The sequence below is a fragment of the Pseudomonas sp. p1(2021b) genome (assembly GCF_020151015.1).
Lineage (GTDB): Bacteria > Pseudomonadota > Gammaproteobacteria > Pseudomonadales > Pseudomonadaceae > Aquipseudomonas > Aquipseudomonas putida_K.
Genome location: NZ_CP083747.1, coordinates 220,911 through 277,656, shown reverse-complemented (window position 1 = coordinate 277,656; position 56,746 = coordinate 220,911). Strand labels below are relative to the sequence as shown.

General features: G+C 56.5%; 57 protein-coding genes and 1 pseudogene (1 of these 58 running past the window's edge). 41 read left to right on the top strand and 17 right to left on the bottom strand.

Going from position 1 to position 56,746, the window contains the following annotated elements; genetic code table 11:
• Positions 1-1,157 precede the first annotated feature (1,157 nt).
• Entirely contained in the window at positions 1,158-2,621 is a 1,464-nt protein-coding gene (locus K8374_RS25820) for a RepB family plasmid replication initiator protein (RefSeq protein WP_175442762.1), read from the top strand.
• 2 nt (positions 2,622-2,623) lie between these two features.
• On the opposite strand, the gene K8374_RS25815 is transcribed toward K8374_RS25820, so the two are convergent.
• The 3 genes from K8374_RS25815 to K8374_RS25805 form a co-directional block, all read right to left on the bottom strand.
• Positions 2,624-3,571, bottom strand: a complete 948-nt coding sequence (locus tag K8374_RS25815) for a hypothetical protein (protein WP_023383516.1) — start codon at positions 3,569-3,571, stop codon at positions 2,624-2,626.
• 116 nt (positions 3,572-3,687) lie between these two features.
• Positions 3,688-4,344, bottom strand: a complete 657-nt coding sequence (locus K8374_RS25810) for a hypothetical protein (RefSeq protein WP_023383517.1) — start codon at positions 4,342-4,344, stop codon at positions 3,688-3,690.
• 16 nt (positions 4,345-4,360) lie between these two features.
• Positions 4,361-5,176: an HDOD domain-containing protein gene (locus K8374_RS25805; protein ID WP_054893895.1), complete on the bottom strand. Its 816-nt coding sequence runs from the start codon at positions 5,174-5,176 to the stop codon at positions 4,361-4,363.
• 305 nt (positions 5,177-5,481) lie between these two features.
• On the opposite strand from K8374_RS25805, the gene K8374_RS25800 reads away from it, so the two are divergent.
• Positions 5,482-6,099 (top strand): hypothetical protein, encoded by a 618-nt coding sequence (locus K8374_RS25800; RefSeq protein WP_023383519.1) that lies wholly within the window; start codon positions 5,482-5,484, stop codon positions 6,097-6,099.
• A gap of 37 nt (positions 6,100-6,136) precedes the next feature.
• Here K8374_RS25800 and K8374_RS25795 read toward each other — a convergent pair whose 3' ends face one another.
• Complete coding sequence (locus tag K8374_RS25795; protein WP_023383520.1) at positions 6,137-6,460, bottom strand: hypothetical protein; 324 nt, start codon at positions 6,458-6,460, stop codon at positions 6,137-6,139.
• Between the two features lie 111 nt (positions 6,461-6,571).
• On the opposite strand from K8374_RS25795, the gene K8374_RS25790 reads away from it, so the two are divergent.
• A complete protein-coding gene (locus tag K8374_RS25790) occupies positions 6,572-6,940 on the top strand; it encodes a histone-like nucleoid-structuring protein, MvaT/MvaU family (protein WP_023383521.1) in 369 nt (122 codons plus the stop codon).
• Between the two features lie 83 nt (positions 6,941-7,023).
• On the opposite strand, the gene K8374_RS25785 is transcribed toward K8374_RS25790, so the two are convergent.
• The 5 genes from K8374_RS25785 to K8374_RS25765 form a co-directional block, all read right to left on the bottom strand.
• Entirely contained in the window at positions 7,024-8,193 is a 1,170-nt protein-coding gene (locus K8374_RS25785) for a hypothetical protein (RefSeq protein ID WP_023383522.1), read from the bottom strand.
• Between the two features lie 24 nt (positions 8,194-8,217).
• Positions 8,218-8,502, bottom strand: coding sequence for a hypothetical protein (locus tag K8374_RS25780; RefSeq protein ID WP_023383523.1), 285 nt, complete (start codon positions 8,500-8,502; stop codon positions 8,218-8,220).
• Between the two features lie 705 nt (positions 8,503-9,207).
• On the bottom strand, positions 9,208-9,753 hold the full coding sequence (locus K8374_RS25775; protein ID WP_082412236.1) for a hypothetical protein: 546 nt from the start codon (positions 9,751-9,753) through the stop codon (positions 9,208-9,210).
• 91 nt (positions 9,754-9,844) lie between these two features.
• Complete coding sequence (locus K8374_RS25770) at positions 9,845-10,846, bottom strand: lambda-exonuclease family protein (protein ID WP_054893894.1); 1,002 nt, start codon at positions 10,844-10,846, stop codon at positions 9,845-9,847.
• 210 nt (positions 10,847-11,056) lie between these two features.
• Complete coding sequence (locus K8374_RS25765) at positions 11,057-11,695, bottom strand: hypothetical protein (protein WP_023383562.1); 639 nt, start codon at positions 11,693-11,695, stop codon at positions 11,057-11,059.
• A 772-nt stretch (positions 11,696-12,467) separates the two neighbouring features.
• Here K8374_RS25765 and K8374_RS25760 point away from each other — a divergent pair.
• Complete coding sequence (locus K8374_RS25760) at positions 12,468-12,785, top strand: hypothetical protein (protein WP_054893893.1); 318 nt, start codon at positions 12,468-12,470, stop codon at positions 12,783-12,785.
• 684 nt (positions 12,786-13,469) lie between these two features.
• On the opposite strand, the gene ltrA is transcribed toward K8374_RS25760, so the two are convergent.
• The 3 genes from ltrA to K8374_RS25745 all read right to left on the bottom strand — a co-directional run bounded on the left by ltrA (position 13,470) and on the right by K8374_RS25745 (position 17,634).
• A complete protein-coding gene (gene ltrA / locus K8374_RS25755) occupies positions 13,470-14,726 on the bottom strand; it encodes a group II intron reverse transcriptase/maturase (RefSeq protein WP_404943680.1) in 1,257 nt (418 codons plus the stop codon).
• 641 nt (positions 14,727-15,367) lie between these two features.
• Positions 15,368-15,892 (bottom strand): RDD family protein, encoded by a 525-nt coding sequence (locus K8374_RS25750; protein WP_023383565.1) that lies wholly within the window; start codon positions 15,890-15,892, stop codon positions 15,368-15,370.
• A 704-nt stretch (positions 15,893-16,596) separates the two neighbouring features.
• A complete protein-coding gene (locus K8374_RS25745; protein WP_023383567.1) occupies positions 16,597-17,634 on the bottom strand; it encodes a ParM/StbA family protein in 1,038 nt (345 codons plus the stop codon).
• Between the two features lie 223 nt (positions 17,635-17,857).
• Here K8374_RS25745 and K8374_RS25740 point away from each other — a divergent pair, with 223 nt between their 5' ends.
• On the top strand, positions 17,858-18,385 hold the full coding sequence (locus K8374_RS25740) for a hypothetical protein (protein WP_023383568.1): 528 nt from the start codon (positions 17,858-17,860) through the stop codon (positions 18,383-18,385).
• A gap of 401 nt (positions 18,386-18,786) precedes the next feature.
• Here the strand turns inward: K8374_RS25740 and K8374_RS25735 are convergent, their stop codons facing one another.
• Complete coding sequence (locus tag K8374_RS25735; RefSeq protein WP_003283602.1) at positions 18,787-19,815, bottom strand: IS30-like element ISPsp7 family transposase; 1,029 nt, start codon at positions 19,813-19,815, stop codon at positions 18,787-18,789.
• Positions 19,816-21,304: 1,489 nt separating this feature from the next.
• Here K8374_RS25735 and K8374_RS25730 point away from each other — a divergent pair.
• The 9 genes from K8374_RS25730 to K8374_RS25690 all read left to right on the top strand — a co-directional run bounded on the left by K8374_RS25730 (position 21,305) and on the right by K8374_RS25690 (position 27,736).
• On the top strand, positions 21,305-21,592 hold the full coding sequence (locus K8374_RS25730; protein WP_023383569.1) for a hypothetical protein: 288 nt from the start codon (positions 21,305-21,307) through the stop codon (positions 21,590-21,592).
• Between the two features lie 30 nt (positions 21,593-21,622).
• Positions 21,623-23,494: a UvrD-helicase domain-containing protein gene (locus K8374_RS25725; RefSeq protein WP_023383570.1), complete on the top strand. Its 1,872-nt coding sequence runs from the start codon at positions 21,623-21,625 to the stop codon at positions 23,492-23,494.
• Between the two features lie 33 nt (positions 23,495-23,527).
• Positions 23,528-23,929 carry a hypothetical protein gene (locus tag K8374_RS25720; protein ID WP_023383571.1) on the top strand — a complete coding sequence of 134 codons (402 nt, stop codon included), beginning with the start codon at positions 23,528-23,530 and terminating at the stop codon, positions 23,927-23,929.
• 355 nt (positions 23,930-24,284) lie between these two features.
• Positions 24,285-24,770 carry a DUF2726 domain-containing protein gene (locus K8374_RS25715; protein WP_023383572.1) on the top strand — a complete coding sequence of 162 codons (486 nt, stop codon included), beginning with the start codon at positions 24,285-24,287 and terminating at the stop codon, positions 24,768-24,770.
• A gap of 46 nt (positions 24,771-24,816) precedes the next feature.
• Complete coding sequence (locus K8374_RS25710; RefSeq protein ID WP_023383573.1) at positions 24,817-25,485, top strand: hypothetical protein; 669 nt, start codon at positions 24,817-24,819, stop codon at positions 25,483-25,485.
• Complete coding sequence (locus K8374_RS25705) at positions 25,478-26,143, top strand: hypothetical protein (protein ID WP_023383574.1); 666 nt, start codon at positions 25,478-25,480, stop codon at positions 26,141-26,143. The genes K8374_RS25710 and K8374_RS25705 overlap by 8 nt, the downstream gene beginning before the upstream one ends.
• Positions 26,136-26,741, top strand: a complete 606-nt coding sequence (locus K8374_RS25700) for a hypothetical protein (RefSeq protein WP_054893892.1) — start codon at positions 26,136-26,138, stop codon at positions 26,739-26,741. Before K8374_RS25705 ends, K8374_RS25700 begins: the two co-directional genes overlap by 8 nt.
• Positions 26,742-26,861: 120 nt before the next feature.
• Positions 26,862-27,308 (top strand): hypothetical protein, encoded by a 447-nt coding sequence (locus K8374_RS25695; RefSeq protein WP_023383576.1) that lies wholly within the window; start codon positions 26,862-26,864, stop codon positions 27,306-27,308.
• Positions 27,309-27,370: 62 nt separating this feature from the next.
• Complete coding sequence (locus K8374_RS25690; RefSeq protein WP_023383577.1) at positions 27,371-27,736, top strand: hypothetical protein; 366 nt, start codon at positions 27,371-27,373, stop codon at positions 27,734-27,736.
• Positions 27,737-27,801: 65 nt separating this feature from the next.
• Here K8374_RS25690 and K8374_RS25685 read toward each other — a convergent pair whose 3' ends face one another.
• The gene (locus K8374_RS25685) at positions 27,802-29,094 is read right to left on the bottom strand and encodes a DUF5623 domain-containing protein (RefSeq protein ID WP_023383578.1); all 1,293 of its coding nucleotides are present in this window, start codon (positions 29,092-29,094) and stop codon (positions 27,802-27,804) included.
• Between the two features lie 361 nt (positions 29,095-29,455).
• Between K8374_RS25685 and K8374_RS25680 the strand changes: the two genes are divergently transcribed.
• The 17 genes and pseudogenes from K8374_RS25680 (at position 29,456) to K8374_RS25600 (ending at position 44,575) form a co-directional block, all read left to right on the top strand.
• Positions 29,456-30,352, top strand: coding sequence for a hypothetical protein (locus K8374_RS25680; RefSeq protein ID WP_023383579.1), 897 nt, complete (start codon positions 29,456-29,458; stop codon positions 30,350-30,352).
• 643 nt (positions 30,353-30,995) lie between these two features.
• Positions 30,996-31,313, top strand: coding sequence for a hypothetical protein (locus K8374_RS25675; protein WP_023383581.1), 318 nt, complete (start codon positions 30,996-30,998; stop codon positions 31,311-31,313).
• Positions 31,314-31,981: 668 nt separating this feature from the next.
• The gene (locus K8374_RS25670) at positions 31,982-33,529 is read left to right on the top strand and encodes a DNA cytosine methyltransferase (RefSeq protein ID WP_023383582.1); all 1,548 of its coding nucleotides are present in this window, start codon (positions 31,982-31,984) and stop codon (positions 33,527-33,529) included.
• A gap of 185 nt (positions 33,530-33,714) precedes the next feature.
• Positions 33,715-34,056 (top strand): hypothetical protein, encoded by a 342-nt coding sequence (locus tag K8374_RS25665; protein WP_023383583.1) that lies wholly within the window; start codon positions 33,715-33,717, stop codon positions 34,054-34,056.
• Positions 34,057-34,274: 218 nt separating this feature from the next.
• Complete coding sequence (locus tag K8374_RS25660; protein WP_023383585.1) at positions 34,275-34,919, top strand: hypothetical protein; 645 nt, start codon at positions 34,275-34,277, stop codon at positions 34,917-34,919.
• A gap of 238 nt (positions 34,920-35,157) precedes the next feature.
• A complete protein-coding gene (locus tag K8374_RS25655) occupies positions 35,158-35,391 on the top strand; it encodes a hypothetical protein (protein WP_023383586.1) in 234 nt (77 codons plus the stop codon).
• A gap of 167 nt (positions 35,392-35,558) precedes the next feature.
• Positions 35,559-36,392: a hypothetical protein gene (locus K8374_RS25650; protein WP_224459409.1), complete on the top strand. Its 834-nt coding sequence runs from the start codon at positions 35,559-35,561 to the stop codon at positions 36,390-36,392.
• Positions 36,393-36,681: 289 nt separating this feature from the next.
• Positions 36,682-36,846 carry a hypothetical protein gene (locus tag K8374_RS25645; RefSeq protein ID WP_156342218.1) on the top strand — a complete coding sequence of 55 codons (165 nt, stop codon included), beginning with the start codon at positions 36,682-36,684 and terminating at the stop codon, positions 36,844-36,846.
• Positions 36,847-36,885: 39 nt separating this feature from the next.
• Complete coding sequence (locus K8374_RS25640; RefSeq protein WP_224459408.1) at positions 36,886-37,446, top strand: hypothetical protein; 561 nt, start codon at positions 36,886-36,888, stop codon at positions 37,444-37,446.
• Between the two features lie 89 nt (positions 37,447-37,535).
• A complete protein-coding gene (locus K8374_RS25635) occupies positions 37,536-37,688 on the top strand; it encodes a hypothetical protein (protein ID WP_156342216.1) in 153 nt (50 codons plus the stop codon).
• A gap of 94 nt (positions 37,689-37,782) precedes the next feature.
• Positions 37,783-38,601, top strand: a complete 819-nt coding sequence (locus K8374_RS25630; RefSeq protein WP_224459407.1) for a hypothetical protein — start codon at positions 37,783-37,785, stop codon at positions 38,599-38,601.
• A 474-nt stretch (positions 38,602-39,075) separates the two neighbouring features.
• Positions 39,076-39,921 carry a hypothetical protein gene (locus K8374_RS25625; protein ID WP_060495097.1) on the top strand — a complete coding sequence of 282 codons (846 nt, stop codon included), beginning with the start codon at positions 39,076-39,078 and terminating at the stop codon, positions 39,919-39,921.
• A 1,026-nt stretch (positions 39,922-40,947) separates the two neighbouring features.
• A complete protein-coding gene (gene istA / locus K8374_RS25620; RefSeq protein WP_058167704.1) occupies positions 40,948-42,462 on the top strand; it encodes an IS21-like element ISPpu23 family transposase in 1,515 nt (504 codons plus the stop codon).
• A 17-nt stretch (positions 42,463-42,479) separates the two neighbouring features.
• Positions 42,480-43,233, top strand: a pseudogene (istB, locus tag K8374_RS25615) (IS21-like element ISPpu23 family helper ATPase IstB).
• A gap of 48 nt (positions 43,234-43,281) precedes the next feature.
• Positions 43,282-43,767, top strand: a complete 486-nt coding sequence (locus K8374_RS25610; protein WP_224459406.1) for a hypothetical protein — start codon at positions 43,282-43,284, stop codon at positions 43,765-43,767.
• A gap of 17 nt (positions 43,768-43,784) precedes the next feature.
• Positions 43,785-44,093: a hypothetical protein gene (locus K8374_RS25605; RefSeq protein ID WP_023383599.1), complete on the top strand. Its 309-nt coding sequence runs from the start codon at positions 43,785-43,787 to the stop codon at positions 44,091-44,093.
• A 5-nt stretch (positions 44,094-44,098) separates the two neighbouring features.
• Positions 44,099-44,575 (top strand): hypothetical protein, encoded by a 477-nt coding sequence (locus K8374_RS25600; protein WP_023383600.1) that lies wholly within the window; start codon positions 44,099-44,101, stop codon positions 44,573-44,575.
• Here K8374_RS25600 and K8374_RS25595 read toward each other — a convergent pair.
• Positions 44,570-45,337 carry a hypothetical protein gene (locus K8374_RS25595; protein ID WP_023383601.1) on the bottom strand — a complete coding sequence of 256 codons (768 nt, stop codon included), beginning with the start codon at positions 45,335-45,337 and terminating at the stop codon, positions 44,570-44,572. The two genes, K8374_RS25600 and K8374_RS25595, sit on opposite strands and share 6 nt — an antisense overlap.
• Positions 45,325-46,344: a hypothetical protein gene (locus K8374_RS25590; protein WP_023383602.1), complete on the bottom strand. Its 1,020-nt coding sequence runs from the start codon at positions 46,342-46,344 to the stop codon at positions 45,325-45,327. The genes K8374_RS25595 and K8374_RS25590 overlap by 13 nt, the downstream gene beginning before the upstream one ends.
• A 648-nt stretch (positions 46,345-46,992) precedes the next feature.
• Between K8374_RS25590 and K8374_RS25585 the strand changes: the two genes are divergently transcribed.
• From K8374_RS25585 to K8374_RS25570, 4 genes are all read left to right on the top strand, one after another.
• Positions 46,993-47,793: a phosphoadenosine phosphosulfate reductase family protein gene (locus K8374_RS25585; RefSeq protein WP_023383604.1), complete on the top strand. Its 801-nt coding sequence runs from the start codon at positions 46,993-46,995 to the stop codon at positions 47,791-47,793.
• 61 nt (positions 47,794-47,854) lie between these two features.
• Positions 47,855-49,867, top strand: a complete 2,013-nt coding sequence (locus K8374_RS25580; protein ID WP_023383605.1) for an RNB domain-containing ribonuclease — start codon at positions 47,855-47,857, stop codon at positions 49,865-49,867.
• A gap of 39 nt (positions 49,868-49,906) precedes the next feature.
• Entirely contained in the window at positions 49,907-50,122 is a 216-nt protein-coding gene (locus tag K8374_RS25575; RefSeq protein ID WP_023383606.1) for a hypothetical protein, read from the top strand.
• Between the two features lie 120 nt (positions 50,123-50,242).
• Complete coding sequence (locus K8374_RS25570) at positions 50,243-51,007, top strand: hypothetical protein (protein WP_176483540.1); 765 nt, start codon at positions 50,243-50,245, stop codon at positions 51,005-51,007.
• Between the two features lie 61 nt (positions 51,008-51,068).
• Here K8374_RS25570 and K8374_RS25565 read toward each other — a convergent pair whose 3' ends face one another.
• Positions 51,069-52,325, bottom strand: coding sequence for a hypothetical protein (locus K8374_RS25565; RefSeq protein WP_023383608.1), 1,257 nt, complete (start codon positions 52,323-52,325; stop codon positions 51,069-51,071).
• A 264-nt stretch (positions 52,326-52,589) separates the two neighbouring features.
• On the opposite strand from K8374_RS25565, the gene K8374_RS25560 reads away from it, so the two are divergent.
• The 6 genes from K8374_RS25560 to dnaB (K8374_RS25535) all read left to right on the top strand — a co-directional run.
• A complete protein-coding gene (locus K8374_RS25560) occupies positions 52,590-52,886 on the top strand; it encodes a hypothetical protein (RefSeq protein WP_176483539.1) in 297 nt (98 codons plus the stop codon).
• Positions 52,887-53,258: 372 nt separating this feature from the next.
• Positions 53,259-53,633, top strand: a complete 375-nt coding sequence (locus tag K8374_RS25555) for a hypothetical protein (protein WP_023383609.1) — start codon at positions 53,259-53,261, stop codon at positions 53,631-53,633.
• A gap of 137 nt (positions 53,634-53,770) precedes the next feature.
• Positions 53,771-54,298: a hypothetical protein gene (locus K8374_RS25550; RefSeq protein WP_023383610.1), complete on the top strand. Its 528-nt coding sequence runs from the start codon at positions 53,771-53,773 to the stop codon at positions 54,296-54,298.
• Between the two features lie 210 nt (positions 54,299-54,508).
• Entirely contained in the window at positions 54,509-54,763 is a 255-nt protein-coding gene (locus K8374_RS25545) for a hypothetical protein (protein ID WP_023383611.1), read from the top strand.
• A gap of 162 nt (positions 54,764-54,925) precedes the next feature.
• The gene (gene dnaB / locus K8374_RS25540; protein ID WP_054893890.1) at positions 54,926-56,455 is read left to right on the top strand and encodes a replicative DNA helicase; all 1,530 of its coding nucleotides are present in this window, start codon (positions 54,926-54,928) and stop codon (positions 56,453-56,455) included.
• A 58-nt stretch (positions 56,456-56,513) separates the two neighbouring features.
• Positions 56,514-56,746: the 5' portion of a replicative DNA helicase gene (dnaB, locus tag K8374_RS25535; protein ID WP_023383613.1), read on the top strand. It continues 1,165 nt past the right edge of the window; only the first 233 of its 1,398 coding nucleotides appear in the window; its start codon is at positions 56,514-56,516; the stop codon falls past the right edge of the window.

Here is a 56,746-nt window from a genome sequence, read left to right as displayed (position 1 = left end):
AGCCTGGTCGACTCGATCGCCCCCCTTTTTCTCTCTGTCATGGCTCAAGTGACCCAGGGCTCTTGATCGAGGTGACCTGCTGGGACCGCCTGCAGTGTTTTCACGTGAAAACCTCATGCCGCCAATTGTGCCATGGCTAGAGGTGGCGTCCTTCGTAGGCGCGGACCTCCCTGGACCTGGCTGTCTGATCACAGGGCGAAACAGCGAAATGTGCCATCTCTAGAGGCACGACAGATCGAAATTGCCCAAATGTGCCATGGTTAGTGGGCAAAATTGGGAAGCCGTCCGAAATGTGCCATCTCTAGATGAGGTAAGGGCAGTGGCCACCCAGCCAAATGTGCCACGCTTCGAGTGTCTCCCCATCAGTCTTATGCCACTTTTCACAGTGAAAACTATATCAACGATGCCGATCGCGGGCTTCGTTCAACTAGTTCAAACAGGTTGAGTCATTATGCGTCGTGGCAATCCACTATTAGGGGGGGCTAAGGGGGGAGTCGCACCTCCCTAGAACATCAATTGTGCCATCGTCAGGGGGAGGAGGGGTTCTGTAGGTGTCTGATAAGGCTGAAGAAACGAAATGTGCCATTGTTAGAGCACTGCTAAAGCAATTTCGGCAGATCGCTGCGTTCGTGTGCCACGAATCGTGCTGAAGAGTGCCATCGTTAGGGAGGGTGCCGATGCGAAATCGATCATCAGTAATGGCTGGAAAGCCCGTATTTACTGGGATTGGCCCAATTGTGCCATTGCTAGGAAGCCACAGGCCTACCAGTGGCACAATTCACGAGATCGCCTAGCGATGGCACAGTACGGGTCTAAAGGTGGCACATGTTTCTAAGGATGGCACCGGAGCCATCTACCGCCGGCACATTAGTCTCGGAGGATGGCACTGTTTCCCCTGGAGATGGCACAGAAAAATGGCTAGAGCCCTTGTGTATCAAGGGTTTGAGTGATTCACTAACAAAGCTTTAAAAAAGCAGTGAAAACAGAAACAAGCTGTTGTAGGTTTTTTGCTATCGCTTTTTTGAGTCAAAAGCGAAGGGCAAAAGCGGTACCTAGGGATGGCACAATTGGGCACTGACGTTGGAACCGTATTTTCGTTGACCAGAAGTCATACGTTCGAGTAATGTGCCACCACAGTCACCGATGGCACAATTCACATGGACTCAGAAACCCCCACACCGCGAGCTCCGAGAGCAAAGCGTACAGCCGGAGCGACAACGGATACCAGTCCAGCTAAACGCAAGAGGGCACCCAAGCTCCAGGTCGTTCGTGATGTAGAGCCATCCAAAGCCGTAGAGCTGAAAAAGGCAACCGAAGCCCTCTCGATGCGAAACGTCTCTGCCGCCAGTGACTTCACATTCCTTCAGCGAAAACTCTACAACACCCTCCTTCAATTCGCCCAGCAGCGGCCGAGAGAGGAGATGGTTCATGAGATCCCGATCAAACAGGTCGAGGACAACATTGGACACACCACGTCGAACAGCCGTGATTACCTCAAGAAGGTACTCGTGAGCATGTCTCAGACCCAGGTGGAGTTTGACTACAAGGGTGAAAGCCCTGGGCGCAAGAGCGAATGGGGCATCGCAAACCTGATCGCTGAAGCCTACATCTTGGAAGATGGCCAGACCCTTCGCTTTTCGTTCCCACCGGATCTGAAACGCCGGCTACTCGACCCAGCGATCTTCAACTTGATCGACTTGCGGATGCAGTACCACTTCTCCAGCTTCTCTGCTCTCACTCTGCACGAGATCACGTCTCGCTACCTCGGCTCACCCATGGGAGAGACGTACCGTGCACATTGGTCTGAGTGGAGCGTTGTGCTGTCAGGATCTGCTACGCCACATGCCGAATTTCGCGACTTCAACAAAATGCTGGGTCGCGCAATCGACCAGGTCAACAGCATTGAACGCAGATTCCGCATCTCACCGCACGTCACAAAGCTAAACCGGAAGATGGACAAGCTTTGGTTCAAGCTGGAGACACTGATTCAGCCTGGCCTAGACCTTGGACCATCACCAGAGCTGGTTAGCCAGGACGTGTCAAAGCGCCTTAAAGCACTGTCCTTGAGTCAAAAAGATATCGATGAGCTTGGCATGACTCACGATGAAGAGTACCTGCTTGCGCAAGCTGACTACACCGAGGCACAGATGCGCAAGGAAGGGGCTAACGTTGCAAGTCCAGCGGCATATTTCAAGGCTGCAGTAGCCAACAACTACGCCAAGGCGCCAACTCAACAGAAGGCCGCGGAACCAGGCAGGGGCAAAAAGCCAGCCGCCTCTAAAACCGGTGAGAAGTCGAAGCCGGCGCAGGCGCCATCGCAAGCGCCGAAAGCAGCACCATCGAACCAAATGGCAGACCTGCTGGAGCAGTGGGGAGCAGCTCAGCGTGAAGCTATTCGCGCCCAGTTCATGGAACTGTCGGACGAGCAGAAGAAAGAGCTTGCGGAGAAATATGAGACCGAGCTGCGCAAAGACGATCTGGCCTACTCGCAATACCGGTCGAAGGGTTTGAACACGATGGTGATCAATTGCTTGGTAGCGATCCAGTTCCAGGAGCGTTTCCCTGAGACCCCAAGCTCGGAAACACTCCTGCAATTCTTGCTGGGTGGAGCGAAGATCTAAAGCTATCTGTGGCCGTTCGAGGACGGCTGCGGGGCTATCTGTGCGGTGCGCTGGACAATGTTCAACAGCGTATCAGCGGAGAGGAAAGGGGAGTTCTTCAGCATCTGCTCAATGAGCAGAGTCACCACGCCAAAGCAGTCGCCTGGCCCGATAGGCACCGATCGAGGTGGCCGGCCTTTCGTATTCACTGAGAGAAAAACCTTCCCGGGCTGATTCTCGATCGTGAACCACTTTTCGTTTTGTGCACCATGCCCTTTCCCATCAAACTTTGTCTGCATTTGCATGAAGGTCGCCAGCACGCCAGGCAGCTCGCGTCCAGATAGCTGAATGCTGATCTTGTCAGACCAGTTGAATCTCTTGGATGCGGTCGACTCCGCGGCTTCGATCCTAATCGTGTGCTCACCGCCCCTGGTCATATCGGACTGGAAGCAAACGGCGACCTTTCCGCCGTACACGTGCCGAGTAACAAAGGTCTTCTCGCCTGCAGGCTCGCAGGCATTGTCGGAAGTGACAGGCTCCTCGGCAGCCTCAATATCCGCAGCTTCGATCAGCACCTCTGGTTCCAGGGATGCACTGTGCTGCGAATGAGCGTTCCGGTAGATTTCGCACAGAGACTGACCAACATCTGAGTCTACGTAACCACCATTGGCCCATTGTTTGAGATCTTGAGAGAACTGCGGGCCCTCGGATTTCCCAATGCTGATCAGCACTGGGAGGGATGGTTGTGGGAGCTTGGCCTGGAGGATGCGCTCGGTACACCCTGGTAGAATCGTGAAGAAAACTCCACGAAGATAGTGCAGGGCTGAGTTGTCGCCGGCTTTTGCCCGATCGATCGCGTCGGTGAGGTCATCACCCTCTGATTTGTAAACCTCATCGAGCACTTCGATGTCGGGTGCAGGAATTCGCAAACTAGAGAGCTTGGCAGATGCAGACTGGGCATCGAAACGCATAAAGAAGAACCCTTGGCTCAGTAAAATACCGTTCGTAGCCTTACGGATACTAGCAATAGGGTCTTTTCTTATCAATACGTGTTATATCCCATTTGGGAATAACTACGCAAAAGATACTACAGGATGTCTATATCCAGGGCTTTGTTTAGCTCGTCTTCAATGTCGACGGAGCAGCCATCCAGCTGGAAATCAGATTTCGCCAGTACGCCCAACGCCATCATGATCACTGGGGTTCCGAGATCAATACGCTTTGCTACGATCCTGATAGCAGCAAGATCGCGGAGGGAGGGCTTAGGGCGACCTGTGCGCCACGAGTTGAGCGTCTCATACGGCACATCGATTTTCTCGGCGGCCTCCTTCAGGTCTTCTGACCAAGTGGCTGCGATCAGTTCATCCAGAATGAAAATCGGGGATGAGGCGACGTCTGCCTTCGTGACCTCTTCGAAATAGGCCGCGGTCTCATGGCTCTGGCTGACAGCTTTCGAATTGAACACCGCTGACTGCTGAATCAGACAGTAGTCCGACCAGCGAAAAACGTCCGCCATCTGCAGAACTCGGAACCCCGAGCAATGAAGAAATGCAGCAATAAGGTCGATTCGTTTTCGATCCAGTACGTCATGGAGGGGGCGCGGTTTGGCTTTTGACTCATCCCCAAAACAACTGGCCAGCGTGTCTGCGGTGAAACCACAGGCCTTGCTAGCCTCTTGGAAGGGGAGCGATAGCAGTTCAGATCTATCGATTATGGCCTGATATAGGCGGAGCCCTGGGTTCACTACAAATCCTTCTCTCTTAACCGATCATCAGCACTGATTCAGACACACGTTGTCGGCAGCTATCCAACAAATCATGAGAGAGGCCAAGAGATTTTGCTATCTCTGGGTCCACCCAGTCTGCGAGTGATGATCTATCCAACCCCATAACCACGCCATAAGCATAGGTCGAGGATACTGATAGCAATTGGCCAAGGATATCGGGTAGGGGGGATCTATTGGAATACGTGAGCAACGCTTTTTGGATTGGGGTCGGGAATTTCCAGCGCTTCAGCAGCTCTGCTCCAACCTCAGCATTGTCAAATCCAAGCTGCGCCTGCTCGACAGGACGCCGGCCGACAAGATCGAATGCATCAACGGATTGAACTACAGTGCAGGCTTCATCGGGCATTACCAGGTGAATGAGTAGAGCGCCTATGCCTTGCATCAAACCCGTAGTGAAAGCGATATCCCGTTCTGCACCTATGCTCTCCGCCAGGGCAGATGCCATGAACGCAGTATGCAAACCCATTTTCCAGTAGGTCGGCATATCAATGCCTGGTGCGTCCGGCAGCGCCTTCAGTAGGCCAGTCGTGATAATGGTGGTACGGAAGTTGTGTATGCCAATTGTAGATATGGCATCTTCGAGACGGGAGACAGTTCCGCTGCGTCCGAAATAAGCAGAGTTGGCCGTGCGTAGTACTTTTGCGGCGAGAGCCTGGTCAAGGCTCACTGCTTTCACAATGCTGGACAACGGCACTGAGAGATCCCTAGACATCGCTAGTAGCTCCATAACCACCGAAGAGATCGTGGGTAAGGCTGCGGGATTCTTGAATATTTTTGCTAGGGCTTTCATAAAAAGTCTCAGTGAAATTTTGAGCCATCTATCCGTAGGTAGAAATTCAAATTGTAACGTCTTGAACAGGCACGGTCATTAATGATTCAAGAATTGGAAACCTGCGCCGATAGTGTCAAATGGCCAAAAAAAAGTAATTTCAGCAATCCGTAACGCGGAGATGTACGTCACCTGTATTGATTAAATTTTGATAGTATTTTTCGTTATTGGTTCGTGATTTCATCTTACACACGCATGTGACACATCCCCTGAGGCAAGGCAGTTAGGCGAAAAGCCTCAACAGCACACTCTTTCAGGAGACCCACATGATTTCGTACCCACAACATAATCAAGCGCAAACTCGTTCCCTGCTGATTTCCGGACTGTTCCCCAATGGGGAGCCGTTCGCGGAAGAGGTCCAAGCCGATTCTTCCTACGTAGCCCAGATCAAGGTGCTCGCCCAGTGTCGCTATAGCGATCTGGGTGGTGACCTGGATGTCACCGGGCTGACAGATGCTGCCACTGGGTCATCTGTACAGGACTCGCTACTGTCGGCCAAGCAGGACCTCCTCAGCGAAGTAGAGGCTGTCGAGTATGTGATTCACACCGTTCAAAATTCCCTCAATAATGGCCGCACGTTTTCAGCTGGTTCCACCAGCGAGTTGCGCGCTTACGTTGAGTTCTTCGACCTCATCCTATCCGAGGCCCCTCATGCGTTTGACGGGCTATGCTCCGGCGATCGGGTGGCAGATGATGAGGAAATCACCCTTGATTTCGAAGATTCCAGTTCCGCTGAGTTTGCGCTCGTGCCGGCAGATGCTTTGCTGACGCTGGCCACCTTGGCGCTGGGGGAGGGGAGGGCTGTTGCCGCTTATCAGGTACTGACGATGGCGAGCATCACCCGTGTTGCATTGAGCAAGGCCTGCATTCGGGCCTTGGTGTAAAAAAGACCTTCTGGATACCCTCCAGAAGGTCTTTTTTTTACCACTGCATTTTCAGTTGGTGTAGCTCACTGATGCGCGCATGCAACTGGTCCTGGAAGTGAGCTACCTGGCCTCTCAGAAGCACCCAAATGCTCGTAAAGCAGTCACCCTCTACCCAGCCTGCCCTTGCTGGATCAACGATGCAGCTGATGGTGCCGGTGAGGTCGGATGCAATGAAGCTCAACCAAGTCTCCCCCTCAATGAGTGCGCTCTTGGGTGGCTCTGAAATCAAGTAGACGCCCTCGAAGTTACGGCCGGCAAGCAGTGTTGCAATGTGGTGGTGGCGGCCGCTTTCTGCGTACTCATCAGCGTTGCAAATCATGGAATTTCCGTCGACTCAGTAGAAAAAGAACAGCACCTAGGGTATAGTAATTTTTATGCAAATTAGTTATAGATACTTGTTTGCTGAATTGCACACCAATGAGGATTACGCATGAGCAAGTTGGCTGAATTTCGTGCTGCAGAGAAAGCACTGCAAGAGCAACTTTCTGCTTTGGAAGCGCTGAAAAATGATTCAGGGCTGCAACGTGAGATTGAGTTCGAAGAAAAGCTCAAAAGCCTGATGGAAGAGTACGGCGCGAATTTGGGCAAGGTCATCGCCATACTTGACCCGGCTTCAAGTCTGCGCAAAATCAATGCACGGCCAGAAGCCGATCGTCAGCAACGTAAGCCACGTGAGGTCAAGGTCTATAAAAATCCCCACACCGGTGAGACTATCGAGACCAAAGGCGGCAATCACCGCCAGCTGAAAGAGTGGAAAACTCAGTATGGTGGTGACGTCGTCGAATCCTGGAAAAGCTAAGCCCCATTAGCTCTTCACAAAACCGGCTTCTGCAGCCGGTTTTTTTTCGTCCAAAAAAAACCCGCATAGATGCGGGTTCTTATTTAAGTGCGCTCTGCTTGAAGCCGCTGCTCTACAGCTTTTCTCATGCGCATTTCGTAGTCGATCCGCTGCTCATAACGAGCCAGGGCCGTTGCATCGGGTTTGGTCTCGTTGTTGCGCCACCGGTAGATCGTCATTTTGGTCACCCCAAGTATGGTGGCCATGTCTTCGTCTTTCTCGGTATCGATGGCGAGGCGAGTCATCCATTCAGCCAAGATGACGTTCATGTCCCGGTCGAAACGCAAAAGGCGTTCTCTCCGGTGCGGCTCCTCTGCCAGAAGACCCCGAGCCTTTTCCATTACCTCCGTGGGCACCGACGCAGTCCGGCCATAGATGTAGGAGGAGAGTCGAGGGAGACCGATGCCCAGGGCAAAGGCGTAGTCTTGATTGCGTAGGCCCAGGTCAGAGCCGATCTTCACCAGTTCTTGCTGATCAACCGAAAGCTCGGCCCGGCTTCCGCCGCGGGGACGCTTCACACCAGCATCAGCTGGCTTGGATCGCGATGAAGTGTCCGTATCGTTTTCTTGGTCGTCCGTAGGCTGAGGTTGTACAAGGCGTACCATTGGATCTTGATCCATGGCATAGATGCCGGAACTGGCCACTGTTTGTTCTCCGTTGATCACCCGTTTAAGTGCTGCGGCCATTTTAATGGTGGCAGCTTCTGTATCGATATCTCGATCGTGGTCTACTTCTACCTGGTCGGCTAGACCGACTTGCTCCAGTTCCTCACCCTTCTCTTGCATGTCCTCGATGGAGCGATGATTGATCATCAGCTTCTGGCGATCTCGCAGGACTTCTCGGCTGACGTTGTGCGCCACAGCGTACACAACCGCATAGACGGCATCCTGATCTTCAATCTTAGCCAGCATAGAGCCGAAGAAGACTTCCAGCGTCCTTTGCAGGACCTCTTCAAAGTCGCTGAGTTCGCACTTGTTTTGACGGAGCTTGACCCTGCAGATTTTGCGAACGCGCTCATCGCGATCCATCTCGAAGGCCAGACGGTTCACAAACTTGCGTGAGCGGTCCACATTCGAGATGTAAGTCCCGCACAGCTTTTCAAAGGTCGAGGGGGGGCCGGATGGCTCGGAGGGGGGGAGTGACTCGATGTCGGTGTCTTGCACAAGCCCTGAAGCAGTCTCTTGCTCCAGGGCATCAATCTTTTCTACTGCCATAAAGGGCTCGTTGATTTATCCAACCTACGCAGCCACGGTATCCACAGATCGGTCCAGTTGAGGGAGAGCGACACTCCTGAATTGCGCCAGCGAACTGGACACATCGAGGAGGACATTGATGCCGGCGGCCAAGATCTCAGTCTTGATCTCAGGGTAGGCACTCATCGCGTGCTCGATCCGCTCACCTACTTTTCGGATCTGGTCCGCTTGGCTTAGATCATCCACCCCGAACACTGTGCTGGGGTTCTGACCAGGTTCCACACCAAGGGCGTCCAGGCCGATTTCGATTGGGGAGTACTCGTGGATCATGAAGCATTACCTCTGGTAGCGACCGCATAAGGTCGCTTTTATTGATTATACGTACGTGACAGAGAACGTCAATCAAATCCATAACGCGTAAGTGGAAGACTGGTCCGTTTCAAATCGTTGTACTGTGCATTACGCAGGCATGTGATTGGTGATGCAGGGGCGAGTGATCAGATGCAGGTAGCCTGGATTGCCCGCTCGAAGCCGGACAATGCCGCGTGAACCTCAGTCATATCTGATGCAAATGTTGACGCGATAACGACGCCAGCCAGAAGAATTTCAGTCTTGGCTTCTGGGAAGTCTGTCATTGCTTTGAGCATGCACTTGGATGCGCATTTGTTAGAGCAGCTTTTATTGAATCGTGGGCAGTGCGGTTTGCCATCGGTTGAGAGGCAACCCAGCGACGAAAGACCGATTTCCGTAGCTCCCTGGTATGTGTCAAAGCTGAAAGACATGCTGTGTCCCTAATTCCTATCTAGTCCGTTGATTGGCGATGCGGGACAAATTATAGGGACGTGTTGTTATGAGGGTCAACAAATCGGCGCCAGAAAAGTTCCCTAAAAAGTGCGGTTTAATGCGTGCAAAATTTGGTCTGCACGATTTTTCGTATGCAAAAATGCAGCTCAGGCCTTGGGTGGGTGAAGTGTAATCTATTTGATGAATAAAAAAACCAGCGCCTTAAATAAGGCGCTGGTTTATGTGATGCAGTTAAAGAAAGACGTCTCCATCAGGAACAATGAGAATGTCTTCTAACGTGTCTACTATGCGGGTTTGATCTTCGAACAGGTCGCCCATGGATCCAATAGTAGGAGCTACATTTTCCGGGATCAGTTGCTTGACCCTTTTGGCTACGAGTGCACATTGCACGGGTTTTGGCCGCTGTTTACTGGTGGGTGGACTGATGCCGTTTCCTTGAGGAAGATTCTTGAGATGTGCATCGTTTCTTCTTTTAGGTGGGTGCGGAATGTCGCTAAGGTCATACGCCTTCGGCGTATCCCGCTTGCCTTTAGTCTGTCCTGTACGTTCGTGGTCGTATGTCCGTTTTGGTTTAAATGAAGCATTGTCACTTTTGGTATGAATAACCGGCCAATATGTGAAGCTTCCTGTTTTCCACCAAGCAATCACTGGTACACATATAACAAACGTCAATGTGAATAGCGCTAGCTTATGCGATGCACCCGTAGCCGCCACCAACGCGGTGTAGATACAAACTACTACAAGCCACGCGGATACATGCCTATTGATACGTTTCATTTGGTCTCCCAGGTTCGCTTTATGAGAGGGGATGCCGCACACGCCTGTGCAAAACAGGCAAAAAAAACCCCCGTTTCCGGGGGGTGTAGCGTTAGAAGATGAACTCCTTCCTCAAGGTTTGTACCGCTGGTTTAGGTGCTGGCTGTCCAGTTTGCACGGTGGGGGATACCGATTGAGGCAAAGTCGCCGCCGGCAAGTTAGGCATCGTCAGGGGTGCATTGAACTGATCACGAACAGTCACATGTTCTACAGAGGGTTTCCTGTAGACATCGATTTGGCTTTCAGTCAGGTCTACGCCGTGTGCTTTGAGCAAGGCGCGCCAGTCGACAGATCCTTTACGTGTGGAAAGGTGAACAGAGACACCTTCACTTTCATGTCGCTTGCGGCCTGGCGGCATCTGAGAGAGCAGCACAGCTCGGGCTGCTTCCTCTCGCGCTGTGGCTTCCTGAAATTGCCGGTTTGACAGCCGCCAGGCGGCCGCTGCGGCTTCCCATTCATCTGTACTCCATTTGCCTGTTTGGAGCCGGTGCCAGAAGTCGAGCTCGCCTTTAAGTATTTGATCGATCCGCTTCTGGTTACGCGGGACTTTGAGCAGCACGCCTTTAGACCCATCGAATGAGTAGTAGTGGGCGAAGCTGGCTTCAGCAACAAAGATCTGGTGCTGAACCTGGTCCACATACTCCGGTGGGACGATTCCTTTGAGAGCAAGCCCATGAGCTGTATCCCCTGGACATTTGATCTCGACCGGTATCCCCAGAAAGGGATTGAACCCGTCTAGCGATGCCCTGATAAATGGGATCGAGTCACTCTCGGCAATGATGGGCGTAACCGTGGTACCGGTGTGCTTTTCATAAGCCGCCCTAGCTATGGGTTCCAGCTGATGACCCCTGGCTCGAATACGATCGACGTAGGGGTTTGGCGGCGGGGGAGGCCCGATGCCCAGGCGGAGTCTGAAAAGCTCATATGAACTGCGGAATTTTGACGTGCCCATGATCTGGGGCGCCTCGCTAGCTCCGATTCCCTCACGACGCCATGCAAACCAAGCAGCGGAGTTTTGCTGAGCAGCTGGACCCGTGATGATGCGCATTGCCATATCGCAATCTCCTCTAAAAGTGACCTGCACCGGAACAGTGGAAGGCCTGATAACGGGAGATGCGTAACGTTCTTGCAGAAACTAGATGCCTTGGACTGGCGTCAGTGAGAGGGGGATTTAAGTAAGGAAGGTCTGAGGAGAAGGGACTGGAGCAATGGTGCTAACCTTGAAGACCGGCTGCTAGGCAGCCGGTAGCGTACAACAGCGGTGTTACTCGCCGATCCTCATCGTGCGGGGAAGGCCCAGCATGGCGTTCTGCATACGGAGATCATTCAGCGAGATCGAGGGGTCTGAAGTCGCTGCAGCTGAACTGGCGCAACCCCGGCCGGTTAAGCAAACCGTGTGAATCACCAGGTTCGTCCCCGCGAGCTTGTCGACGTTCTGGCCGCTGGTGGTCTGTGCTGCATCGGATGCTGCGGTTAGGCCTGAGGCGACGTTGTTCCCAACCATCCCAGAGTCGGTGCAATTGTTCAGCAGTGAGCAGGTCGCGAGGGATACAGCCAGAGAGGCACCCGTGGCAACAGCATTGCCCACTGCTGTGTGAGCTTCCTTGTACTGTGAGGCTGGGCCCGCATAGACCTCGCTGATTGTGTACGTGACCTTGGCATCACCCGCAGTCTGGTTGTAGCCAGCTTTCTTGAGAGCGTCATTCACATACGCTGTCATGTCACCAAGGGCGGCGTCCTCGGTCACGGCCTTGACAGGCACACCCTCTACCAGGCGCCCGTTGATCTGTGCTGCTTGAACGCGCACCGGGCCTTTCTCAACGGTGATTGGCTTCGCTGCACAACCAGGTAAGGCGATGATGACGCAGGTGGCAGCTAATGCCGCGATTGCTTTATGGATCACGTGAGCCTCAGGGGGTTGAATAACATGTAACTATAATACTGATGGGTGGCCATGGAGGCTAGTGGCAAAATGCTCATGCAGATGGGGCCGGGGCTGCCGGCGGCGCAAATAGCCATCTGCGTTAGTTGCGAATCGCTGCACCGCTAGTCGTCTCAACGAGCTGCAGGAGGGGGATCGGCTAAAATTTCTGGTAGTGCGGAGAGGTAGAGTAGGCCATGAACAATAACGTCTTCCACAGCGCCACCATCAGGGGTCAGCTTTTCGAGGCCTCAATGATTTACGAAGGCCCCTGGATTTCATTAATCACCCCACGGTCGGCCGTCCATGATGGTGTGCACCTCGGGGTGTGCAACATCGTTCAGTTCGATCCTACTAGCTATAGGTGCCATGGGTTTGGGTGGTACATCGTCAAATATCGCAGTGAAGCTCGGGTATTTCTCAGGGGGTTCACTATTGACGATGCCCGTGCCTTATCGGATGAGTTCGGGATCAAGTTGCTGGACCACGGGGGCTGGGACAGTCGAACGCTTTTTTATCGCAGCAAGGCTTGGGAGGGATTGAGAGCCTGGGTGAGATCGCATCCGAGAATTGCGAAGCGTTATGCAGCTGGTACTAACCCTTACCTTTCAGATTGGTATCTCAGAGCTACTAGCGAAGAAATGGTGCCATTGCCGCTAGGGTAGAGCCAAGATGGTAGTGGCGTGTGCGATCCTCATCTCGTGGCCCCGGCTCCCAGCCGCTCGCCCCCTCACATGTTTTTACCGAGGTTGCAATGGACAAATCGGAAATGAGCAGGCTTTTGGAGCTTCAAGTGCAAGAGAAGCTGAGGGATGGCTATTCAATAACCACCTATGCGATGGACGCAGCTGGTCGGGATCGTGTGAGGTGTGGGATTAAGACCAAAGGTCATTCCCTTCCCAACGAGAATCATGCGGCGGAGGACTGGCAGGAGTACATCGGTAAACTGGAGACGGGGGCGTACAAATCGGTAGTGAGGACAAAAGTGATCGAGACGGGCGACTCTCCAAACATCGATCAGTCTGCCGGCGGCAGTGGTACGGTGGGTCTGTGGAAGGCCCGACGTCACTGAGACAGTGGAGGCTAATACGCCTCTAGACGTAAGGGCTAACAAAGGCGCCCGCGGCGAAAAAAAACTGGGCCTTTGATATACAAAGAGCCCAGTCCTGGTAACCACAGCTGCCGCGGCGCTGTAGGTGGAGAATCCACCGTTACCAAGACTGAGCTCACCTCTTTATCGCCATTAGGATAGTCGACAGCAGTACGACGTCCTGCTTGGCTAGCTTGCGAATCCCCACCAGTTGCACCTGGCTGCTATGTGAAGGACATACGTCCGGGGAAGTCATTTGCGCTGCTCACGTAGTGGTGAGCGACCTGAGGGATAACCGCTTCGACCTAATCGTCCAGCTGTGTTGTCAGTTCCTGGGAGAAGCCCGGACTCGACTATTGTCTGATCTCAAAACTGGCGGTGCATCACCGAGTCGAGAACACAGAGGCAAACACAGGGGATGCATTAGGGAGCGGAGATATCAGGCGGTATGTGGGTAGTGCGCTAACCCGTTACCGTGTTGCTGACTACAAAGGAGGCTTCGCGACCTCGGACCTGACTGGCTTCTCCAGTGGGAGTATCCGTTAACTTTGCCTCAGGTAATGTTCAACATGGGCTGATAAACACCATTTCTATAATCGAGTAGGAGGCGGTTTCACAACCGCCGTCCTCTCACACCACCGTACGTACGGTTCCGTATACGGCGGTTCAGGTTATGCGATTAAGCCGGTTTATCGTATCCAGTATTGAGACCAGCCCGAGTCGATCCCACAGCTTCTTCGGTAGCGCCTGATTCATATGTGACGCTCCCGAGTTCCACCATGGGCCTCGGCCATTGACCGCCGATTTCCACGCCCGCGCCTCGTCGATTCCCAAACGCATCAGGTTGCGCGCCCTCGTAGAGGGCCGCTTCCATTGACGCCATATGACGCAACGAAGTTTGTGACGCACCCAGCCATCAAGCTCCTCAAGTGGCCGCTTGCTCTGACTCAGCTTGAAGTAGCCAGCCCAACCACGCAGCACGGGAGTCATTTGCTCAACGATAAATCTCATTGAGCGGGCCCGTATCCGACGCAAGAGTTCCCTGAGTCGGTCGCGCAGGCGGTGCAGGCTTATGCTCGCTACCCTCAGCTTCGGCTGTTTATGCCAGCTCATCCCATAACCCAAGTAATCACAGGCCCAAGGCCGTGCCACACGGCTCTTTTCCCGATTCAGTGTCAGTTTCAGGCGCTGGATCAGGAAACGCTCAACACTGGCCATGACCCGTTCGCCTGCACGATGACTACGCACATAAATGTTCGCATCGTCGGCATAGCGCACGAAGCGATGGCCCCGCCGTTCCAGTTCGCGATCGAGTTCGTTGAGCAGGATGTTCGACAGCAACGGCGAGAGCGGGCCGCCTTGCGGCGTCCCTTCCTGCCGTCGGCTGACGAGTCCACCTGACATCGTTCCCGCTTCAAGATAACGACGGATCAGCGTAAGAACGCGTTTGTCCTCGATCTGACGCGCAACATGGGCCATCAGGACATCGTGATTCACCCGATCAAAGAACTTCTCCAGATCGAGTTCCACGCACCAACGGTGACCCGCCACCACATGGCCGCGGGCGGTTTCGATGGCTTGGTGAGCGCTTCTGCCCGGACGAAAGCCGTAGCTGTAGTCCGAAAACAAGGGGTCGAAGATCGGCGTGAGCTGTTGCAGCAAAGCCTGCTGGATCAGGCGATCCACGACGCAGGGAATACCCAGCTGCCGTGTTCCGCCTTTGGATTTGGGGATGTCGACGGCGCGTACACCTTGCGGGTGATATTCGCCAGCCAGCAACCGAGTCTTGAGGATCGGCCAATACTGTTTCACGTAGCCTGCCAATTGGTCGACCGTCATGCCATCGGCACCCGGTGCACCCTTGTTGCTGACTACGCGTTGATACGCACGCTTGAGGTTGGCGGGTGCAAGCACCCGCTCCATCAGCGTGTCCGGCTCCGCGTTCGTCCACGCCACAGACGCCGCCGATGTCTGCGCACTGACAGCCGCAAGCCCAGGATTCTGTCCCGGACTTGGGGTTACAGTTCTCTTGCGGAGAAATTTCTGCTTTTCCGACATTCGACGAGACTCTGACGCCTACTGGCGGCATAACCTGTTCGGCCCTTGGTGGCATGGTTATTTGCCACTTACTACGGCCTCGGCTGACTTCTGTAGGTTCATCCCGTCGCCTCTCGACGCTCGGTAGCACAGTGGCAAACCTACAGATCTCCCAGGGTAATTCGCGTGACCTTCCTGCTTATGCCTGTCGGATTTACGTCACAGCGTTCCGTGCAAGTATCGGGCTTTGACGGTTTGGGCCATCTTACCCCGCTGCGCCGCCTCTATCCGCTTCCTGTTCGTCAGGCCAGCATTTTGCCTCGGGCTTCCTTCAGATTCGCAGTCACCCGCGACACCCTTGCCTTCGGCTAACACTTCCCCTTGCCGGGTGTGTAGAGGACTTTCACCTCCAAGTCACCAGCGTGGCCACCACAGCCAAGCTGGTTGCGCTTGCGCGCAACGCGCCATGCCTGGCGCACCCAAAAAAAACCGGCCCTGAGGCCGGTCATGTAATTTGGTGCGGGTGGTCACGTGCCCCGTTTAGTCACGGTGGTGGACGCCATGAGGTCGAAGATGAACTGGGATTTCACAGTGAAAACCGGAACCGCGATGAAGGCTGCAAGCACAACGGCTAGCACGAGCGGATGCCCGATGCTGAGCAGAAGCAAGACGGACATGATCTTCAAGGTGGTGCGCAAGATGCACTGCCAGATGGATAGGTTGCCGTTGAGCGAGATCGTCCTGACACGGAACAACAGCTTGCCGGCCGTCGTGCCACGCCAAGTCCTGGTCAGTGTCGCTTCGTAGATCAACCACACCAAAGGCAACAGAACAAGGAAGTAAGGTGCCAGGCTGAGTGCTGCCCCCTCAGTCCAGCTCAGGCCGGGGGTAGCAACGTCGAATGGGCCCGACGTATCGACATGGGCATTATGAGCCATGACTAAAGCCAGTAGTGCTAGCGATCCACCCAGTACCAGCGATACCAAAACAAAATCTGTCGTGGTTGCCGCTATGCGCTGAGCGACGTTCAGCAGTTTGGAGCCAATTTTCATCGTTCACCTGATTGCTTGTGGAGGACTAGAACATGTTGCCCATCGCATCGAGTGCTGCCATTTGCGAGTTTGTGGGTTCGGCCGTGGTCGGATCTTGAGAGTCATGCGATGGGCTGGCCTCATCAAGGGCACCTGCGCTTGAGAGCAGCTGCGGCTGTTGGTCGATCAACGAGTCCCGAGCATCCATACCGTAGTCAGGTGGGGTGGCGACAGGGACAGACAGTGCATGAGCCTCGACAGCACCTGTGTGCAAGGGAGCACCACTCTGGGTGCCCACCGGCTCAGGTTGCAGGGGAGGGCGAACCTCCTCGACAACCAGGGCCGGCTCCATCGGTTCAGCGGGAGCTAGGGGCCCTGAGGGCGGCGCGACTGCCGGAGCTTTTACAGCCCCTGGTTTTGCGGTGATCTCTCGCTGCCGTGGTACCCGTTTCTTTCGGCTCGGTGGAGCTGCACTTTCACGCTTGGATTGGCGGCCCGTCGCAATCATTCCCCCCGGGCCAGCAAGAGCGTTATTCAGAGCTTCGTCTAGGGTGCCGGCCTCACTGTGGCTCAAAAACCACTGATAAAAGACTCCCCTGATAAGAGGCGTGTCTTTACCGTATGGCAGTTCGGACATGAACTCCAGCAAACCTGGGCAAACGTCTTCTGGGATATTCAGATTTATTTTGCGCTCAGTTTCATTAGGGTCATATACACGAATTAACTTAGCCATTTACAGCAGACACCCTTTTTGCATTCGCGTTTACGATGCTCCGGATGATTTGTCCAAGGGCATAGCGAGCAAAACCGTCAGCAACAGCCCAGCGAGGATTTTTTACAAGAATGCTGTGTTGCCATACATCTTTGGCGCGAGCATAGATCGCCTCGGCGCTTCCACCCGCAACTAAAATCCCATTGAGGGAACGAGCATCATCGGAAAACAACGAGTTACCTTTAGAGATAACCTCCTGAACCACATGCTGTTGAGCTTCGGTCACTTGCTCTTGAATGTTTACCTCCTGACCGTACTGGAAAAGACATTTGGTGCTGAACGATTCCTCACACTCCACCAGGCTTGCTTGAATCTCGCGCTTGCCTAGGATGCGGCGCAACTGCTCTGCAGCAGCACTCATTCCTGCGCAGGAGTCAGCGCCCCGTTCAATATATTGACCTTCCCTCATCAAAAGAAAGTCAGTCGAGTAATGCCCACCCTCGATGACGCCATAGGATTTAGGCCTTCCGTTAGCACCATTGATCAGATTTTCAATGGGCATGCCCGACTGATCAAGGATGTAGTCGCAGTAAGCGCCCATTGGCTGAGGAAGTGCTTTCAACTCGACAGTTTTAGGGAGTGCTTTCCGAGTGCGCTCGACCAGACTGTCCTTACGAGAGCCGAACAACTTAGACGGGGTACCGATAATTACAAATGCCTCCTCAATACCTTGAACTCCCTTAGCACGTAACCTGGTGAAAGCCGACTGAATAAGCGCCAGATATTCAGCGGTATCCGTCCAGTTGTCGTTCAACCCGATAGAGGAGGTGAGGTTGCCCTGGAGGCGAGCGGTATCGCCAGTGAAGTATGCCTTGCCATCGACAATTTCGGTCTCGGCCTGGGCGCGAGCCGCAGTCGTCGGGTCGGTGAGTTCGACAGCTGGAACCGCCAGAGTGGGGTACATGATATCCGTTCGTTTGCCGTCGTGGTAAGCGACGACTTTAATGGCACTACGACCCGCATCCAAACCGATTGCTACGCGACCTTTCATGAAAAAAACCTATATAAACCAGTGACTTAGAAGGGTTAACGATGCGCACTGTGCAGTGTGCAGTGCCTACAGTGCAGTGCGATGTAGCTACTGTGCTGTATGCATTGATGTGAGTCTAAGATACATAACACGTATTGACAATACTGGATGGTGACAAAGAAAATTCGCCGGAACGCGCCCCCTCGGCGCGGCTATACACAACCCCCCGGCGAACGCTTAAACAATGGCTATACACAACCCCCCCTCCATCGACGATTTCGAAGAGCTTCGGCGCAAAGGCAAGGAGTCGGTCGACACCGCTGTCGACTACCTGATTCGCATCGATCAGCTCCTGGTCCGCATGGGTGAATTGCTCTACGTCATGCAGCCGTTCCAGACGGGGCGCATAGGGATCGACTTCAACCAGCACCGGGGCCAATCGCGACCATTCGTGCGGGTCTATCGAAAGCTCAAGGCCGGCAAGGGGAAATGGATGTCCACGAACGTGAGCCACAAAGGCCTCACGAAGAGAGTGAAGCGAGCCCGAGAATTCGAGCCCAATCACAAGCTTGTTCTGAGCCTGTGCGAAAGGGTTTCCAAACTCTTTGACCTCAGAGCCGAAATGCACGAGCGGGTACGAAATATGAGCCATGGCGTAAAGCTGACGCTCAAGGCCAGAGAAGATGATCTGGCATCTCTTGAGTCTCTGGTGGGCAGCATGCTGGACCAGGTGGAAACGAAGTTCGAAGGAGAGATCGACGTGGATGAGTAATCGCTAATCAGTTTCGCGAAGGCCTTGTCGATCAACGTCGGCAGGGCTTTTTTTTCGTGGCTGAGGGCGACCAGAAACTATTCGGTGACAGGCCAAGTATGAACCGGGCTATGGGCAAAGCGGACTAGAAGCGAACCGGTGTTACGCGATGTGTGACTCTGCGGCTTTGGCGAAGCTAACTAGAAGCTGACCGGTGTTATGCGCAGTGGGATCCTGCGGCTTCGGTAAAGCGGACAAGAAGCCTACCGGTGATTTGGCGAAGTGTTATCCGGGCTCTTGCTGAGCGTAGTGTGATCCGGCCGCTGAGAATTGCTTTTGCATTCGGTGGTGAGCTGACTTTTATCTGGGCCTGGCGGTGTTTGAACCGAACTGGGCGGTTGCAGGAGCTGAGTGCAACACGGTTATTGAATTGAAGCCGGAGCATCATGCCGCATTGCCATGGAATTTTGCATGACCTCTCCCATCACCTCGATGGGGCATTTGAAGTCGAAGCGCTTGCGCGGTCGCATGTTCAGTTGCAGCGCAATGGCGTCCAGCTTCTCCTGGCTATGTACCGACAGGTCTGTGCCCTTGGGCAAGTACTGGCGAATCAGGCCGTTGATGTTTTCGTTGCTGCCGCGCTGCCAGGGGCTGTGCGGGTCGCAGAAGTAGATCGCCACGCCGGTTCTTTGGGTGATCTCGGCGTGTCGCGCCATCTCCCGGCCCTGGTCGTAAGTCATGCTCTTGCGCATCTCCAGCGGCATGCTATTGAGCGCGGCGCTGAAGCCTTCCAGTGCCGAAGTCGCCGTCGCGTCGTTCATCTTCACCAACATCAGGTAGCCACTGGTGCGTTCCACCAGCGTACCTACAGACGAGGCGTTGGCCTTGCCCTTGATCAGGTCGCCTTCCCAATGCCCCGGCATCAGCCTGTCTTCAATCTCCGGCGGGCGCACATGAATACTGACCATCTCGGGGATCTGGCCGCGCCGATCCACGCCACCAGAGCGCGGCCGGCGCGTCGTCTTGCCTTGGCGCAGACAGATGATCAGCTCCTTACGCAGCTCACCCACTGGCAGGGCATAGATCGCGTTGTAGATCGTCTCGCGACAGACGTAGGCATCTCGCAGGTTGGGTATGTTCATGCTGCGCAGCTTGCCGGCAATCTGCTCGGGAGACAAACGCTCACGCAGCATATGGGTCACCAGTTCGAAGCGCTCGCTACCCGGCAACAGTTTTCGCATCGGTCGACAAACCTGGCGGCGGGCCTGCATTTGCTGCTGGGCCAGGCGGGCCGAGTAGCCACCGCAAGCACCTCGGTTACGGCGCAGCTCACGGCTGATGGTCGAAGGGGATCGGTTGATCAAGCAGGCAATCCTGCGCAGGCTGAAGCCTTGGGTACGACCGATTTGAATGGTGGCGCGCTCTTCAACGCTGAGTTCGGTATAAGACATAGGGGCAGCACCGTACCGGAAAGGTCAGGTGTTGCACTCAGTTTTTGCCGCCGCCCTGCCTCGCGCCCGCTCCCTTAATCTAATTTAATTCTCTTCATTCATTTTCTCTTATTCCGGTTGCACCATCGGCCTCATTCTGGCGCCGGCACTTGTGTCGGATTCTCTTTTTCCGCTGCTCGTTGTGCCACCCCTCGTTTTGCAAGTTTGGTTTGGGTGCCTGTCGTGGGGCTGGCCGTTGTGGATCTGCCAGTTCTTTCTGTGCCGCTTGTGCCTCTGCACCCGCCGGCTCCCTTCTGCTGATGACGTATTGGGTTCATTCTTCTTCTGTGGATTCTCTTTTCTCTCTTCTCTTCTTCATCTCCATTATTTCACTGCGACTTCTACGTCGTCTGCTGTGCGTGAGAGCATGAGTGGTGGGATCCTATTGTTCTCGCACCAGTTCTAGATGTTGAATTGTGCCATCGCTAGTTTGGGGTTTCGTTGTTGCGCTGCCGCATTGGCATTTCATTGTGCTGGCGCTTGTTCTGCTGCCGCAGGTTTGGCGCTTTTTCTCCTGCCGACAGCATAACCATTTGTGCCTTTCGCTACGCACCTCGGCCGGCGCTCAACCGTCAGTCCCTGCGGGTTGCGTCAAGCGAAACAGGCCACCGGCAGTCGGTGGCGACCCCAAGAAGGATCTGACGGGGGAGGAGAGCGACGGGCTGAGAAGGATGCGACGGGGGGAGGAGAGAGGCTGGCTGTGCAGGGGCTCGATGCTGGTCCTGCAGCTGGCCTCCGATGATCGGTCGCGGTCGGTGGTGGGCGGTGTGAGACCTGTTGCTGCGGTTTGCGATCCTGGCGTGGCCGGCAGAGTGCGATGCCCGGCGGCCGGTGGTGGGTGAAGCTGGATCTGTGCTGGCGGTGCTCGATCCGGCTCGCAGCGTGTGATGCTTGGCTGGCGGTGGGTGGTATGTGACCTGCCTGGCGAGGCCGACCCTGCTGCTCTCCTGGTGCCGCTTGTGACCGGGCAGGCGGGTATTGACGATTGGCTGGCAGTAGTCAGCACCTGGTGCCGAGTGGTGGTGCTTGGTCGGATTCGTCTCAGCTCAGGGTGCTTGGAGCCGCTTTTCTCTGTTCGGTGTCTCGTGGGTGGGAAGCACTTCATTGCCTCCATGATTCTCAGCTCATTGCATGCGTGCATGCCCCTAGGCGATTGCGGCCCGGGGTATCTCTGCCAGCGAGCGCCTCCCTTTTGGTTGCTGGGCGGCGTATCGGCGCCGACGGGGCCGGCTTTTATGGCTGCGCTTAAGCATAAATGGTTGTGCTGCGGCTTTCCGCTTTTGTCTCTCCTAGGGCATAAATGGTTGTGCTGGCGGCCAACGCTTTTCTCGCTACAGAGTCATAAATGGTTGTGCCTGTATTCGTAACACGTAACTATAATTTGCCTTGCATCCATACAAATCTATAGGTATTGTGGAGCCATAAATGGTTGTGCCAAGGAGCCACCGAGATGAACAAGTCCTTTGTGATGAAGCAGGTTGGGAAGGGGGCCGGGTCGATCGCTCTGGCTGCTGCAGCTTGTCTGTTTGCTGCATACGTTCGACAGGCCTTTGGTGGCTGGGCCTTCGCCGGCTCGTTACTCCTGGTGATCGCAGCCAGCATTCCGATGGTCCTGTTCTTCAACCTGTTTGCTGACCCAAACGTGAAGTTCAGCAAGAAGGAACGGCTGATGGATCAGGAAGACCCTCACTGCATCTTCAATGACAGCCTCAACATGTTCCGCAAAGACGACGATTGATTCACCACTCGCACCTCAAGGAGGCCGGCAATGGCCGCGAAAGCTTTCACCCCAAACAAAGACCAGGCTGTTGCCCTGGGCAGTACCGCCAAGCGCTTGCTGATCCGCGCCAAGGCGGGTGCTGGTAAGACCTCGCTGCTCATCAAGCACGCCCTGCAGTTCCCAACCCAGCGCCTGCTGTATGTGACCTTTGGAAAGGCCAACAAGGAGGACGCAGCTGCTCGCTTCCCTGACAACGTGACCACCAAGACCAGTCATGGGCTTGCTTGGGAAGTCGGTGGCCAGTTCAAGAAGGTTGGCAAGCAGGATGATCTCCACCCATCCCACCTGGCCAAGCAGTACGGCATCCCAATGGCGTTCGCTCGCCACCTCTACGTCACTCTGCACAACTACATGGTCTCTGCAGACCGGGAGATCCTGGCAGCGCATGTGCCGGCACAGATCGTTGGCGATGACCGTGAGAAAACAGCGGAGTGGGCGAAGGTTGTTTGGGAAGACCTGCAGCGCTTGCGCCAATGGTCTCGCGGGTGCGGCGATAGCCAAGCCGAGCGTGCTGAGTTCCTGGAAACCACTCATCTGCGAATGCCGCACGACGGCTACCTGAAACTGTGGAGCCTGGGTGACCCTGACCTGAGCCACCGTTACGACCAGATCCTTCTGGACGAGTACCAGGACACCAATCCTGTCTTTGCTGCGGTGATCCTGCGGCAGAACTGCCCGCTGCGCTTGGCCGGTGACGACTTCCAGGCAATCTTCGGTTTCCGTGGTGCCTACAACACCTTCGAACCGTCGCAGTTCGACCAGGTCGTATCGCTGAGCGAGAGCCACCGTTATGGCGCCGGCATCGCCGAGCTGGCCACCATGCTCTTGCGTGAGTTCGCCGGCGAGCAGGATCCAGTGCGCAGTTCACGCCATGAGCTGACTACCCGTTTTGCCGTCGACCGCACCAAGCCTTACGCGATCATCGGGCGCACCAATGCGAAGCTGTTCGCCAGTGCTGTCCAGCTGCTGGAAGGCCAGCGTCTTCACTTCGTGGGTGGCGTCAACGAGTACCCGTTCGACAAGCTCGTTGAAGTGCACCACCTGCGCGCCAACACGGGTGTCCGTCTGCGCGATCCTTTGCTCAGTGCGTTCCGCTCTCTCCAAGATCTGGAGGCTTATGCCAACGACACCGATGACAAAGAGATCCACGCCCTCATCAGTGTTGCCAAGCAGTATGGCGATCAAATCCCGAGCCTGGTACAGCGCATCAAGGATGCTTGCGTCAGCGACATCAACGACGCGACCGTCATTCTTTGTACTGCCCACCGCTCGAAAGGTTTGGAGTTTCCGCAGGTGGTTCTGCTGAGCGACTTCCTCAACCTGATCACCGATGCCGGCCTGCCGCTGGTGCTGGATACCCCAGAGCTGCGCCAAGAGCTCCACCTGCTGTACGTGGCGCTGACCCGTGCGATGGAATCCATTGAGGTGAATGAGCAGATCCAGGCAGTTTTGCGTTACTGCGAGACCGCTGGGGTGGTGGGTGAAGCGGTGGAACCTGTCGCGAAGCACACCGAACAAGTGGGGGGCCTATCGCTGGTTGTTAGCCCTGAACAAGAGGCCGAGACCTTTGCTGCGATCACCGGCGTGGGGGCGCTTTCCAAAGTGGCTGAGCTGGTCGGCGCCGATGCTGCCCTGCTGTTCGAGGGCGATCAGGTTGAGTCGCGCATCGAGCTGGCCATCCTGCGTCATGCGGCCCTGACTGCGGCGGCGATCGCGGGCGTAGTGGGTGTCTCCGTATCCCAGGCGGCCGATACCGTTGCGTCGATGGTGCGCCAGGGTCGCCTGCATGGTGGCCTGTTCATCGGTTGCCCAGATATCACCGGGCGCCTGGTCAGTGACCTGCACCTGGAAGTGGCCTGATGCACTACCTACTGATCGTTGCAGGGGGCGAACATGGCTGACGATTTCATCCGGATCTTCTACCGCCGGGAAGCGGGCGGAAAATCCAAGAAATCATCCGTTTCCATTGACCCGCTGATGTTCGAGATTTTCGTCAAGATCAAGGGGAGCATCGGTGAGGCCCGGGACACCCTGAGGGAATGGGCGAAGGCTGCGGATACCGAGCGTACCGATGCGAACTACCGCATGGGGAACTCTCGAATTGTGCAGCAGCGGATGTCCCAGGAAATCCTGGACATGGTCAATGAAGGCATGGCCGCTCGGGCGGTGAAAGAGACGGAAGCCGCGGGCGAGGGGAAAGGCCGGGGTTCTCGACGGGGCAAGCGGGTGGTGGGTGTCCAACCCTCGCATCAGCTGCCGGCGGTCACCGGGCATCTCTCGGAGGATCACGTCTAGCGGCGTTGCTGGCGCTCATGATCGTGCCAGGCGGGGCAGGCTTCGAATGGTTCGTTTGTGTGATTGGTCAAGTCGGCGCGCATGATTGCAGGACGGTGACTTGCTTTGGCTACGGGAGGTTTGGAGAGAGGTGTTGCACGACACGAGCGTGTCGCTAAGGGAGGATGACTCACCCTAACGGTTCCACGCCCAACGAGCAATACCCAGGGCAGGTTTGTTGATCGGCGGAGGCGCGTGCTCCTCCCGAGTTGGAAGCGAAATCACATTTACTTGACCAACATCACAGGCGGACTACACGCCATTTTTTAGCCAGTGTGCGTATTGGTACGCGTAAAGAATCTATTTAGGAGTAGGTATGTCAATTCTCAACAGCATGGATGGAGTGCTTGTTCCCGCGCTGGTGATCTGCGCCTTTGCGTATTTCGCCATTGCGATGCTGAAGCGCCGCAAAGGCTACTCGACCAAGCATTACCAGTGCATCCCCCTGCTCACCGAGCGCGAGCAGGACTTCTTCTGGCGGCTCAAGGAGGCGGTACGCGACGACCTGGTCATCGCGCCCCAGGTGGTCTTCGGCGCCTTCATCAAGGTGAAAGCCACCGCCATGACCGACAAGAACCACGCACGGCATATGGTCGCCCACAACCGCTGCGACTTCCTGCTCTGCGACAAGCAGCTCAAGCCGGTAGCGCTGGTCGAGGTCGACGACTCCACGCACAACAGCGGCAAGGCCAAGGCAAAGGACCGGCGTCGCGACGAGCTGATGAAGGCCGTCGGGGTCACCGTGCATCGGTACCGCGGGATGCCGTCGGCCAGAGACATTCGCAAGGACCTGAAGCTGTAGAGCTCAGGACCTCTCATCCACAATTAGAACTCAGAAGGTGATCACCATGAGTGACTTCGATTCATCCAGCGAATACTTCGCTCGCGCAGAAGCTTCGGCCGGCGAAGGAAAGCTGACTTTCCGGGGGCTGTTCCTCGCGTTGCTAGGGCTGTATGTCATTGCTGCGGCAATCAGCATCGGCGTCTTGACTTTCAAAGTACCGGTCAGTGCTGAGGATCTACAGCATGCATCCTGGCTGGTGCACGCCCCCTACTTGCTCCCCTTTATCTCCGGCGCATTGTTGATCATAGGCTTCGCACTCGTGCTTCAGTTGATTAGCCCGATGACCCTGAGCTTCGGTGTGCTCATGATCAGCTTTATCGGCGCCGTTTCCACTGAACCGAGTGTCTCACTGCGCAGTGCTGTTCTGGCTGGGGAAGCGAAAATCGGCTGTTACGATTACAGCTTGCTCGCCTGTACCGAGATGCTGGGGTTACCCAGTCGCGCAGCCAACCTAGATCAGCCGGCCCAGCCGAGTGTCCACCAATTCATCCCTGTCCAAGCGATGGCCTTCGTTCGAGCTCCGTTCGATGTGTTCAAAGCGGATGAACTCAACCAGATGCTCGATACACAGCGCCTGGAAGTGAAAGGTGAGATGCGCAAGGGCCTGAAAACTCAGCCCGACACCCTCCCCACATCCGAAGCGACGAGCTCAACAGGTGAGCATCATGAGTGACCACGATTCTTCCAATGACTACTTCGATCACACGCCGGGGACGGCAGGCGAGGGATCACTGATCTTCGCGAGCGTCTTCATGGCTGCGGTGGTGGGGTACGTCGTGTTTGCGGCAATCAGCACCGCCGTCCTGAACTTCAAGGCTCCCGTGAGCGCCGAGGACCTGCACCTCGCTTCCTGGTTGGTGGTTCCGCCATCGCTGTCGTTCATCTGCGCATTTTTCAGCTTCATGTGCATCATGGGTGGCGCCCTGCAAACCTTCAGAGGCAGCTCTTTGGGACTGTTCCTCATCATGATTGGTGTGCTTGCTATGCCCACCATCTTCCCCAGCGTCTCGTTCCGCAGCGCCGTGCTGGCAAGCGAGGCGAAGGTCGGCTGTTACGACTACACGAGCCTTGCCTGCACCAAGATGCTTGGCCTCCCCAGCAGCGCGACATCCGATCAGTCGAGCAAAGTTGAACGCAAGACATCGGCGCCGATCGAGGTGATGGCTTTCCTGCGAGCACCTTTCGATGTGTACAAAGCGGACCAGCTCAACCGAATGCTCGATGCCCAGCGCCAGGAGCTGAAAGAAGAGATCCGCAAGGGCTTGCACAGCCAGGAAAACACGCCCCCTACATCCCTAGTCACTAACCCAGCAGGTGAGCATTATGAGTAACCAGGAATCCTCCAGTGAATACGTCGACCCTGCGCCAGGGACGGCCGCCAAGGGGCCTCTGATCATCGCAAGCCTGCTACTGGCCGTGCCGGTGCTGTTCGTCGTGTTTGCCGTGATCAGCGCAGCCGTTCTGAACTTCAAGGCTCCTGTGAGCCCCGAGGACCTGAAACATGCCTCGTGGTTGGTAACTCCTCCAACCCTCTCGTTCTTTTTGTCCGGTGTCAGCGTCTTCGCGTTCGTCATCGGCGCCTTTCGCGCATTTATGGGCAGTGCCTTCGGCCTGGTACTGATCATGGCTGGGATTGTGAGTGGTACCACTATCTTCCCGAGCGTCTCTTTCCGCAGCGCTGTTCTGGCAGGTGAGGCGAAGGTGGGCTGCTACGACTACACGAGCAGCGCCTGCACCAAGATGCTGGGCCTTCCCGACGCCGCGGCCTCTGAGCAGTCGAGCAAAGTCGAAGGCAAGACATTGGCGGCGATCGAGGTGCTGGCGTTTGTCCGGGCTCCGTTCGATGTGTTCAAAGCGGATCAGCTCAACCAAATGCTCGATGCGCAGCGCACCGAACTGAAGAAGCAGTTGGACGCTTACGCCGAGTAGTCGGTGAAGTCTCGGGGTGGCCGGTGCCGACCACCTCCGAATCTAAGGCTCCACCGAACAAGGGGTGGAGCTCTAATAGTTAACTGGATGCGCTGAGCACCAGCCATAAGGAATCGAGATATGAAATCGCTGTTCGGGATCGTTTTTGGTTGGTTTGCAGGGGTTGCGCTCGCGGGGGCAATGATTGGTATCGTCGGCCTGTTCGATGCCGGGGTTGAACACTTAGGGTTCACTGAAAATACAGCCAGGTACTACATCCTTAGCCTGATGTTGTGCATCACCATGCTGGTGATGTCCAAACCTGCCCGACGTATGTGGAAGCTCATGGGGCTGTTCGGTTTGGCCCTGTTTCTGATCATGGGAACTGGACTGACTCAGGGAATCGAACCGGTACCTGCAGGCGACCAGGTTGAGCAGATCCGAGCTCAGCTGGATGCCTTGGGCATCCTCGGGGCCAAGGCTGTCATGTACCTTGCGCCAGGAGGTCTGGTGTTGTTCTACACCTTGATGGCTTACATCGGGATGCGTGAAGAGCAGGCGAGGAAGCGGGTTTACCTGACCGACTAACGGATCGACTGGGGGCGGGCTGTTTGAGGCAGCCAAAAACACAGAACAGAAGGGGGTAGGTGATGCAAAAGCATGAGTTGGACGCAGTGGACGGTGTTGACCGAAGCTCGGTTTATCGGGTCCTGGGCGCAATGTGTTTGGCCGTCGGGATTTTCTGCATCGGTCCCATGGTGATCGATCAGCAGCTGGTGAACATCGCTCTGAACATGTCACCAGAGAAGACCGCTGTGATGATTCTATCGGCGGCCGGTGTGGTCCTGTCCCAAAGGGGGATCGCCGGTTTCATCGTGCTCATGCTGGGGGTCTTGGTCGCTGGGGCAGCGTTTGAGCTGTACTACGCTCTGGATGCGGCTGCGACGATGGGGGCGATCGGCTTTCCTTTCCTCATGCTTGGGATAGGTGTGCTCATCTTCAACCCAGCTCGCTGACCTCCGCACTACTCGCAAGGCCCGCCATCATGGCGGGCTTTGTTGTTTGAGGCTGCGGGGGAGGGTTACGGGTTTCTACGTGCAGCGAACCGGCGAACCCACTCTTCGCATCTATCTAGGCGGTCTAGGAGGTCCTTCTTTGGCTTGCAGTCTTGATACCCATCTGAAACCATCTGCCTGACCACTCCTAGCCCTGCCAGGACGTCAGCTGCTCCTCTGATGGGGGTAGGGGCCGGTGAGTAGTAGTCCTGGCGCATCTGCTTGTCGGGAAGCTCTGCATCTTCGTACTCTTCCTCGAACCATTTGTTAAGGGTTATGCGGACATCAATAAGCGGTGACGTAGGGCTAAAAATCATTGAGAACGGGAAATTCTCCAAAATAGGGCCGACTTGTAAGTGCTTATCCAAGTCCATGCGGCGAGCCGGCCGCCATCGCGAGCGAAATCCCGGCTCACCGGGGCCACAAGGCACAGCGCCGTCTCGCTCAACCCCTTGAGGGGGTGGCATTATCCTCGCACGCCTCCTTTTTCCACTGAGCGCTCTAGCCGGGCTGATGAATTGGCTGTTGTATGCGTGAGAGTCGTATGTCCACTCCTCAGCTTGTAACCGGGCTTCGAGGGCATGGAGCTTCTTGGCCGAACGCGTGATTAGAGCGGCTGATACCGAGTGGAGGCGTGGGGTTTCGCCGGCCGAATAGACCCCTCGCCATCGAATCCCAACTGTATGAAACCCGTGCTCTTTAGCCCAGTCGATCTCTTCTCGGAACAAATGCCGATATGGCTCATCCAGAATGACAATGCACTTCGACTCATCGTCGTACCAGGTAGACTTGTGATCCGCCTTTTTTGAGAGATTCAGGCTTGTGCCATAGGTCTCGTTTACAAATGGGGCTCGGAAACCTGTCACAGCCATGAAATTCAGAGCGAGTGCGGCCCGTTGCGCCTTCCTCAGGCCGTCGTGCTCGCTATAAGCATCACCCCTGAGCTCCAGATGATCAGGGGCCTCCAGCCGAAAACCGGATAGGTAGGCTGTCCTTTCAAGAGATCTTCCTGGGAGAATTTCTGTCAGGGGGAGCGGCAGCAGGAATGACAGGGTGGTCCGCCCCGATCGAAGTTCAGGACCACGTTTGAAGGGATCTGGGCTCTGGCCGTGATCTTTCCAGTAGAAGGATACAAAAGTCTGGTGGAGTTTCTTTGCGGTCCCTAAAACTGACTGGGCATGCCGGAGGTTCTGAAAGCCAGCACTCTGCGCCGCTTCATCAAGGGCAGCATGATGAGGAATGCTCTTCTCTTGCTTGATTAATTTAGCTACGCGCTTGATACGCGCAACGGTGGTAGGTCGAGTGTGTTCGGTTGCCACGATATCTCTCCGGCCCTACTTGTTGCTGCGTCACCCGTCCACCGCTATGCATCAGGGCCAAAGTTATGGTCCGAATCTTGAGTAGCTGGCAGTGCTGCTCGTGCAGCTTCGCGATGACGGGTAGCTGGCGTCTGCTGGGCGCCATGGGAGATTGTAAGCTGCGTTCTGTGTGTGTGACTAGACCAAACACACAGACGGACCACGCACTACAGGCCGGCAATCACCTATAAAAGAAATCACCTCACGCGACGTATAGGTACGTGTGGTGAATTAGATTTGCCATTATGATGTAGGTCTGAAGGCGGCCCTCGGTATCCCAGGGCCTCATGTAGCGATCCTCAGCGGATCCAGGGGAGGGGGCATGGCCAAACAAGATGAGATGACGAATCGATCCATCGCGATCCTGATCAATCTGTCTGCGGGCTTGGATGAAGCCGGCATCGAGTGCGGCGATGAGCGCGTACCGCTCACCGCACACCTGCGCCTGGCCGCCGCCGCCGGCGCCGCCTCGTTATCCCAGCGAGCCAAGCGGTCGACGCCGTTCTCGAACCAGACGAATAGTCCGCATGTGAAGTTGGTCAAGACCGCTGCTAACTGGCTTGACCAGCTGAAGGTGGTCAAAGGGTTCCACGGAGACGTCTCGGCTGCCGAGTTTCTCGGTGTCAGCCAGACCCAGTTCTCCCGCTGGCGTACCGGCAAGGACCTCCTGGACAACTACCACGCCTGGCAGATCGCAGCAGCGTTGAATGTGAACCCGATGGTGGTGATCGGCAGCGTTGGTTTCCACCACTCTCGCGACACTGATCGCACCAGGTGGTTGGCCATGCTTTCAACGGTCCTTGATTCGGAGCTTCCTGCGGTACCTGCGCTGACGCCGTCGGCGCCAGCCCGGGCAACTGAGCAGGTGCAGCAACAGCAACAGCAACAGGCACCTGCGCCTAGCAGTACTGGCGCTGAGTCGACCGCCCAAGGCAGCAAATGGACAGACGAGGAAGATCAGCGGCTCGTTGCGAGCTACCGTGACGGCTCGGCGATCGACGTTCTGGCTACGGCTCACAGGCGCACTCCCAAGGCCATTTTGCTGCGACTGAGCAACACGCACCGCTTGATACCGGCTGAGCAGCTCGCAAGCTTGTGTGAGCTCTACGGGGTGAACCTGAACAGTCCTGGGAACGGGCGCAAGACCGAACAGAGAAAGGGCTCCCCGCGGCAGAGAAGGGGGAAGGCCAAGGAACATGCTCCAACGGTGTTCCTTTGAGTGATCTGGTGCCTGAGATCAGCTGCTGGCGCTAGGAGTACAAATGTACTCCTAGCGTGCAGGTGGCACTTTGGCGACTCGACCAAATGTGCCACGCGGATCACCAGAAACTAACGATGGCACATTTCGAATGGCGCCAGCCCAGTGTTTACAGGTTGGAAATGGCGGTTCCGCAACAAACACTAGCGATGGCACATATCGGCGCCATCGGGACAACTAGCACAACAGAGGTGGCCATGAACAAACCCCAACTCCCAGAAGCACCACCCCGGCGAACGCTGCTGCAGCGGCTCTTCGGCGCTGGAATTGGGCAGAACTTGATTAAAGTCTGGGTGACATAGACAGGTAGTTACGCCTTTGGCCAGGTGGTTACCGAGACGAAGGTGAAACTCGGTCGATACACGGTGCTGCAATGGAAGACATACAGAACGCCTGATCTTGATCGAGAAGAATAGGGGCCAGCGCTATAGCCGGCCTTTGCTCGGCACTGGGGATCCCCCTCTTGTTCAGTGTGCCTTGCTGGTCTGGGCTTCGTTATCTGCGGGTGTTCCCCATATCGAGTTGACCAGTGAACGCGATGGCGCTGTCGGCCTCGCACCTACTCAATCCTGCTACTGACAGAAGTCAGCAACGGAGATCATTGATGCGCACACCCAACGAACAGGATTCACCCAAACTGATGGCCAGGTCGATCGAGCTGATCACCGACCGAGACGAGAAGTTCTCTGAAGTCGTTACCAGCATGGGCAGCTACGGCAACAAGTCCTTCCAGGAGGCCTTCAAAGCACAGTACCCCGAGGACTGGGCGACGATCGAGCGAAGCTACTCGTTGTCCGGGCTCCACTACGGCGAGGAGGGACGGTTTGTCGATGGGGAATGGACCTTGATTGCGATCGAGCCTTCACCATCTGCGCTGCTGGACGCGCAGTACTGCGACTACCTGCGGAACCCACCCTTTTAGCGATCGGTTGGCATGCACCGCACTCTGGCCTTGGATGCTGCCCGGCCGCATGAACGCTACACCCACTCCGGCCATGCTTGGCCGGAGTTTTTCGTTGCTGAACCTACCAATCAATTGGAGTGACCTGACGATGCCAAGAGGCTTTACATCAATTCATTTTCACGGTGGGCCTAAAAATGGCGAAGTGCAGGAGGACGTTCCCTGTTCAAGCTTGGGGGACTCTGTGAGCGTTCCGAGCGGGAGCGGATACACGGATGAGCCAGGCGGGGTTGTAGGTGTCTTCGTAGATGCATTCGAGCTGCCCGACAACTGGATGATTTCCAGCTCATTCAAATACGTCAAGCGGAAGCCAGTTACAGGTTGCTCTGGGGCGCATTACGACTTTCAGGAGAGGACGCTTGTGGAACGTTGTCGCGCTACTACCAAGTCGAATACGTGGTGCAGAAACGTAGCCATGCAGGGGAAGAAAACCTGTAGAGCTCACGCCAAAAGCCAAAATCTAAAAGACAAATACTGAAAGGGCGCGGCCAGAGAGTTGTTCTATAGTTTAATAATCTCTTGATAAAGATTGTCCTATAGTTTAATTTCGGTGTCCAGTAAGTAAGCACACCAGGTGAGCTCCACCAATCCACTTGGCGGGCACCACACAACTCTTCTAGGACGGCTGCATGCTGATCAAAAAAATCCTCACTCACTTCCACTTCTGCTGCGGCTTGGGCGGTGGTGCCAAAGGCTTCAACGAGGCGAAGCCCATCGTCGGCAACATGCAGGCTGAATGGGAGTGCCTAGGCGGCGTCGACGTTGATCCGGCCGGCCTTGCTGACTTCAAGCGTTTGACCGGTGTGGAGGGTACGCAGTTGGATCTCTTCACCCGCGAGCAGTACATCAGGTTCCACGGCAAGGAACCGCCAGCCGGATGGAGGGAAGCAACCACAGAAGACATCCGCCGTGCAGCACAGAACCGCCGGCCCGATACCGTCTTCATCAGCTCCCCGTGCAAGGGCGCCAGCGGACTGCTGTCGGAGAAGATGAGCGCGACCCCCAAGTACCAAGCCTTGAACGAGCTCACCCTGCGTTGCATCTGGCTGATGGCGGAGACCTGGCGCGACGACCCTGTGCCGATGCTGGTGTTCGAGAACGTCCCGCGTCTGGCCAACCGCGGCCGGCACCTGCTGGACCAGATCGGCGCCCTGCTAAGCCACTATGGGTACGCAGTCGCCGAAACCACCCATGACTGCGGGGTGATCGGCGGCTTGGCTCAAAGCCGCAAGCGTTTCTTGCTGGTGGCTCGCCATGTAGAGAAGGTCCCGCCGTTCTTGTACGAGCCCGAGAAGAAGAGCCTGCGCTCTGTAGGCGACATCCTCAGCCGCATGCCTCTTGCCGGCGACATCGAGCGAGCGGGACCAATGCACCGAGTGCCAGCTCTGCAATGGAAAACCTGGGTCCGCCTGGCTTTGGTTGAGGCCGGGAAAGACTGGCGCAGCCTCAACAACCTGGCGATCCAAGATGGGTATCTGCGTGACCTGGTCATCGTCCCAGGATATCGAGCGGGATATATGGGGGTGCATGGCTGGAACGAAAGTATGGGCACGGTGGCTGGACGATCGAACCCAACAAACGGGGCGTTCTCGGTGGCTGATCCGCGTGCCCGGGCAGGCGCCCTGCAATATCAGCAGTACGGTGTTCGCCGGTGGCAAGATACCAGCGGCGCCATCATTGGCGTCAAGAGCCCAGGGCAAGGCACATTCAGTGTCGCTGATCCCCGAGCGGCCAAGATGCGCACGAGTGGCGAACCCTACCTGCCTGGCGGGCACTACGGCGTGGTGCCTTTGCATGGCGTCGCGGGAGGTCAGCATGACGACAGCCGGTGGGACGTTGCCGGCACCCAGCTCCCAAGCGCTGACGAGAAGCTCACCTGCATCATCGAATCGCTCGACGGGACCTGGCACCGGCCCTTCACGACCTTGGAGCTGGCGGCGATCCAGAGCCTTGTCGAGCCAGAGGAGCAGCTGGAATTGGACGGGTTGAGCGATCAGGCCTGGCGCGAACGAATCGGCAACGCAGTTCCCCCGAAGGCAGCGAAAGCCATCGGTCATGTGATGGGCACTACGTTGCTGCTGGCAGCTCAAGGGGAGACTTTCATGCTGAGCAGCATGCCCATCTGGGTGCGGCCAGTCGCGGTTGGCCTGAGCGTATCTCAGCTGGCGGCACAGTGATCATGATCGGCCCACGGCTCCGGCGTGACCGCGGCTTAGGCGCGAGCTCCGCCGGCGCACACCGGCTGAAGACCCTTTGGAGACCGTCGATACAGTGCTGCCACTGATCGGCAAAACCGATGCCGGGTGCGCCTGGCATCATCACCACGACGTGAAAATCACGTCAACACGATGAGATGTAGAAAATGGATGATAGAAACAACGGCCTTCTGATCGAAGGCTTCGTGCAGGGTTCCTATGACCGTATGTTCGGTGCCGGCAAGGTGGAGGCTCGCCACCACCCGCTCACCAGCTGGTCTCAGGCAACCGTCTCCGGTAGTCAAAGCAACTTCCAGGACACGCAGCGCGATGTAAAGCGTACCGTCGAAGCATTGCAGAGCACCCTCTACAAGGAAGGTGGCAATGATGAGCTGCTGACCGAGCTGTCTGCAGTCGAAGAGCGTTTGACCAGCGCTACGACCGTCGATGAGCTGGGCACCGTGATCATCGAGTCGCGTCCAGTGCTTGACCAGGTGTTTGGCCGGTAAGGCAGCCGCCTGAAGCCCTGGACTGCGTTCAGGGCTTCTCACAGATCGGTGCACGCATCCGCCACCTCATGCGATCGAGCTGACGGGTGTGTAGACCTCCGGCATCCGCAACACCGCTATGCACAGTCTTCGAGCTGTGCCGAGCCCATAGAAACACAATCATCAATGCCCTGCTGGCGCCGTTGCGCCAGAGGTCGAACGCCTGCAGGAGGCAAAGCATGAGCATCACCAAGATCACCGAATGCCGCGAGTGCGGTAGCACGTCCCTGAGCTGGCAGACGCACAACAAGAACATCAGCGATGCTCAGCACGGGCGTTTGCGTACGAGCGACATTCGTTGCCAGCTGATTTTGGGTTGTGATCACTGCTCGGAAACTCTGGCCATTATGAGCGCCGATCAAGTAGCGGCATGGCTCACAGAACAAGGGCAGGCACAGTCCGTTCAGTACCAAGGCAGCGATGCCGTACCAACGGCCGCCAGTGCTGGCGAGGTTGAAGAGTCGCTTCTGTGGCTTGACGACTTTGTTGCGCGCTGCAATGGGGATGACCGCGGCTCCTGCGCAGCAGTCGAGACTCTGCGTGCCGCCCTGTCCGCCCAGGTGCAGGCCAAGAAGGTCAGCGCCGTTGTCTTGCGTGAGGCGATGGAGAACCTCGCGATCAGCGCTTCTGTGGCCGACCACCCACCCGTATTCCTGCCAGCGTCCGTGCGCCAGCATCCGCTTGTGATGCTGGGCGGTGTGTGCGTGCGGGTTACATACTCCGGACTGAAGTGGTACCACGAGCAGCTGGTCAATGACCGCTGGGAAGCGCTGGCCGTGGATGAGTTCGAGGCGCTGTTGGTCGAAGCGCTGGCGAAGGCATGAGCATGCCCGCTGATCACTGAGCTCTCGCGGTACCGAATGCCCAGTATGAGCTGGGCTGCCGCAGCTGTTTGACTTGCGAATCATCCACTGGCCTGTGCTGATGGTGGTGGGTCTCCAGACCGAACCGGCGTCAGCGGCGCAGCAAAAATAGGCACAAGTGCCTAAATCAGCCTACTAGGCACAAGTGCCTACTGAGGATTCTCTATCTCAGACCCACTCATCGATGGAGAGCCGACACATGGCTGTCACCCCTCGCAAACCTCGCAACAAGCCGACTCAACTGCAGACCGGCATTCTCCTTGCCGCTGCGGATCTCTCTCGCTACATCTACGACAGGGGCGATGCCGCTGCGCTGCTAAAGCGTCAGGGGCTAGCCGATGCCAACTGCTCGGCCATGGACGAAATGGACAAAGAGGAGCTGCGGATTCTGCGCGATGACTATGGGCTTGCCAGTCTGCGCGGGCTGGATTGAGGACCGCCTCGTTCCAACCATTCTCAACTCACCCAGGAAAAGAGCCGCCCGTCATGCGACGCTAGATTGTTCCACTGCAAGAACCGCACGGAGCCAAACGCCAAAGTGCGGCCTGTTGCAGGCTGAACCAGGCCATCGGGCAGGCTATTGAAGAGGCTCGAAAGTCAATGGATGACCAGGACTACAGTCCACCAGGATGGGTTTATCGTGAACACGCGGCCGCTGGTGGTGTGGCGATCACCGAAACCAGCGGGAGGCGTTACCCTCCGGTAGATTGGGCTGCAGTAGGGCCTGCCCGATGGTTCGACTGCAAGCTTGGAAAACTCTCGGACGTAGAGCTGGCGCGACTGATCGGCATACACCCCGATCGAATTCGCCGCCGGCGGGAGCAATTGGGGATACCTCCATGGTCGGTTGCTCAACAGATAGAGCCTTTCAAGCACCTCCTCGGCGTGCTCACCGATGGGGCGATCGCTTCCTTGTGCGGCGTGTCGCCAAAAAGCGTCACGGTTTACCGTGAGTCACTGGGTATCCTCCCGGTGTTGAGGCCGGCTCCTCGAAAGCAGGTGCTTCCCACCGGTCATCCACTGAGGATCTACAAACCTCTGTTTGGCTATGTCAGTGATCAAGAAATCGCGAAGGTGGCAGGTGTGGATCTTCATCTGGTGCAAGAGGTGCGCGAAGCATTGGGCTTCGAACCCGTGAGCCCATTGATAGAAGAGGCTACTTCAATCCCAACCGCGGATTACCACGGGCCATGGCTCGGGTACGAGTCCTTGCTGGGTAAGGTATCTCCGGCCCAGATCAGCAGGGAGGTCGGGGTACCCTATGACGTAGTAGAGCAGAGACGTGTGTTCCTGGGCATAGCACCCTACAAGCGCTTGTCCAAGGCGGTTCGTTTTGATCACTTGCTGGGCAAGGTCCCCAACAGCCTGGTAGCCAAACTCGCCGGCGTGTCGACCGCACGTATCGCAGAGCGGCGCAAGCAACTCGGCACGTGACCATGGCCGAGGCTTCGGCCCAGTCAGGCTGACCGCCGAAATGCTCTTCACCCACAGATAATTCCACACCCGGGTCTGCTTGCGTCCATGCAACCCAGAGCGGTGTAAGAACTCGATCACACCACACCGATCACGGCAAGCGACAATGCTGGACACGCTGCTGCTGGGCGCTCACAGGTGACATCAAGGGCGGGCGAAAAAGATTGTCCTATAGTATAATTTTTGCCTTGCATAATTATTGTCCTATGGTTTAATCTTATTCTCCGTATTCATCTACCAGGACAAATCAATGCGTACCTTCAAAGGGTCCATCAAGACTGACGTTCAGGGCTCCGATGTGGAGTTTGAGTTCGAGGTCGAGGACAACGCCACCCAGACTGAAATCGAATACGAAGCCAAGCAGGCTGCCTTCGAGCACGTGGATTGGAATTTCGAGGAAGTGAAGGGCTCGTAAGGCACTTCGGCCCCCACCCAGATTGGACAGGTGATAGCGATGGAACAGGTTTATCCGCAGGAGACGCTTGAGCACAAGCGTGCAGGTTTTGAGCAGGGCATCAAGAAGATCGCCGTCGAGCGCTTTGGTCACTCGGCCAATGACAACACCTTCTACATGCTGATCGAGCGCAACCGTAATGGCCGCTACGCCGTTGAGTGGGTGCGTGGGGCGTGGGAAGGCCTGCAGCTGGCTGAACAACTTCAGGCCAGCGCGCTGGAGATCGGTATGGGCCCGAAGGCGCTGCAGATCAATTTCCCGGCGGCCGAACGTGCGAGCGTCAGCGATTCCAAGCTCTACAGTCATGCCGAAGTGCCGAGCATGGACCTGGCCGACGAGGACTACATTCTGCACCTCACCGTGCGGGCTGCCGACCCAGACCAAGAGCGTCTCCTTGCCGATACCTGTACTCGTGCCGTGACATCAGCTCCCAAAGCGCTGGCTGCCATGCAGCAGGCCTATGCCAAGCTGGACAGCGTTGCCTTCGTGTCGGAGGAGGGTGACACCGACGAGGTTAAAAGCGCCTTGCTCGATGCCATGGCTGCTCTCTCTGTTCAGTGAGGTTCCTCTCTGCGCCCGGGAGAGAAGCATGACCAGGGCGTGGGTTGGGTTGAGGTCTGAAATCAGCGCCAGCACACACAGGATCCAACATGGACCAGCAGCCGAATTGGCGAGTTACCTACCATGACAACCAGGGTAAGACCATCACCGTCGAGGTGATTGCATCCACCTACAACGACGCCATCAGCAGGGCGTCCGCCAACCTCTTCAACGTGTACTTCCAGTCTGCGGTACAGATCTAGGTCAGCTCCTGAAGCACGCATCCCCAGCCATCGAGCTGGGTCGATGCCGTGGAAGCGGCGCGGATTTCGCGTGCGCAGCAGGGGTAGGAAGATCATGCCGTTGACCTGGAACGTTGCTTATTACTCGGGGATGTCCAGCACTCAGGACCTGAGGGCTGCCGTTGATGAGGGCGTCCCAGTAGGTGTTGTTGCCACACTGCTGGACACCCTTAAACTCCTTCGGACGCTTCCACGTCATTTGGATGCAGGCGGCGCCGTGTTCATTGACTCGGGAGCCTTTTCTGCATTCCAAAAGGGCGAGCTCGTGAGCTGGGAGAAAGTGTTTTTCGCCTACGAATGCGTGCTGGGGTGGACGGACAACCCCGGGGCGCTGAGCATCGTGGCACCGGATGTCATCGGTGACCAGTCGGCAACCCTCGACTTGTGGGCTGTGCACGCAGAGCGAGTTCGCACATGGATCACGGCCGGCGCTCGTGTGATCATTCCCCTGCAGCGAGGGGAGCTGTCTGCCGGAGAGATGCTGGCGCATGCCAAGCGGATATTTCAGACCGACCAGTTCTGCGCGGGAATCCCATCCAACTTGGCGGCAATGAGTGCTGAGGATTGTGCAACCTTGCACCATCACGACTTCCACCTGCTGGGGCGTGTGGTGATCAACGCCGAGTTGGGCGATAAACTGCGTGCCCTGCTGGCCAACAATCCCGATGCCATCTACACGGCAGATGCGAACTGGCTGCGGTCCCGCATCAAGGAAATCAGCCTCGCGGCTAAGGAAATGCGGCAAGCGCCGGCGGACAATCCGTTTGAGACGTCGCGCACACGTGCCGTACGAGCGATTCTGCGCCTGGATCCGTATCACCAGCAACCCGGCCCCTCGGGCGCCCGCCAATCGGAGCTGACTTATGGCACATAACACTGGCACCGCTCAGTGCTCGCACTGTGGGGCTGAGTATCGACTGGTCACAGAACACAATCGCGATATGCAGCGGCTCTGCAGGGCCTGGCTCAGCCGCCACGAGCGGCCGTGTGCAACCAGGACGCCGGAGCAGCGTCGGGCCTGGGCGCAGAAGTACGTAGGGAAGGATTTCACTGAAAGCAGCTTGACGGTCAACCTGGAACATCCTGGGTTTAAAGAGATCCAGCCGGGTCATGCAGTTTTGGGCGACGCTCCAGTTCCTCTAAACCCATCTGTGGGATTGCACTGACTGCTACTTGGCCATCCTGCCGGGCAGATTCGTTCTCCCTCCTGTTGAAGGTGCGGGTTGATCGCCGCTTTGGCAGAGTGTTGCTGGGCGAACACCCATTCTGTCAGTGGCGATAGCAGCGCATCAGCTATCGCAGCCATTATGCCAGTGAAACCACCTGTCATTTCCATAGGAGCTGTGAAGTGAAGTCCGTCGATGTTGTGAGCAAGGCTTGGACAGATACATACGAAGAAATTGCTGCTAAGGCCCAGCTTGTGCGGGATGTGCTGGAGCAGCGCAACGTGAGGCTGCGGTCCGGCAGCGCACTTTCGCAACTGCTTAGCCAGGCCGACAAGCTGAGCCTAGCGTGGGCAGAGCAAGTGAAGCCAGATGACCGGGTGGTCTGGGAAGCGGCGTTCGTGAACCGTCTGGCTGATGCGGTCACCAACTTGCCTGAAGAGCCAGGAATTCAAGAGGCGCTCAAGCGTATGGCCGGCAGCGTCATGCAGCCGGATGATCGGAACACCTCCCAAGGGAAGGACGCTCTCTGGGAGCTGGTGCTGCTGTCCGACTTGAAGAGCCGAGGGTTAGCAGCCAAAGCTGCAGAACCCGATATCCTGGTTGACTTCGGCATGGGCGACTACCCGATCGCTTGTAAGAAGATCTGGTCTGAGAGCGGAGTTGAGAAGCGTGTTAGCCATGCTGCCAAACAACTGGCGCCGTTCAACAATGGCGGGGTCATCGCTCTCAATCTGGACGATTTGGTCCCCGTCGGGAAAGCTGTGAGCGTTCCCACCAAGGAGCTTGCAAAGGCTGTTCTGACCAAGTTCAACTTGGACTTCATTGAGCGTCATCGAGACGTGCTGCAAGATGCTGTCATGAGCGGCAAGTGCGATGGTTTCTTCATCTCGACGACCGCCTTTGCTGTCCTGGCGGAGGAGGAGACATCGGCCTACCTCGCTACGCAAGGTTCTTTGTGGCACCTCGGAGATTCGTCGCCAGAGTCCTGCGAGCGCTTCCTTGCATTTGGTCACACGCAGGGCATGTAACCAGGAGCCTGCAGAACCACGAAGCGCCGGAAAATCCTGGGAGTGACAGTCAACACAGTGCTGTCGAGTAGCCTCGCTAAGGTCGAAAAGATGCGAGAGGATTGACAGCCGCTTCGAAAAATCAGACATTGCGATTTCTGAGGACGCAAGTCTGTTTCGTTGAGCGCGGTCAGTCCTCTTGGGATTGGTCGCGTTTTCCTACATTTTTGGGGTCTCCTTTTCTGCTCATTGGTCATGACTCTCATGACTGATCAGAATCTCAAGCAACCGGCTTGCCCGCCGACCCTCTCAGCATTTCCGGCATATCATCAAATCCCTTCCTCAACGCATGCTATCCGATCATTCTTCAGCTGTAGCTCTTATACTGATCTGTCCTCAGGCTGTGGTAACATCAGTTATACGTACGTGTTATGTATCAATTTGCTTGTGTCTGGGGGTGTGTATGGCAAGTGACGAAGCTCTAGGGTGTGATTACCAAGGCAGGCATTTCGGTGCGGCCTATCCCGATGCGCAGTGCGTCGACGGTTTTCTCTGGGATGAGGATAGCTGCGATGAGCCTGGAGGTGCTCTTCTCCATGGAGGCGACATTCCCTGCCCAAAATGTAATTCAGCTGCGCATGCCACGTACTACGGTACGGAAGAAGACTCAGCGTCGCCCTCGGCCCAGTCGACTGGCAACGGTCCTTACCAGCTACTCCCCAACAACCCCGAAGATTCGCCGGGCTGTGCACCTGCTCTGTCGTGAGCTTGATCAGCTACACAGGTTCGAACGTTCATACACTCACTGGAAAAAGCATGTCACCACTTCGAAAGATTGCTGTGTGCGGATTCCACGGTCATCTGGCCACCCATTCCATAAGCATCTGACCACCGATTCCACGGTGATCCGGCCACCCATTCCACGCGTATCCGACCACTGATTCCACGGTCATCCGGCCACTCAACCGGGCAGGCAGTAACGCAGGATTTCTTCACTACCATCGACCTCTTTTTCGAAGCAGAGAGGTCGTCGTGGAGCGTTTATCCATGCGTAAGATTCGCGAAGTACTTCGTCTCAAGTTCGAGGTCGGGCTATCGGCTCGCCAGATTGCCGTCAGCGTGCAGATCGGTCGTGTCACTGTCGGCGATTACCTCAACCGCTTTGCCGCCAGCGGTCTAGCCTGGCCCTGTTCGTTGTCCGATTCCGAGCTGGAGCAGCAACTGTTCCCACCGCCCCCTGCGGTGCCCAGCGAGCAACGGCCATTGCCCGATTGGTCTTGGGTGCATGCCGAGCTACGCCGGCCGGGCGTGACCTTGGCGCTGCTCTGGCAGGAGTATCGCCTGAGCCAGCCGAAAGGCTTTCAGTACAGCTGGTTCTGCGAGCACTACCGAGCCTGGCAGGGCAAGCTGGACGTGGTGATGCGCCAGGAGCATCGCGTCGGTGAGAAGCTGTTTGTCGACTACGCCGGGCAGACGGTGCCGGTGATCGACCGCCACAGCGGCGAGATCCGCCAGGCGCAGGTGTTCGTCGCGGTGCTTGGCGCGTCCAGCTACACCTTCGCCGAAGCCACTTGGTCGCAGCAGTTACCGGACTGGCTGGGCTCCCATGTCCGCTGCTTCGCCTTTCTCGGCGGCGTGCCGGAAATCGTGGTGCCGGACAACCTGCGAAGCGCGGTGAGTAAGAGCCATCGCTACGAGCCGGACATCAACCCGAGCTACCGCGATCTGGCCGAGCACTATGGCGTGGCGGTGGTGCCGGCGCGGGCGCGTAAGCCGCGCGACAAGGCTAAGGCTGAGGTCGGCGTGCAGGTGGTCGAGCGCTGGATCCTCGCCGCGCTGAGGAACCGCCAGTTCTTCTCCCTGGACGAACTCAACAGCGCCATCGCCTTATTGCTGGAGCGGCTCAACCGACGACCGTTTCGCAAGCTGCCGGGCTCCCGGCACTCGGCCTTCGAAGCCCTGGATCGTCCAGCGCTGAGCCCACTGCCGGAGCAGCCCTACGTCTATGCCGAGTGGAAGAAGGCGCGCGTGCATATCGACTATCACGTCGAGGTCGATGGGCATTACTACTCAGTGCCCTACCAGTTGGTGAAGAAACAGCTGGAAGTACGGCTGACGGCGCGCACCGTCGAGTGCTTCCACGCCAACCAGCGGGTGGCCAGCCACCTGCGCTCGCCACACAAGGGCCGGCATAGCACACAGACCGAGCACATGCCCAAGAGCCATCGCGAGCATGCCGAGTGGACGCCGCAACGGTTGATCCGCTGGGCCGAGCAGACCGGGCCGCACACCGCCGGCGTGATCAGCCACATCCTCGAACGGCGCATCCACCCAACCCAAGGCTACCGGGCCTGCCTGGGCATCCTGCGCCTGGGCAAGACCCATGGCGAAGTGCGCTTGGAGCTGGCCTGCCGACGCGCCCTCAGCCTCGGCGCGTGCAGCTACAAGAGCCTCGAATCGATCCTGCGCCAGGGGCTGGAAAACCTGCCGCTGGCCCAGCAGCACCTGCCCCTGCTGCCGGACGACCACGCCAACCTGCGCGGCCCCGGCTACTACCACTGAACACAAGGAATCCCACCATGCTGCCCCATCCGACCTTGGACAAGCTCCAGACCCTGCGCCTGACCGGCATGCTCAAGGCACTCGCCGAGCAACTGAAAACCCCCGACATCGACAGCCTGAGCTTCGTGGAACGCCTCGGCCTGTTGGTCGACCGCGAACTGACCGAGCGCGACGACAAGCGCCTCAGCAGCCGCCTGCGTCAGGCCCGGCTCAAGCACAACGCCTGCCTCGAAGACATCGACTACCGCAGCCCGCGCGGACTCGACAAGGCGCTGATCCTCCAGCTGAGCAGCGGTCAGTGGTTACGCGACGGACTCAACCTGATTATCAACGGCCCGACTGGCGTCGGTAAGACTGGCTGGCCTGCGCCCTGGCCCACCAGGCCTGCCGAGAGGGTTACAGCGTGCGTTACCTGCGCTTGCCGCGCCTGTTGGAAGAGTTGGGCCTAGCCCACGGCGACGGGCGCTTCGCCAAGCTGATGAGCGGCTATGCCAAGACCGACCTGCTGATCCTGATGACTGGGGTCTGGCCCCGTTCAACGCGGAACAGCGCCGCGACATGCTGGAGCTACTGGACGACCGCTACGGCCAGCGCTCGACCATCGTGACCAGCCAAATGCCAGTGGACAACTGGCACGAACTGATCGGTGATCCGACTCTGGCCGACGCCATCCTCGACCGCCTGGTGCACAACGCTTATCGGATCAACCTCAAGGGTGAGTCGATGCGCAAACAGACGAAGAAATTGACGACACCGGGCACCTCAGACTAACAATGCCCCCCCTGCGTCGCTGCGCTCCGACTGCCCGGCCGGATGGCCGTGGAACAGGTGGCCAGATGGCCGTGGAATGCCTGGCCAGATGAGAGCGGACTGGGTGGCCGGATGGCGTGGAATCCGCATGCTGTGCTCGGTTGTGTCGCTCTGTCGCTGGCAGGGTGCAATGACAAAAAGATCAATGTCACCATTCCGACTGGCTCGACCCTCTACGTCAAGCTGTATCACCTCGGTGATCCTGCGCTCGGCTCGGTTCTGCCAACCGAGTACCGGGCTGGAGGGTTTGGCAAAGTGGAATATGAAATGTCTCAGGTCCTGGCCGGAAATGAATGCGCCCTGGGCATTCCTCTGAAATGGAACAGCCGCCAGCTCAAGCATGAGACTTCTACCGCCACACTGTCCTGCGACGGAGCTGATCAGCGAGAGCTGAAGGGCTATGTGATCGGTGAAGACGGCAAACAAGGCCTGGCCGGTGTTACGTTGGGCAGCGTGGTCCCGTTTGTGGTCACCGAGACAGCAACGGTCAAATAGCCCCGGGGGAGAGCATCATGCAGCTGTCGAAATTGCGGCCACGGCTGTACCCAAACGGGCGGCTAGCCCTGGAGCTGCTCTACGAGGATGGTGAGCACTGGGGCGTGCTCACAACAAACCTCGTGGAGGCCGAGTTGGCGGTCGATGAGGTGTGTATCCACGCCTGGCAACTGCCCGATCAGGTCTTGGATCTGCACCTGGCATCCGGAAAGTTTGAAGACACTGGCAGGGTTGAACCTGCTGGTTTTGAAGACGCACCTGTGTGGCGGGTCATCTGCCCAGAGCTGCTGGCGCATGCCCAGCGAATGCGGGCTCATACGAGGTAAGCAACATGGATTACTCGCAACTGCTTGAGCGGAGCTTTCTTCAGATGGCTCACACGTCTGTAAGCCGCCTGGGATATCTCGCGGAGCACGTTTTCGGGTTCACTACGGATTCACCCAGTGCTGACGAGCTGTTCGCTGCCAAAGCTGTAGAGGTCTGCGCTGCGCTGGGCAATCGAACGATGCGGGAGTACGTTACTACCAAAGACGGGCACCTCTGGTTCTTGTTGATGTTCAACATGCCATTCTTCGCTGGGCGCCTCGATTGGGGCACCTCGATGACCGGATCCTGGTGGAGCGTTGAGCATGGAGAATTTTTGGAGCTGGATAGCTGCGGGCTCTGGACAGAAACCGGCCAGCTGTTAGAACCGATGCGCTTCACACTTGACCAGTGGAAGGAGTTCATCAACGCGGTCGTCGCTTTCGCTGCGCCCGAACTGGGGCCGGGCGCTGGGAAAGGCTTTGAGGAATTGCCGGCGTTATGAGGTCGGCTGAAGGCCGAAGGATTCTGCAATTCGGCCGATGATGGTCTTGAGGTCACCCCGAATCTTGAGCGCTTTGAAGTCGATCTCTTCGACCGCCAGGCGCTCAAGGAATAGCGCCATGTCTGCAGTAATGCTTGCGGGCAACTCAATCACCTCGCCAGTCAGCAGGCCCGCCAGGGCCAGGACATCGTTCCGATGCTTCCTGACGTTCTTCGAGTCAACTGCTTCACCGTTTGCCTTGCGCTGAGACAAGTCGAGCCAGGCCTTAGCTTTGAAGGGGATAAGACGATCAGCGCTGATGTATGTCAGCTCCTCGCTCTGATGGCGGCCGGAACGCAACAGGGTGTAATAGTCTTCATCGAGCAGGATAGCGCTCAAACTCGAAACCGACTCATCTGTGGGGATTGGGGTCAGCGTTGCGTTTTCCTCATGCTCAAGGCCATCCGGTGCACGAGAGAATAGTTCGATCATTACCGGGTAGGTTTCGTCGGCGGGATTCTGGAATCTGTAGAAGACCGGCCTGTCACCCCCTCTTTGTTTGATCTCATAGCCGCCGGCCTTTATGAACTCCCAGAACCTGTTAACAAAATGGGAGTCCAGAGCCTCAATCACGAGCACGATGTCTAGGTCTTTCGTGGCCCTGAAGCTCTCTCCCGCGTCTTCCATCGCCAGAGCAGAGGCAACGCCACCGATTAGGACGTAGCTATCGCGGAAATCGCGAAAGTGCCGGCCAAAAATATCTAAACCTTTCACGCTAACCAATGTACCTGCTCCTTGAGTTCATCCAACGCAATCTGAATGCGTTCGTCGGGGTTGTCTTCCAGGCTCAGAAACAGCGACGCTGTGTCTGCCATATACTGCGTTTCGGTGAGCGACGGATACCCCCAGATCTCCACCCACTCCTCGATCGAGTCCACCGACTCGACTACCTCAAACGCATCAAGCGCCAGCATGTCATTGAACACTTTCTTGCTCATCCCCCATACGGCCTGCTTAGGCTCCGCCAGCATCGTGTACTTGGCCAGGGCAGTTTCCCCCGCGATGAATACTCCCGGGGCCATGGGGATAGCATTTCGGGTAATACCAATTCTCTTTTTGACGGGGGACCGCAGGTGCTTCTTGGCCTTCTGGAACACCTCTGCAGGCGACCCGTTGAAGGCGTAGGTCTTCCAATGCAGCTCGCTTTTCGCAGGGCTAATCACCCCCAGCGATACCAGCTGATCCACTGCCTTCGAGAGGGTCACGCGACTGTAGCCCAGGTCCCCCAGCAAAGCGTTCGTAGTGAAGTAGGTTTCGTCGGGTATCCCGGAATATAGGCACGAGAGAAGCATGGCTTGGGCCGCGGGGAGGAGGGCGGCTACCTCGCTCTGCTCTCGCCGCTGACGGAAGCTTTCACGCAGGTCCAGCGCCATCTCAGGTATGAACATCTGGAAGCTGGGCTGGATGAAATTGACCTGGTGCATGATCAGGCTGCGGCGGTCTTGAGTCGACAAGGACCAGCAGACGTACACTACTACCTGGTTGGTGACGTTGCGCACCATCTCGATGTGCTTCTGCAGCTTCACGATGCCTGGGTACTCAATATCATCACGGGAGACCAGCAGCATCATGTTGAACGCCGAACTGTTCCCCATAGGTACGCTCAACTCGTAGGTCTTGTAGCTGTCCCGGATGGTATAGGGGACTCGGAGTGGCACCGGAGTCATCTGCGCTGCCACACCTAAAACGGACTCAATGTAGGCCTTAGCTTCGTCTTGTAAATTCGGCATGAGCCGGCCTCGTGTTAACTACTTTTTTTCACTGTAAACCACAGTGGTTTACAAGTCAAAAAAGTGGTTTACAATCCAATGTTTACTGGGGTTAAACGGAAATGTGCCATTTATAGTGGGTTAGAAAAAGCCCCAGCCAGAGTATGCGCTGTGCACTGCACAGTGTGAAGTGCACACAAGCAGTTCAAGCGCCGTCAGGTGGTCTGCTGACTTTTCCTACATCCATAACGGAACCGTCTGATCGACACCGTTGGATCAGAGGGGGAAGGTCAGGTTTTTCACCGAGGAAATGGAGCAAGGAAAATGGCTAGGCCAAACACCAGCGAACTGAAGCTACCTCTCAGCTTACACTTGGATCAGAGCACCCTGGATGCGATCATCCGCTTCAGGGCCGCACGTGCAGCACATTTGAAGTATGCGCACGACGATACAGCTGCCAGCGCAGAAATGTTTCTGGCGCTCCAGCAAGCTGAGGCCGACCTGGCCAGGGCGGTTGACGAGCTTCTGGTCAAGACTGCGGCTGAGACGGCAGAACCACACCCGCGACCGCAGAAAAATGTTGTCCTATAGGACAATATTTCAATTGAAAATAGTTGTTCTATAGTTTAATCTTTTCTCATTGACGTCTATCAATGAGGCCAGCAGGAAATGGATCGTTTTCAGCAGCAGGGCTTGCTTTTCGGGGATGAAACCCGTGACTCCACAAAAGCCGAGCTTGACCAGTTGATCGCCAGTGGTGCGCTGTTTGTGGCCAACCATTCGGGCGGTAAGGATTCGCAGGTGCAACTGATCCGTCTCCTGGAGCGCGTTCCGGCTAGCCAGCTGGTGGTTGTCCATGCATCGCTGGGCCCGATGGAGTGGCCGGGGGCGATGGAGCTGGCCCGTGATCAAGCCGCCGCTGCAGGCCTTCCTTTCATTGTTGCCACAGCCTCGAAGACGCTGCTGGAAATGGTAGAGCGTCGGTTCGAGATTCGCCCCGAGGTACCGAGCTGGCCATCTGCGTCTACTCGCCAATGCACGAGCGACTTGAAACGAGGACCCATCCAACGTGAGGTCAGGCGCTATGCAAAGGCCAATGGCTTCAAAACGATCGTCAACTGCCTTGGCCTGCGCGCTCAAGAGTCGCCAGGGCGAGCGAAGCGGGTAGTTTTCAGCCGGATGGGGATCAGCAACTCTGTGTTGACCTGGTTCGAGTGGTTGCCAGTACATGACATGCGCACGGATGAGGTCTTCGGTGCCATCGCTGCAGCGGGGCAGCGTCCTCATCACGCCTATGCCCTCGGTAATGATCGATTGAGCTGCATTTTCTGCGTGATGGCGTCCAAGCCTGACTTGCGTAACGGGCGTGTCCATCACCCTGAGCTTTTCGAGCAGTACGTCGCTCTTGAGCGGCGCACGGGCTACACGATGCACATGAATCGAATCCCACTTGTTGAGTTGGCGGCATGACCGCCCTCTGACTGCTTCCAGTGTAGAATCCACACACAGCTTGATAGGCCAAGGATCCACCGTGACTTCACCATTCTTCGTGACCATCGATTCCCAGAAAACGCTTGATATCGACGACGCGATATCGATCACCCAGAGCGGCGATCTGTACATCATATCAGTTGCCATCGCCGATCCTTCTGCGAAGGTTGGGGTCGGCTCTCATGACGATAAGTTGGCGTTTGAGCGGGCCGCCTCGATCTATGCCCGAGATCGTGCAGTGCAAACAATGCTGCCACGGCACATCGGCGCAGATCAAAGTAGCCTTGTCGCGGGGCAACCACGGCAAGCGATGGTTTTTACAATCACGCTCAATAGCTCGCTTGAGGTCGTCGGTTTTGAACCTAGCTGCCAGGTTATCACCGTCAACACCCGTCTCACATATGAGGCCATTCCGGAGATAGCCCGAAGCACTCAAAGCCCTTTGCGTGAAATGGTGGAGCTCCTCAGTAGGGTTTCGACGCTGCTGCTGCAGCGCCGCCGATCGAAAGGAGCGCTTGCCCTTTACGATATTCGCAAGCTCATGCTCTCGGATGAGGAGGGCAATCTTCGCCAATACGAGTCGTTGGATCAGATGGTCGGGCACATCATCGTGCAAGAATTCATGATTCTGACGAATTCCCAAATAGCCCTCTTCATGGCCGAGAATGGGCTGCCGGCGGTATACCGTAACCACGCAAGCCGAGTCTCCGCTCCGCATGCACTGGACCTGGCCAACACAGTCGAGCAGTGGTTGAAAGAGGGGCTGGTGACCGAAGCCTCTGTGGGTGCGCAGTTAGGGGCACTCATAGAGCGTGCTGTTTACGATGGCGTGGCGCGTGGGCATTACGGTCTTGGCCTAACGCTGTACCTCCACGGCACCTCTCCGCTTCGTCGGTATGCCGACTTGGTGAACATTCGCCAGATTCGGGCGCATCTCGACAATTGCCCGCTGCCATATTCGCAAGCAGATCTGCTTACAATCTCTGCGTCGATCAACAAAACGCTGCGAGAGCGATCCGAATCCACTGTCGACTACCACAAGGAGGTGCTGGCGCGGAAAGCTCAGCGCTTGGTGGCGAGTGGGAACCTGGTCAATATGGAGGACAACGTACTCAGCGCTGCCGTGAAGCTCGCGAAAGACGCCGGTCATTTGCCTGAAGCTGTAGTGGCTGAATTGATACGAAGACTCAACAACAACACGATAGCGGACGCCATCGTCGATCGACTTGCGATTCAAATCCCAAGGGAAGCAATCACCGAAGATCTTGGGGTGGCTTTCTCGAACTGGATGTGCCAGCACCCTCACAACGTGGTCAGGATCATCATGAACGGAATCCAGACTCAAGTTTTTGAGGGGCTCGATGAAACGGTGCACGGTGTAAATGGAGGCTTCAAGTGTGTGGTTGCTGTCTCGGCAAGTGGGCGGCGTCTTCAGGGAGTTGGTGTGCACCGCGAGAAGCGTGTAGCAAAGCAGAAAGCCATGGTCGAGATTTTGTGTCGTCACTTGAGTTTGCCCATAAACAGCCTTAGCCCTGAGGCTCCGACGCAGTCATCAAGCTCTCCAGCGCCCCGCGCTACTGACTACAAAGGTGCGCTAATTGAACTTTGCCGGAAGCGGGGGTGGGCTGCTCCCCATTTGCATGTCGCGATGAGTGGACCGTCAAATGCTGCAAGCTTCACAGCCACCGCGACTGTCCACCCGAAGGGTGGCGACGTCGAAAGTGCTACCTCACCAGAGTGTGCAACCAAGAAGGCCGCTGAAGCAGCTGCTTCGGCCATCCTATTGGAGCGACTGGCCAAGTCACGTGAGGCGACTTCCGTGAGCAGCTCAAACCCGGTAGTGCAGCTAAATGAGATGGCACAAAAAAACAGGCTGGCGGAGCCCAGTTACATCTTCACCCAGCTGAGCATTGCCCCTCCGCAATTCGAATGCGTGGCGCAAATTGTGGTAGATGGAAATGTGCTTTCGGCCAAGACAGTGGCTGGAGGTAAGAAAGTCGCGAAAGAGCTAGCTGCTGCCGAAATCCTTGGGCAAGTGAAAATAGCGAGCTGATTGAGGCGCCCAGTTGACCGCCGCGAGGGAGCTAAGCAAATGAGCACTGAACGGGAAGAATTAGAGGGGTTCGAGCTGACCTACAGTGTGCAGATCGACAGCAGCCAACTACTTGAGCTACTAGTTGACGAGATGGACACTGGGGACAGCTTTTGGCAAACCACGAATGCGAGCGGTCAGGTCCTGGACCGTTCCGAGCGTTACGAGGATCAGGCCCGGTGTCTGCGTGACGGCCTGAATAAAGTGCTGAACTAGGAGCAAGCACCAGGTGTACTCAAGCCCAGCCATCTAGCTGGGCTAGTCTGGTTGTTGAGAGTTGCATTCTCAGATGCTGCTGGAGCCTTTAGCCAGCAAGGGCAATCGAATGGACGAGCGATGAATCTGAACAGAATTGTTGATCAGCAGATGGCGCGAGCCGAGGCCTTGATTGCTGGTTACCTTGGTTTGTACGCTGGCAGCATCGACCTGGCTGACTTCAACCCAGGCTCGATCAAGCGGGCAACTCCAGAGTTCAAGCGTTGCGTGCAGCTGATCCAGGACCTCGCGACCATGACGGTGGTCACTCCGTCGACTGTACGGAAGATGGAGGCCGCCGTGGATGCACTGGCCGGCATGGTCAGGGCACCTCAGATGATGGCGCCCACTCGCGCTCTCTGGGCTATCGAAGATAGGATTCGTCGTACCCCGCTGGCGCTGGTTCGTCACCTTGCCGCAATTGCAGGATCGGTGGCAGCGGGTATCTGGGGAACCATCGAAAAGAGTGCTGAAGCAGATGTGGGCGTAGCGATAGCCGCGGCCCTGGTGATGCTGTCTTTCGGCTGTAGCCTGAGCCATCTGCGAGACCCTGACCACACCGTACCGAAGGGGCTCTTGGCGTTCCTGGGCGTTGGAGCGCTCGCGCTAGTGACGAAGGGCGTGCTGTTCACATTCTTGGTTTTTGCAGTCATCTCGGCGGGCTTCTTCATCCGAGACATCTCCCTATGGTGCCGCCGGCCGAAGCCGGGCGCTGCAGCTTCGCTCAACCGTGATAATGATGTGCTGTTCGGTGATAACGGCAACATCTACACGGTCGAGGAGCTGTACGACCTTACCGGCGGTCCGGCCTGCGCAGAGCGACTATGGCCTTGCCAAAGACGATGATTGAACGTGCAGCTGATTCGTAACGCATGGGAGCGCAGGGAAGCCTATCCTACTATCCTGCTCAGCCTGGAGAGGAATAATCCACTGAGATCCACAGCTCATTCACCAAGATGTTTTTCTTGGTAATGTCATGGCCAAAGACTCTGTTTTCCTTGAGGGCGGGTCGGTTGCTGAATTCCGTGAAACGATCGTTGCTGATGATGAATGCATTCGGTGAAGAGGCCAGTTCAATGATCATTTCATCGGCGCTGTGGCCTTTGTCGACGCGGTATGTCTCCACAGTTGGGAAGGTGCTTTGAATGTCCTCCCACGAAACCTGGAGCTTCCTCGTGATGCCTGGATCGAAGACCAGAATGATTTCACTGCCAGGCCAGTTTGACAGCAGGGCCGGAACGAGTGCACTCAAAGCGTTCAATCCGATGAACTGTTGACTCTTGCCCCGGCCACGATTGCATAGGTTGTTCCCGTCAATGATCAGCCGCTCGATGACTCGATTATCGCGCTGCTGCAGTGACGCCATGCGCTGCTCCCATTTGGCGAGCTCACGTTCAAGGTCCTCAACATCGCTGGTTTTGTGTCTGACGACCTGGGCAATGTCATCTGTTCCGAAGTAGTTACTGCAAGCCCCCTTTACTCTCGCAGCCTCGACTGAGCGTGGTGGTGCGTTTCGGTGGCGATCTCTGAAATGGATCGCTTGGGCCAGCTTCTCCTTGGCCACATCCAGACGCTGACGATATTTGAGGCACTGTGCCTGTGGCTCCCGAATATGCTCTTCAAACCTAGCGATTTTGGCTGAAAGACTTTCAATGGCTGGCTGCAGTCTCGCGATTTGCGAACTGTAGGTTGCGTAGTCGGAGTCGGTTTCGAGCCAGTCCAGGGAAGAGTGGAACTGAATATCGTATCGAAGCCTCTGTACCAAATGCTGCTGGGTGGCTATCTCTCCATCCTCGCCAAGCAATGCCCCCAACCGAGCAGCTTTCTCGGCTAGCTTGGCTTCCTCTGCCTCGGACATTTTGGGTGGTTCTGGAATCCGGCCCGTCACTGCATCGAATGCTTGCCCGAGGAGCGAGCGGTTAGCGCGATAGACGGCCTTGTAGATAGTGGCACGATCAAGCAGGGGCACCACACCCAATTCGGTTCGTTCCCGTTCGAGGTCCTTTAGTTTCACCTCGGCATTTCTGAGCGCCAACTTGGCCTGGTCTTCATCAAAGCGATGCAGATGGCCGTAGAGTTCGTACTGCTCCTGCAAGCCCGCTTCAGCCGCGGCCAGGGCGGCGACAGCTGCTTCGAGCTGCGCACTGTATGGGTTCTGATCCATTGCGTTCCCAAATGATGGAGATCTGCGAGCAACTGATGCGCACCAGGGCACCTGTTTCATAGCGCAACTGAACGCCCACTTTAAGAGGAAGCGTCAGGAGAGTGAAGAGCCTGGGGCGGAGTTGACGATGGTCCCTTAACGAGGGTCGCCACGCATACGACTGAGGGGGGGGTGTGACAAGGTAATTCAATACTGAAGAGTTATCTGTACGCGTTATGTGTTATTTTTCAGTCCGGCAAGCGAGCCATGTCCGGGAGATCCTTGGTGAGTTCAGAAAAAAACACCCGCAGGCGTGCGGTTTACTGGGGCGTAGCGTTGCTCGCTCTGATCGGAGGACCGCTGGCCTATAGCGGCCTAGGTTTGAGCAAGCTGAGAACTGATTTTTCATCTGCGACACCTGAGGAAATTGAGGCGGCGACCCGTGAGTCGAAATGCGCAAATCGTCTCCTGGTGAATGCCAACCGAAGCGCGCAGGACATCCGCATTAGAGATCTAGAGTGGGTCAAGGAGCGCTGCGCGCTAGTCGAGCGTCAGGCCGAAGCTTTCAAGGGGGCACCATGATTCCGTCTGGCCAGCAGCCCGCCCAAAATCAAATTCGGCGCAACTACGTGGTTGGCGCCATCTGCATCGCAGCTTTTTCTGCGAGCTCATTCGCATACACGTTGCCCGGGCTTACCGCTAAGGCGGCATCGCTTGTCGTTGGGTACTGGGCGGCATTGCCGTTTGTACACCTGGCCACAGGGCATGGGTTCGGATTCAAGAAGAAGCGGACAGGAGTCACAGGCTGCTCTGGCGTAGATCGCCAGTGGTGTGATGCTGGAAGTGCAGTTGAGCAGTCATCCCAAGCGCAGAATGAGGTTGCACTAGGCATTGATGCTGTTTCTGCCTCGCGCACTCCCTCCAGCCCAAGCAATTAGTACAGGTTGAATCGAGATGAATAGAAAATTCAAGAACGGTAATTCTGGCTGGAAGACAAACTGGCTTGGCGTTTGTGAGCGCCCTCGGTTCTTCACCGTTATCACGCTCAAAGCACTGGTAATGTTTGTTGTACTAACGATTTTGAGCTTATTGCGTTCTGCTGCGGTATTATTTGTAATTCTTTTTGTGGTGTCAGTAGTTGGCAAGATCTTCTCCACTGCGGAGCCGATCGATCTGCATAGCCTCGCCGAGTTAGAGGGTGCGCCGGATTATTTCACACTGATAATCATGGCTTTGATCTGGCATGGGATGGTGTGTGATGTTTTTGCTGCCCTTAAAAAGTGGCGGATAAGACGTAGTCGGAATCAAAATGAAATTAAAATGAGCTAACGGAGCTAGTGTGCTCAATGGCTACCTAGGTGCCGAAATCAATAGTGAGTCTTGCGCAATTTTCAGTCAGAATTCACCGGCAACACCGGGTGACTGAACTCGGACCCTACGAAGGCGGCATCTAGGAGCAAAAGCACTTGAACACCCAGGAGCAACTGCGTCACTACGAGGCAACGATGATCTCAGCCCCGCGGCGTGTATTGGCTGGCCATGTCGACTGGAAGAAGGACATCACACGTGACGCTGGGGTCTACGTGATATGGAAGGGCCAGTCTCCAGTCTATGTGGGCGAGAGTTCGGCCCTACGAGCCAGGATGAGTGACCTGACGAATTTTAAGAATCATTCATTCGCCAAAAAAACTTGTGCTTTGTTTGGCCTTTGCGCCAGCGACAAAAAGGGCTTGATCAGCACATATTCCAGCAACTATGAGCTGTCCTTCTGCGCAATCCCGTTTGGGCGAAAGGAAGTCGAGGAGTACTTGATTTTGCGCTGGCGCTCAACCCTGTCGAACAAAGAGACAGCACGGCAGTTGGCTGGGCCCCAGTACAGCTGGGTTGAGCCAGCGCCTCCCTTCGAGACCGAGACCGGCATTACTGCGGACATCCAAGAGCTGTTGGGCAGCCATTCAAAAGGACTCGATGTCGAATTCGCGGAAGCACTTTAATTCTTCCTTTGCTCTGTATTTTCGTCAGTCATGAAGATCTCATGTTTTCACTGAAAATATAGGATATTCAGTGCTTTACAGGTCGTCTGCGTAACCTTCTATGCCGTTTGACATTGAGTAAATCTTTCAGGATTATAGTTGCGTGTTACGACCTTGCGGTTGTAATCCGCAACTGCGCATGTCAGCGCACGGCCCCCCTGGAGAGTTTGAATGTCAATCCCAAAACCGAGTGCCGAAACTTCAGGCCAGGACGGCGATGATGCTGGCTTGGAGGCGGCGCTGCAGGAATTCCGCGATAAGATCCAGGCCGCTACTGGTCGATCAGTGCTCCCGCTTGAGTTGGCGGCATTCCGCGCCCAGGTCGCTACCTGCATCGCTCACCGGCAGCCACGGCTCGTGCAGTTTGGCCTTTGCGACTTTCAAACTCGCACCGGGCGGGCAACGTTGATCGAAGTGACGTTCTGATCCGGCCGGCCACCCAGCGGGTGGTAGTTGCGTTCTAGGCCCCCAAACAACGAACATCGTGACCAAACACCAGCTGTCAGCGCAGGTCAGGACCACCTAAGGGTACTGATTGCAGCTGGCAGCCCGATCCACACCAGCATTTCGACGAGTAAGGCCTGAGGCTTGAACGACCATATCCATCTAGCGGCTGAATACGATCAGACCCCCAGTCGGGAGCTGCCGCATTCTGTTGAAGCCGAGCAGGCCATTCTAGGCGGATTGCTGAACGAGCCACGTGCCTGGGTGCGTGTCTCGGACCTGGTGGTCGAATCTGATTTTTTCCACGCAGACCACAGGCTCATTTTCAAGGCTATTTCCAGGCTGCTTGAAGAGGGGCGTGCGCTTGATGTTGTCACAGCCCAAGAGGCACTGGATAGAGCAGGGGAGCTCTCGAACGCCGGTGGGTTGGCCTATCTTAAAGAGCTTTCCGATAACACTCCGTCCGTTGCCAACATCGCGTCTTTTGCCCGCGTAGTCAGTGAGCGGTCGCTGTTCCGAAAGATCATTGGCGTCTGTGGGGAGATTGAGCACGGCGCCAGCTCCCCGAATGGCCGATCTGCAGAAGATCTTGTGCATGATGCCGAATCGAAAATGCTGTCCGTGGCCGGTCAACGGCCGAAGGAAGGTGGGCCGGTTGGTATCGACACACTGCTCAGGAAGGCCGTCGAGAAGATCGAAACCGCCCATGAGTCAGGGCTTGAGTCCCTGGGCCAGTCGACAGGCTTCGTCGACCTCAATAGCAAACTGAGTCTGTTGCGGCCTGCTGACCTGGTCATCGTGGCCGGCCGGCCATCCATGGGCAAAACCACTTTTGCCATGAACATTGTGGAAGAGGCCGTTCTGCGGTCGGAAAAAGTGGTCGTGGTCTACTCCATGGAGATGCCTGGCGATGCACTGCTAACGCGCATGCTCTCCTCGATGGGTGGCATTGACCAGTCGCGAGTCCGATCCGGGAAGCTGTTAAACGAGGACTGGACCAAGCTGACCAAGGCTGCCAACGCGCTCAACAAGAACGATCGCTTCTTCATTGACGACACGCCGGCGCTGAGCCCTTCGGAGATGCGCAGCCGTACGCGGAGGCTTCGGCGTGTGCACGGCGAGATTGGCCTGATCATGGTGGACTATCTGCAGCTGATGCAAATCCCCGGCTACGGCGGCCTCAATCGTACCAACGAGATTTCGGCCATCTCCAGGTCACTAAAGGCTTTGGCCAAGGAATTTGATTGCCCCGTGATTGCACTCTCGCAGCTCAATCGCTCGGTGGAACAACGCAAGGACAAGCGCCCGGTTAACTCCGATCTGCGCGAATCCGGGGCAATTGAGCAGGACGCGGATGTGATCCTGTTCGTGTACCGGGATGAGGTGTACAACCCTGACTCCCGCTTCGCTGGTACGGCCGAGATCATCATCGGCAAGCAGCGTGAAGGTCCGACCGGTTTTGTGCGGCTTGGCTTTGAGGGGCGATACACACGCTTCGTCAACTTAATGCCAGGCACGCACGACTTCACCGATCAAGAGATGGGTGTAGAGATGATTGATCCCCATTCTCGCCTTGGTCGGATGCCGGTGCAAAAGCTGGCAGAAGAGGCTTCCAAGAAGGTCGAGGGCAAGGGCAGGGGGCGGCGCCGGAAAGGTTCGAGAAAGCCGCCATGAAGCCCGCTGACACCTCGCCAACCGGTAGCGCTCCCCACTCACTCAACAAGATGCCCACATGAACGAAGATTATGCTTCCGAGCAGCTTGACCTACAGACCTCCTCGCTGAAGGTGCCACCGCATTCGATCGAGGCTGAGCAGTCCGTGCTCGGTGGTCTCATGCTCGATAACAACGCCTGGGAGCGTGTGCTCGATCAGGTCTCTGATGGCGACTTCTACCGACACGATCACCGGCTGATTTTCCGCGCCATTCAAAAGCTGGCCGACCTGAACGAGCCTTTTGACATCGT

What these genes read in the sequence shown, in the direction of transcription:
- K8374_RS25820 (WP_175442762.1), top strand. Translation starts at nt 1,158, where the DNA reads ATGGACTCAGAAACCCCCACACCGCGAGCTCCGAGAGCAAAGCGTACA.
- K8374_RS25815 (WP_023383516.1), bottom strand. Translation starts at nt 3,571, where the DNA reads ATGCGTTTCGATGCCCAGTCTGCATCTGCCAAGCTCTCTAGTTTGCGA.
- K8374_RS25805 (WP_054893895.1), bottom strand. Translation starts at nt 5,176, where the DNA reads ATGAAAGCCCTAGCAAAAATATTCAAGAATCCCGCAGCCTTACCCACG.
- K8374_RS25800 (WP_023383519.1), top strand. Translation starts at nt 5,482, where the DNA reads ATGATTTCGTACCCACAACATAATCAAGCGCAAACTCGTTCCCTGCTG.
- K8374_RS25795 (WP_023383520.1), bottom strand. Translation starts at nt 6,460, where the DNA reads ATGATTTGCAACGCTGATGAGTACGCAGAAAGCGGCCGCCACCACCAC.
- K8374_RS25790 (WP_023383521.1), top strand. Translation starts at nt 6,572, where the DNA reads ATGAGCAAGTTGGCTGAATTTCGTGCTGCAGAGAAAGCACTGCAAGAG.
- K8374_RS25785 (WP_023383522.1), bottom strand. Translation starts at nt 8,193, where the DNA reads ATGGCAGTAGAAAAGATTGATGCCCTGGAGCAAGAGACTGCTTCAGGG.
- K8374_RS25780 (WP_023383523.1), bottom strand. Translation starts at nt 8,502, where the DNA reads ATGATCCACGAGTACTCCCCAATCGAAATCGGCCTGGACGCCCTTGGT.
- K8374_RS25775 (WP_082412236.1), bottom strand. Translation starts at nt 9,753, where the DNA reads ATGAAACGTATCAATAGGCATGTATCCGCGTGGCTTGTAGTAGTTTGT.
- K8374_RS25770 (WP_054893894.1), bottom strand. Translation starts at nt 10,846, where the DNA reads ATGGCAATGCGCATCATCACGGGTCCAGCTGCTCAGCAAAACTCCGCT.
- K8374_RS25760 (WP_054893893.1), top strand. Translation starts at nt 12,468, where the DNA reads ATGGACAAATCGGAAATGAGCAGGCTTTTGGAGCTTCAAGTGCAAGAG.
- ltrA (WP_404943680.1), bottom strand. Translation starts at nt 14,726, where the DNA reads ATGGAGCGGGTGCTTGCACCCGCCAACCTCAAGCGTGCGTATCAACGC.
- K8374_RS25750 (WP_023383565.1), bottom strand. Translation starts at nt 15,892, where the DNA reads ATGAAAATTGGCTCCAAACTGCTGAACGTCGCTCAGCGCATAGCGGCA.
- K8374_RS25745 (WP_023383567.1), bottom strand. Translation starts at nt 17,634, where the DNA reads ATGAAAGGTCGCGTAGCAATCGGTTTGGATGCGGGTCGTAGTGCCATT.
- K8374_RS25740 (WP_023383568.1), top strand. Translation starts at nt 17,858, where the DNA reads ATGGCTATACACAACCCCCCCTCCATCGACGATTTCGAAGAGCTTCGG.
- K8374_RS25735 (WP_003283602.1), bottom strand. Translation starts at nt 19,815, where the DNA reads ATGTCTTATACCGAACTCAGCGTTGAAGAGCGCGCCACCATTCAAATC.
- K8374_RS25730 (WP_023383569.1), top strand. Translation starts at nt 21,305, where the DNA reads ATGAACAAGTCCTTTGTGATGAAGCAGGTTGGGAAGGGGGCCGGGTCG.
- K8374_RS25725 (WP_023383570.1), top strand. Translation starts at nt 21,623, where the DNA reads ATGGCCGCGAAAGCTTTCACCCCAAACAAAGACCAGGCTGTTGCCCTG.
- K8374_RS25720 (WP_023383571.1), top strand. Translation starts at nt 23,528, where the DNA reads ATGGCTGACGATTTCATCCGGATCTTCTACCGCCGGGAAGCGGGCGGA.
- K8374_RS25715 (WP_023383572.1), top strand. Translation starts at nt 24,285, where the DNA reads ATGTCAATTCTCAACAGCATGGATGGAGTGCTTGTTCCCGCGCTGGTG.
- K8374_RS25710 (WP_023383573.1), top strand. Translation starts at nt 24,817, where the DNA reads ATGAGTGACTTCGATTCATCCAGCGAATACTTCGCTCGCGCAGAAGCT.
- K8374_RS25705 (WP_023383574.1), top strand. Translation starts at nt 25,478, where the DNA reads ATGAGTGACCACGATTCTTCCAATGACTACTTCGATCACACGCCGGGG.
- K8374_RS25700 (WP_054893892.1), top strand. Translation starts at nt 26,136, where the DNA reads ATGAGTAACCAGGAATCCTCCAGTGAATACGTCGACCCTGCGCCAGGG.
- K8374_RS25695 (WP_023383576.1), top strand. Translation starts at nt 26,862, where the DNA reads ATGAAATCGCTGTTCGGGATCGTTTTTGGTTGGTTTGCAGGGGTTGCG.
- K8374_RS25690 (WP_023383577.1), top strand. Translation starts at nt 27,371, where the DNA reads ATGCAAAAGCATGAGTTGGACGCAGTGGACGGTGTTGACCGAAGCTCG.
- K8374_RS25680 (WP_023383579.1), top strand. Translation starts at nt 29,456, where the DNA reads ATGGCCAAACAAGATGAGATGACGAATCGATCCATCGCGATCCTGATC.
- K8374_RS25675 (WP_023383581.1), top strand. Translation starts at nt 30,996, where the DNA reads ATGCGCACACCCAACGAACAGGATTCACCCAAACTGATGGCCAGGTCG.
- K8374_RS25670 (WP_023383582.1), top strand. Translation starts at nt 31,982, where the DNA reads ATGCTGATCAAAAAAATCCTCACTCACTTCCACTTCTGCTGCGGCTTG.
- K8374_RS25665 (WP_023383583.1), top strand. Translation starts at nt 33,715, where the DNA reads ATGGATGATAGAAACAACGGCCTTCTGATCGAAGGCTTCGTGCAGGGT.
- K8374_RS25660 (WP_023383585.1), top strand. Translation starts at nt 34,275, where the DNA reads ATGAGCATCACCAAGATCACCGAATGCCGCGAGTGCGGTAGCACGTCC.
- K8374_RS25655 (WP_023383586.1), top strand. Translation starts at nt 35,158, where the DNA reads ATGGCTGTCACCCCTCGCAAACCTCGCAACAAGCCGACTCAACTGCAG.
- K8374_RS25650 (WP_224459409.1), top strand. Translation starts at nt 35,559, where the DNA reads ATGGATGACCAGGACTACAGTCCACCAGGATGGGTTTATCGTGAACAC.
- K8374_RS25645 (WP_156342218.1), top strand. Translation starts at nt 36,682, where the DNA reads ATGCGTACCTTCAAAGGGTCCATCAAGACTGACGTTCAGGGCTCCGAT.
- K8374_RS25640 (WP_224459408.1), top strand. Translation starts at nt 36,886, where the DNA reads ATGGAACAGGTTTATCCGCAGGAGACGCTTGAGCACAAGCGTGCAGGT.
- K8374_RS25635 (WP_156342216.1), top strand. Translation starts at nt 37,536, where the DNA reads ATGGACCAGCAGCCGAATTGGCGAGTTACCTACCATGACAACCAGGGT.
- K8374_RS25630 (WP_224459407.1), top strand. Translation starts at nt 37,783, where the DNA reads ATGCCGTTGACCTGGAACGTTGCTTATTACTCGGGGATGTCCAGCACT.
- istA (WP_058167704.1), top strand. Translation starts at nt 40,948, where the DNA reads ATGCGTAAGATTCGCGAAGTACTTCGTCTCAAGTTCGAGGTCGGGCTA.
- K8374_RS25605 (WP_023383599.1), top strand. Translation starts at nt 43,785, where the DNA reads ATGCAGCTGTCGAAATTGCGGCCACGGCTGTACCCAAACGGGCGGCTA.
- K8374_RS25600 (WP_023383600.1), top strand. Translation starts at nt 44,099, where the DNA reads ATGGATTACTCGCAACTGCTTGAGCGGAGCTTTCTTCAGATGGCTCAC.
- K8374_RS25590 (WP_023383602.1), bottom strand. Translation starts at nt 46,344, where the DNA reads ATGCCGAATTTACAAGACGAAGCTAAGGCCTACATTGAGTCCGTTTTA.
- K8374_RS25585 (WP_023383604.1), top strand. Translation starts at nt 46,993, where the DNA reads ATGGATCGTTTTCAGCAGCAGGGCTTGCTTTTCGGGGATGAAACCCGT.
- K8374_RS25575 (WP_023383606.1), top strand. Translation starts at nt 49,907, where the DNA reads ATGAGCACTGAACGGGAAGAATTAGAGGGGTTCGAGCTGACCTACAGT.
- K8374_RS25570 (WP_176483540.1), top strand. Translation starts at nt 50,243, where the DNA reads ATGAATCTGAACAGAATTGTTGATCAGCAGATGGCGCGAGCCGAGGCC.
- K8374_RS25565 (WP_023383608.1), bottom strand. Translation starts at nt 52,325, where the DNA reads ATGGATCAGAACCCATACAGTGCGCAGCTCGAAGCAGCTGTCGCCGCC.
- K8374_RS25555 (WP_023383609.1), top strand. Translation starts at nt 53,259, where the DNA reads ATGAATAGAAAATTCAAGAACGGTAATTCTGGCTGGAAGACAAACTGG.
- K8374_RS25545 (WP_023383611.1), top strand. Translation starts at nt 54,509, where the DNA reads ATGTCAATCCCAAAACCGAGTGCCGAAACTTCAGGCCAGGACGGCGAT.